This is a genomic window from Ruegeria sp. N4 (assembly GCF_056531425.1).
Genome location: NZ_JBQFLT010000004.1, coordinates 55,878 through 113,167 on the forward strand (window position 1 = coordinate 55,878; position 57,290 = coordinate 113,167).

Genomic DNA, 57,290 nt, shown 5'->3' on the forward strand with positions numbered 1-57,290 from the left:
TGTTGGCGCGGCTCTTGTCACAAAGGCGCGATTTTGTCCAGCAGGGGTTTCGGATCGGTCGCACCATACCCAGCTTCAAGATCGCGGGGCGACAACCATGGAACACGTAATGTTCATCCAATTGCGCGCCAAACCGGGCTATACACTGGCGCACGACCCGCAACGAACTAACTTATTATCTGGCGTTCTGACAGGGAGACGAAGACATGGCCATCAACTTAACACGCAGAGCGGCCCTGGGCGCCGCCGCAGCCCTTCCATTTGCATCCGCAACAACCCCGCTTTTGGCAGCCGGGGCCGAGACCAAGGCGAACTCGACCATCGCAAGATCGTTCCAGTTGGGCGATTTCACCGTCACAACGCTGCTGGACGGCAGTCTGCCGCGCGATGGCGCGCAAGAGATCTTTGGCGGCGGTGCATCCGACGAAGACTTTTCACGCGTCTCGGCGGAAAACTTCATTTCGCCCGATGTTGCGCAGTTCTTCTTTACGCCGACGCTGGTGAATACGGGGGCCGAGCTGGTTCTGTTCGACACCGGGCTTGGTCAGGGCGGCATTCAGGCGGCCCTCGCAGATGCCGGAGTGACACCGGATCAGATCGACGTCGTTGTCATCACCCATATGCATCCCGACCACATTGGCGGTATGACCACCAATGACGCTGAGACATTCCCCAATGCGCGCTATGTCACCGCCGCGCAGGAATATGACTTCTGGTCCGCTCAGGAGGCTGGCAACCGGGTCGGTGATCTGGTCGCGGCGAAAGTCACACCTTTGGCCGAGAAAATGACGTTCATCGAAGATGGCGGCGACGTTGTCTCTGGTGTGACGGCAATGGCGACGTTCGGCCATACGCCTGGCCATATGGTTTATCATCTGGAAAGTAATGGCCAGCGGCTGATCCTGACGGCAGACCTTGCCAATCACTATGTCTGGTCCTTCGCGCACCCCGAATGGGAGGTTCGTTTTGACATGGACAAGGCTGCAGCCACTGACTCCCGCCGCAAAATCCTGGGTCTGCTGGCCGCCGACAAGGTGCCGATGATCGGCTATCACATGCCGTTCCCGGCTGCCGGGTATGTCGAGACCCGCGGCGAAGGGTTCCGCTTTGTCCCGGTCAGCTATCAGATGATGGGCTGACGCCTCAATACCCGGGGTCCGGCCGCACCCTTGAGCCATCCGTGAAACGCGACAGGCGGAAGGCGGCCGGATCCACACAGGGCGTGGACTGCATCACCAGATCGGCCATCAGACGGCCTGCGCCGGGCCCGATGCCGAACCCATGACCGGAAAACCCGGTGGCGATGAACATGCCCGGGATATCCTCGACCCCCGAGATCACCGGAATCGCATCGGGCGTCACATCGATCAATCCGGCCCAGCTTTGCACCACTTCGGCCTGCTGCAGCGCCGGAAACGCCTTTGTCGCGTTGGCCCACGATGTGCGCAGGGCCTTCGGCGATGGCTCGGGGTCCAGAACGCGGCAATGTTCGAACGGGGTCACATCGGTAGGCACCCACGACCGGTCCTGCGCCGCCTCGGCTTTCCAACGACCAGAGAGCCGAAAGCGCAAGGATTTCCATTCCTGAAAAAACGCAGGCAGGAATTGCCACGCAAGGCGAAAGCTGTCGGGCACGATGTCATAGGTGTTTTGATGGGCCGAGGCGATGGAATACCCGCCATCCGCGCGTTTTCGGATTGCAAAGTCATCGGACCATAGCGCCGTTTCAGGCCCATCCTCGACAGGTGAGCTGCGCAGAACGGTGTTCAGCACTTTCAGCTGTGGCAGATCAATGCCTGCATTGCCCGCAAACAAGCGCGACCACGCACCGCCTGCCAGCACCACCCGGTCGCAGGCCACGCGCCCGCGTTCGGTGAACACGCCGGCAACGCGTCCGCCCTGCACGTCAAGGCTACGCACGGCGCAATTGGTCATGATCGCCGCACCCCGGTCGCGGGCCCCTTCGGCAATCGCAGGTGCCGCAAGCTGAGGTTCGGCGCGCCCGTCCTGCGGCATGTGCAGCGCGCAATCAAGTGTGCCGGTATAGCCGGGCAACATTTCCGCCAGTTCAGACGCTGGCACAATCCGCGCCCCGGTTTGCAATCCGTCCAAATGGCGCAGCCAGCGTTCCAGATTGCCGGCCTGCCGCGCCCCGGATGCGCCGAACAGAATGCCCGATTGCACATATCCGGTTTGCCGTCCAAGACGATTGTCCAGGTTTTGCCAGATGCGAGTGGCTTCCTGCATCAACGGAATTTCGCGCGGGTCACGCATCCCCAAACGCACCCAACCCCAATTGCGCGAGCTTTGTTCCCCTGCGATCTGCCCCTTTTCGCACAACAGGACGGACACGCCCCGCTCGGCCAGTTCCAGCGCGGTTGAAACGCCAATGATACCGCCACCAATCACGACGGTGTCTACGGATTTTGGCAGGGAAAGATCGGATTCAAATGGGGTCGGTTTGGGACCGGGCATCTACCGCTCATACTCAATTTATCAGAGTACAAGGATGCTGAACTTGCTGGTCCTGACAACAGGTTTTCAGCACAGCCCTATCAAATGTCCGGACGTGTGGCAGCCGCGCCAAAGCATGCGCCCGGCAGGTCACTTCAGGTTCTGACTCAGAATTAGGCGGCGCCGGACAGTTCAGCCCATTTCTGACGCAGTGACGCAGACAATCCGGCCTCTTTTGCGTCGGCCTGCGCCGAAACCTCTTTTTGCGATTTCAGATCGGGAAATTCCAGCCGCTGCGATGGTTCGGCCTTGTCTTCCGCTGCTTGTTCGCCAAGCAGGTCAGCAATGGCCGCGTCCAGCTTTTCTTCATCCAGTTCCTGCGCCGGAGATTCCATCGTTCTGTACTGCCACGGCGCGTGCAGAGACTTATCGTATTCCTCGTACATGTTAACACCACACTATTAACTCAGACATCCAACCCCGGATGCGCCGCACGAGACAAAAATCACTTGTCGAAAAACTGCGAACTCAACAGCAATGCGTCACATCCGCCCCACATTGGGCAACTTCCAAGCATAAATGTGGCAGAAAAATGTCAGCCGAACAAGGTTAAGAACCCCTTTGGGGCCAGGATTTCAACCTCAATGACCCCAAAATGGAAACAATATAAGGTCATGATGCGGAACTGTTTTTAGAAACAAGGCCGCGTATCGGCCTCAGCCCCGATCCCGCCAGCGATTCACGATGGGATAGCGCCTGTCCAGCCAGAACGCACGGCTGGTCAGACGGGTGCCGGGGGCAGACTGGAACCGCTTGTATTCGCTGACATAGACCAGATGCTCGACCTTGCGGGCGTCCTGCTCTTCATACCCGGCGGCGACACAATCGGCGATGGAACCGTCCTGATCCACCAGAATGTTCAGAATACCGTCCAGCACCGGATAATCCGGCAGGCTGTCGCTGTCTTTCTGATCCTCGCGCAGCTCTGCACTTGGGGGTTTGTCGATGACCGAGGGGCGAATGACCTCACCCTCCGGGCCCATCATCCACGCACGGTGATTGGCATTGCGCCAGCGGCAGGTCTCGAACACGCGGGTCTTGTAAAGGTCCTTGATCGGGTTGTAGCCGCCATTCATGTCCCCGTAGATCGTGGCATAGCCCACCGCGACCTCGGATTTGTTGCCCGTGGTCAGCAACATCTCGCCAAATTTGTTCGAGATCGCCATCAGCAGTACACCGCGCAAGCGGGACTGGATGTTCTCTTCGGTCAGGTCCGCGTCGCGCCCTTCAAACAGCGGGGCCAGCGTATCCGTTACCGCAGCCCGGCTGTCCGAAATCGGAACAAAGTCGTAATGCACGCCCAGCGCCTTGGCGACCGCCTCGGCATCGCCCAGCGAGGCCTGGCTGGTGTATTCCGACGGCAGCATCACGCAGCGCACATTCTCTGCCCCGATAGCATCCACAGCAATGGCCGCGACCAGAGCGGAATCTACACCGCCCGACAGACCCAGTAGCGCCTTTTTGAAACCGGTTTTCCCCATGTAATCGCGTAAGGATTCCACCATGGCGCGGTAATCCTGTTCCCACGCATCGGGTTGAGGCACAATCTCGGCGGGGATGATCCGCCAGCCGTCATCGCCCCGCTCAAGATCCACATGGGTGACGGTTTCGTCAAAAACCGGCATGCGGAAGGCCAGCTCTCCGCCCGGGTTCAGGCCGAACGTGGCACCGTCGAACACCTGATCGTCCTGCCCGCCCACCATATTCAGGTAGATCAGCGGCAGGCCGGTTTCGACCACCCGCGCGACCATATGGTTCAAGCGCACATCGTATTTGTCCCGGAAATAAGGCGAGCCATTGGGGATCAGCAGAAACTCGGCCCCGGTTTCTTCCAGCGTTTCGGCGACATCCGGGTGCCAGCTATCCTCGCAGATCGGGCTGCCGATGCGCGAGTTCCCGACCGAATACGGCCCGCCCAGAGGGCCGGAATCATACAGGCGCACCTCGTCAAAAACCGTCTCGTTCGGCAGATGGTGTTTCAGCACTTTGCTGGTGATCCGCCCGCCTTTGAGGATCAGATAGGCGTTGAACAGGCTGTCATTCTCGGCCCAAGGTCCACCAATCGCCACAGCCGGGCCATCCGCGCATTGCGCGGCCAGATCCTGCACCGCTGCCATCGCGGCACGGTGAAACACAGGTTTCAGGATCAGGTCCTGCGTGTTGTACCCGGTGATGAACATCTCGGGAAACGCCACAAGATCGGCCCCGGCCTCGCGGGCTTGCTCGCACACGGCCAAGGCCTTGGCTGCGTTGCCCTCGATATCGCCCACGGTGGGGTTAAGCTGTGCCAGAGTGATGCGGAAACGGTCGGCCATGCTGCCCTCTTGCCCTCGTCAGTCCTACTGCATTTAGCAGATCGTTGCGCGAGTGAAAGACCAATGCCGCAAAAGCCGTTGCTCTGACCTGTGCGGTCCCTTATTTTTGCGCCAACCAAAGCGAAAACGATCACCGGGCAGGCAGGACGATACATGAAGCTGATCCGCAACTCTCTCACGGTCGGGATTCTGTCCCTGACGATGACGGCCGCATTTGCCCAGGACGGGACGGTGATCACCAAGGATGACGAGGTCGGCGGCGTCTATGAGGGCACGTTCGAAAACGGGCTGCGCCATGGCACCGGAACCTACCGCCTACCCAACGGGTTTGAATATACCGGCGAATGGGTCGAAGGCGTCATTCAGGGCCAGGGCACGGCGCGTTTTGCCGACGGGTCGGTCTATGTCGGGCAATTCGCCGAAGGCAAGCCCGAGGGTCAGGGCAAGATCAGCTATGCCGATGGCGGTTCCTACGAAGGCGAATGGCAAGGTGGCGGCATCAACGGCACCGGTGTTGCGGAATACGCCAGCGGCGTGCGTTACGAGGGTGAGTTTAAGGACTCGCGCCACCATGGCACGGGCAAGCGCACGGACCCCAGCGGCTATGTCTACGACGGCGATTGGGTTGATGGCCAAATGCAGGGCAAGGCCAGGATCACCTATCCGGACGGGTCGGTTTACGACGGCGACGTGCAGCAGGGCCAACGCCATGGGCGGGGTCTTTGGATCCAGTCGGACGGTCTGGAATATGACGGCCAGTGGGTCGAGAACTTGATGACCGGCACCGGGCGAATGACGCTGGCCAATGGCGATGTCTACGAAGGCGAAGTTGCGAAAGGCCGCCGTCAGGGCAAGGGCAAAGAAACCTACGCCAATGGCAGCGTCTACGAGGGCGACTATGAAGACGACCGCCGCGATGGCAAGGGCACCTTCGTTGGCACCGATGGCTACCGCTATTCCGGGGAATGGTCGCAAGGCCAGATCGAAGGCTTTGGCGAGATCACCTATCCGGACGGCTCGGCCTATATCGGTGAGCTGAGCGCAGATCTGCCGCACGGCAAGGGCCAAAGCACATATGCCGACGGAACCGTCTATGACGGCGACTGGATTGCCGGGGTATTTGAGGGGCGTGGCACGGCGACCTACCCCAATGGCACGGTCTATTCAGGCCAGTTCCGCAACGCCCTGAGCCATGGCACCGGCACGGTCACCTTTGCCAATGGGTATCGCTATGAAGGCGAATGGATCGACGGTGCGCGGCAAGGCAAAGGAAAATCAACCTTTGCCGACGGCACGGTGTACGAGGGCGATTTCATCGATGGCGCACGCCATGGAAAGGGAACGATCACGGCCCCCAGCGGCTTTACCTACACCGGCGACTGGTTTGACGGCAAAATAACCGGTGTAGGCGTGGCAACCTATGCTTCGGGCGATGTGTATGAGGGCGGCTTTTTCGAAAACAAACGTCAGGGACAGGGCACCATGCGCTATGCCAACGGGCAAGAGCAATCGGGCCTTTGGGACAACGACGCCCTGTCGTCAGAGGGTGCAGCACCCACCGAGGGCGCGCCAGACGCAGAACCGGATGCGCCAAGCGCCGGGGAACCGGAAACCGAGGCCCCCGCGGATAACTGACCTGCTACCAGGGCACCCGCTTCCCGGCCCAGTCGAAGAATCCGCCCGTGTCGTCTTGGGTCAGCGCCCCCGTTACGTGCAGCAGGTTTTCGGCAGCCTCCTCCGGCGCGACAGCGGGATGTCGGCCCAGATATTTCCGCGTGAACTCGGTTTTGACCGTTCCGGGATGCAAGGCGACGCAAATCGCCTGTTTGTGCGTCCGGGCCAACTCGATAGACGCCGTGTGAACCACCTGATTAACCGCAGCCTTGGCCGCGCGATAGCTGACCCATCCGCCCATTCGATTGTCGCCAATCGATCCGACCCGCGCTGACAAAACCGCAATCACGGATCGCCTGTCGCGCGGCAGCAACCGATGCGCCCGGCCAAGGATCAGCGCAGGGCCGACCGTATTCAGAGCATACTGATCCATCATGGCCCGCGCCGTCACAGCGCGCATGGTTTTCTCGGGCTGCGCGCCATTGATCTCCAATGCGCCTGACGCGACCAGGACCAGATCGAACGGCCCCTGCAGGTCATCCAGACGCGCCAACGCCACCTCGGGCCGGGTCAGATCGAACCCGTCGTGCGACCGGGACAGGCCGGTCACCGCCACGCGCTGTGCCACAAGCCGGTCGCAGATTGCGCCGCCGATCCCCCCGGATGCACCAATGATCAAAGCTGTCTTCATACCGCCCCACCTAGCGGCAGCACAGATGGGTTCAACACGCAAAGCAAAAGAAACCGGGGCAAATCCGCAAAGCCTGAAAATTGGTTCTTTTCATTCCCCTTCTGCTCTGTATAAGTTTCGCCCATGATCAACCGCGCAGATATCCCTTTTGCCGACACCGCCTTTGGCGGTACGTCGCTGCGTGGCCTACTGATCCTAATCCGCCTCTGAGCGTGCCATCCGGCGCGCCCGCTCAGAGGAGGACGCCCGCGCGCCATAGGCTTTAGGACAGAAGAAGAAAGAGAAATCCCATGACCAACGTGACCGACCAAGACCGCGTCTTGATCTTCGATACCACTTTGCGCGACGGCGAGCAGAGCCCCGGCGCCACCATGACCCATGAAGAAAAGCTGGAAATCGCCGAACTGCTGGACGAGATGGGCGTCGACATCATCGAGGCGGGTTTTCCCATCGCCTCGGAAGGCGATTTCAAAGCCGTCACCGAAATTTCCCAGCGCGCCAAGAACAGCCGCATTTGCGGTCTGGCCCGCGCCAATTTCAACGATATCGACCGGTGCTGGGAGGCGATCAAACACGCCGAGAAAAGCCGCATTCACACATTTATCGGCACCTCTCCGCTGCACCGCGCCATTCCGAACCTGACCCAGGACGAGATGGCCGAGAAAATCCACGACACGGTCACCCATGCCCGCAATCTGTGCGAAAACGTGCAATGGTCGCCGATGGATGCAACGCGGACCGAGTGGGATTACCTGTGCCGTGTGATCGAGATTGCGATCAAGGCGGGTGCGACCACGATCAACATCCCCGACACGGTGGGCTACACCGCACCGCTGGAATCGGCAGATTTGATCAAGCGTCTGATCGCAACCGTGCCCGGCGCGGATGAGGTCGTGTTTGCGACCCACTGCCACAACGATCTGGGTATGGCGACGGCAAACTCACTGGCGGCCGTCATCGGCGGCGCGCGTCAGATCGAATGCACCATCAACGGTCTGGGTGAGCGTGCGGGCAACACTGCGCTGGAAGAGGTCGTGATGGCCATGCGCACGCGCAACGATATCATGCCCTACCACACCGGTATCGATACCACCAAGATCATGCATATCTCACGCCGGGTCGCCACCGTGTCGGGCTTTAACGTGCAGTTCAACAAGGCCATCGTCGGCAAGAACGCATTTGCCCATGAAAGCGGCATCCATCAGGACGGGATGCTGAAGAACCGTGACAATTTCGAGATCATGCGACCCGAAGATGTTGGTCTGACGGGGACATCCCTGCCGCTGGGCAAACATTCGGGCCGCGCCGCCTTGCGCGACAAACTTGAGACACTGGGTTTTGAGGTCGGCGACAACCAGCTGCGCGATATCTTTGTCCGCTTCAAGGACCTGGCGGACCGCAAGAAAGAGGTCTTTGACGACGACCTGATCGCCCTGATGACACTGGACGAGGCGGATGACTACCTGCAACTGGTGTCGATGAAGGTCACCTGCGGCACTGGCGGACAGGCCGAGTCGACGGTCGAGCTGGAGATGGACGGCAAGGACATCATCGCGACCGAACATGGCGACGGACCCGTCGATGCCACCTTCAAGGCGATCCGTGCGATTTACCCCAACAAAGCGCATTTGCAACTGTATCAGGTGCACGCCGTGACCGAAGGCACGGACGCGCAAGCCACCGTCTCGGTGCGTCTGGAAGAAGACGGCATGATCGCCACCGGTCAATCTGCGAACACAGATACCGTCGTGGCCTCGGCCAAGGCGTATATCCACGCGCTGAACCGTCTGATCATGCGGCGTGAGAAAACAGGCCCCGGCGCCGATACGCGCGAGATCAGTTACAAGGACCTGACCTAAACAGACCAAAGGCTCCCGCACCCGCGGCGGCCCGGCTTCGCCGACCCTTCTTGGGTTTTGGGCCCGGCAGCGCGCCGCAGGCGCGCTGCCGGGCCCAACTCGGTTGACGGCATCTTTGATGCTGGCAAGCGAGGCGGGAGACCCCTTTGCCGCACCAGCTTTCAAAGGGTTTTGAACAAGTCCGTCAGTCTCTGGGCTTCGTCGCTCAGGCCAAACGGCGCGTTGACCACGAACATGCCGGATCCGATCATGCGATGATCCTTTCGCGCCGCCGGAAAGGTCACCTCGTGCCGCATCGCTTTGGGTAAGTTCTGCCGAACCAATGCATCGACCATCTGTTGTTGGCGGCTATCCCGCAAGATCGGATACCAAAGCGCGATGACCCCGACATTCCATTTGCGATGCAGCTTGGCGATGATACCCGGCAGGCGATCATACTCTGATTTCACCTCATAACTCGGATCGATCAGCAGCATCCCCCGGCGCGGCGTGGGCGGCAGCAGGGACTGCGCCAGATTATACCCGTCCTGCTTGTAGACCCTAACGCTGCCCCCCGGCACAGCCTGCGACAGCGCAGCATGTTCCTGCGGATGCAGTTCGGCAAAATGCAAACTGTCCTGTGGTCTGAGCAAACTTGTCGCAATCAGGGGTGATCCCGGATAACACGCCGACCCAAATCTGGACCGCGTCGCCTCGATAGCCTGCGTCAGCGGATGCGATGCCTCGAACCATTCGCCCCGCTGCACCCGCTCAATCCCCGCCGCCGCTTCACCCGTCTTGCGCGCCTCGTCTGAATCCAGCCGGTACACCCCGCGCCCGGAGTGGGTTTCCACATAGGTCAGCGGCTTGTCCTTGCCGGTCAGATAGGACAGCGTCCAGGCCAGCAATGCGTGCTTTTGCACATCCGCCAGATTCCCGGCGTGGTAAATATGTTGATATGAGAGCATGTTGCCTTCTAAAGTCCCTGCAAATGAGGCGAAAAGGTGCTGATTGTCGCGGAATCAGCCCTTTTACCGGGCGAGTTGGCACCCTATAAGTCATCCGTCCCGGAACCGTCGAGTCGCGGGCAGTAGAAAAACCGACATACAGGATCAGGGGAAACATGGGGATCTTTGGCAATCTGGGCGGCCTGTTCACAGCGGACATGGCTATCGACCTTGGGACAGCAAACACGCTGGTTTATGTCAAAGGTCGCGGTGTGATCCTGTCTGAACCTTCGGTTGTGGCCTATCACGTCAAGGACGGCGTAAAAAAGGTTCTGGCCGTCGGAGAAGACGCCAAGCTGATGCTGGGCCGGACCCCCGGTTCCATCGAGGCGATCCGCCCGATGCGCGAGGGCGTGATTGCAGATTTCGACACCGCCGAGGAGATGATCAAGCATTTCATCCGCAAGGTGCACAAACGCTCGACCTTCTCAAAACCCAAGATCATCGTCTGCGTCCCTCATGGCGCGACACCCGTTGAAAAGCGCGCGATCCGTCAGTCGGTTCTGTCCGCAGGCGCGCGCCGCGCCGGTCTGATTGCCGAACCGATTGCGGCGGCCATTGGCGCAGGGATGCCGATCACCGATCCGACCGGCAACATGGTCGTCGATATCGGCGGCGGCACCACCGAGGTTGCGGTTCTGTCGCTGGGCGACATCGTCTACGCCCGTTCGGTCCGCGTTGGTGGCGACCGGATGGACGAGGCCATCATCTCGTACCTGCGGCGCCAGCAGAACCTGCTGGTCGGTGAATCCACCGCTGAACGGATCAAGACCACCATCGGCACCGCCCGGATGCCCGATGATGGCCGTGGCCAGTCGATGCATATCCGCGGCCGCGACCTGCTGAACGGCGTGCCCAAGGAAATCGAGATCAGCCAGGCCCAGGTGGCCGAGGCCCTGTCGGAGCCCGTCCAACAGATCTGCGAGGCGGTGATGACCGCGCTGGAAACGACCCCGCCCGATCTGGCGGCGGATATTGTGGACCGCGGCGTGATGCTGACCGGCGGCGGCGCGCTGCTGGGCGATCTGGATCTGGCCCTGCGCGAACAAACCGGTCTGGCCGTGTCGATTGCCGATGAAAGCCTGAATTGTGTGGCTTTGGGCACCGGCAAGGCGCTAGAATACGAAAAACAGCTGCGCCACGCGATTGACTACGAAAGCTAAGGCGCGCACCCTTTGCACATAGGGTAAATTCGGCACGAGCAGCACGGGAAGGTAACCTGTGGCAAAAGACCGATCACAGCGCGATGACTACACGACCCCGCTGCGGCGTCTGCTTCTGGGGATCGTTGTGCTGTGCCTGTTGGGCATCTTTGTCGTCTGGCGGATCGATAGCCCTCGGGTTGAGCGTTTCCGCGCTCAGGTGGTGGACGCCGTTGTCCCCTCGATGGAATGGGCGATGGTGCCGGTGACGGCGACCGTCAATCTGGTGCGCGATTTCCAAAGCTATCAACGCCTGAGCGAACAGAACCGCGAGCTGCGGTCGGAACTTCGCCTGATGCGCGCCTGGAAAGAGGCCGCGCTGCAGTTGGAACAAGAAAACGCGCGCCTGCTGGATTTGAACAATGTGCGCCTTGACCCGCGCCTGACCTATATCACCGGGGTTGTGATGGCCGATAGCGGCTCACCCTTCCGGCAGTCCGTTCTGCTGAATGTGGGCGAGCGTGACGGGATCGTCGATGGCTGGGCCACAATGGACGGGATCGGGCTGGTCGGGCGGATTTCGGGCGTGGGGCCGGATACGGCGCGTGTCATTCTGCTGACCGATGCCTCCAGCGCCATTCCCGCGACCATCCAGCCATCGGGGCAAACGGCCCTGATCGCCGGCGACAACACCCCGGCCCCAGCCGTCGAATTCCTTGAAAACCGCGAGCTTGTGCGCCCCGGCGACCGGGTGATTACCTCGGGCGATGGGGGCGTATTCCCCGCCGGTCTGCTGATCGGCCAGATTGCCGCAGACCCGGGCGGTCGCCTGCGCGTGCGCCTGTCCGCCGACTTCGAGCGGCTGGAGTTTCTGCGGGTTCTGCGGTTCAACGCGGCGCCCTCGATCCGCGATCCCGGTGGCATTGTCGGTCCGGCACGCCCCGAAGCCGCTCTGACACCCAATGAGGCCGGCGATGGATAAACCTGCCTCACATAACTGGGCGATGCGGGGGCTTTACGTGGTGTTGGCGTTTCTGGTCCTGTTCCTGCACCTTCTGCCGCTGAACGCGCAACCGGATCGCTGGCCCTTTCCGGATGTCATGATCGCGCTGACCTTTGCATGGGTGCTGCGACGCCCGGATTACGTACCGACCTTTCTGATCGCCGCCGTGATGCTGATGGCCGACCTGCTGTTGCAACGCCCGCCCGGATTACTGGCCGCATTGGTGGTTCTGGGTGCGGCCTACCTGCGCTCGGCAGCACCTGGCATGCGGGATGCGGGTTTTGTGGGTGAATGGATGTCGGTCGGCATGGTCACAACTGCCGTATTTCTTGGAAACCGCGTTATTCTGGCCGTCCTGTCCGTTGATCAGGCTGCCTTTGCGCCCGTCCTATTTCAGCTGGTCGTGACGATTGTGGCCTATCCGGCAATTGTTCTGCTCAGCCAGTCCGTCTTTGGCGTGCGACGGATGTCGGCAGCAGATGTCAGTGTTGCGGGGGCGCGGGCATGAAGCCACGCAAGACCAAAACCCAGGGCCTTGCCTATAAACGCCTGCCGCGCCGGGCCTTGATACTGGGCGGGCTGCAAGCCGCCTTTGTCGGCGGGCTGGCGGCGCGGATGCGGTTCATGCAGGTCGATCAGGCCGATCAATACCGCCTTCTGGCCGAAGAAAACCGCATCAATATCCGCCTGATCCCACCCACTCGCGGGCGGATCTACGACCGCAACGGGCAGATCATCGGGCAGAACACGCCGTCCTACCGTATCGTCATCGTGCGCGAGGATGCAGGCGACGTCGACAAGGTGATCGCCGAGCTGTCCAGCATAATCCCTCTGAACGAGGACGAGATCGAACGCGCCAAGACCGAGATGCGCCGCTCGGCCCCGTTCCTGCCGGTGACATTGGCCGATCAGGTAACGTGGGAGGACATTTCGAAAGTTGCGGTGAACGCCCCCGCCCTGCCCGGTGTCACGCCCGAGGTCGGATCGACCCGGCAATACCCCCGATACGAGGATTTCGCCCATATCGTCGGTTATGTCGGCCCCGTCAGCGATTATGATCTCAGCCAGATTGAAGATCCCGAACCGGTGCTGCGCATCCCGCGCTTCCAGATCGGCAAGGTCGGATTGGAAGCCAAACAGGAGATCTCGCTGCGTGGTCGGGCCGGCTCCAAACGGATCGAGGTTAACGCTTCGGGCCGAGTGATGCGTGAATTGGACCGGCAGGAGGGTCAGCCCGGTGCCGACCTTCAGCTCTCGGTCGATGCGGACCTGCAGCAATATGCGCAAGCCCGACTGGCTGGTGAAAGCGCCGCCGCTGTGGTCATCGACTGCGAAACCGGCGATCTGCGCGCGATGGCCTCGGCCCCCAGCTTTGACCCCAACCTGTTCGTCCGCGGAATCTCGGTCGCGGATTACCAAATACTGACGCAGGACAAGTACCGCCCATTGGCCAACAAAACGGTGCAGGGCACCTATCCGCCAGGCTCCACCTTTAAGATGGTCACCGCTCTGGCAGCACTTGAGGCTGGTGTCATCGGTCCTGGCAATACCGTCTATTGCCCCGGCCACCTGAAGGTCGGCAGCCGCCGCTTCCACTGCTGGAAACGCGGCGGTCATGGCATGGTCGATCTGAATACATCGCTAAAACGCAGTTGTGACGTGTATTATTACGACGTGGCGATCAAGGTCGGCATCGACAAAATCTCTGAGATGTCCAACATCCTTGGCCTGGGTATCAAGCATGACATCCCCATGTCCGCCGTGCGCGCCGGACTGGCACCCAATCAGGCATGGAAACAGCGGGTCCATGGCGAGGAATGGCTGATCGGTGATACCGCCAACGCGTCCATCGGGCAGGGCTTCATGCTCGCCTCGCCCATGCAACTGGCCGTGATGACCGCACGGATCGCCACCGGACGCGCCGTGTCGCCCCGTCTGGTGCGATCGATCAACGGGGTCGAACAACCCTCGGGCGCGGGTGAACCTTTGGCGATCAAACCGGCGAATCTTCGTTATATTCGCGAGGCCATGTGGTCGGTTTCGAACGACCGGCGCGGGACGGCATATCGCAGCCGGATCATCGCGGATGACTTCCGCATGGCGGGCAAGACCGGAACCAGCCAGGTCCGCAACATCACCAAGGCCGAACGGGCCGCAGGCGTAATCCGCAACGAGGACCTGCCTTGGGAACGCCGAGATCACGCCCTGTTCGTCAGTTTTGCGCCCTACGACAATCCCAAATACGCGATTGCAGTGGTGGTGGAACATGGCGGTGGCGGATCGAAAGCAGCGGCCCCGGTTGCACGAGATATCATGCTACAGGCACTCTACAAGGGCACCCCGCCGCTTGAGGCGTACCCGGTCGCGGATCGGGACCGTATTAAAGAGCAGCAAAAGAGGCTTGAAGGCGATCGCCGCCCCAAAGCGCGTCCTGACGAAAAGGATCGCGCATGAGCTATCTTGAGTATAACGTCAAATCGACGCCATCGGGGTTCCGCAAGTTCCTGTATATGAACTGGCCCCTGACCTTGTTGCTGATCAGCACGGCCAGCGCCGGGTTCCTGATGCTCTATTCCGTGGCAGGCGGGTCCTGGACGCCCTGGGCCGAACCTCAGATGGAGCGGTTTGGTCTGGGCTTAACTGTGATGTTTATCATCGCGCTTGTACCGATCTGGTTCTGGCGAAATATGTCGGTGCTGGCTTATCTGGGTTCCATCGCTCTGCTGGTATTTGTCGAGCTTTTTGGAACCATAGGTATGGGCGCTCAGCGCTGGATAGATCTTGGTTTCATGCGGCTGCAACCGTCCGAGGTGATGAAAGTCGCATTGGTCATGGTGCTGGCGGCTTATTACGATTGGCTGCCTTCTCACAAAACTTCTCGCCCGCTCTGGGTGATCATTCCGGTGATCCTTATCCTTATCCCGACCTTCATGGTCTTACGGCAACCGGACCTTGGCACCTCGATCCTGTTGCTGGCCGCCGGTGGCGGGTTGATGTTTTTGGCAGGTGTGCATTGGGCCTATTTTGCGGCGGTAATAGCGGCCGTGGCGGGGCTGATTGCCGCTGTCTTCAATAGCCGGGGAACCGAATGGCAGTTGCTGAAAGACTATCAGTTTCGCCGCATCGACACATTTCTTGATCCTTCATCCGATCCACTTGGCGACGGATACCATATCACCCAATCAAAGATCGCGCTTGGGTCTGGTGGCTGGAACGGTCGGGGGTTCATGCAAGGCACTCAATCGCGCCTGAATTTCCTGCCTGAAAAGCACACCGATTTCATCTTCACCACGCTGGCCGAGGAATTCGGCTTTGTTGGCGGCATCACCCTGTTGATACTCTATGCCCTGATCCTGATCTTCTGCATGGTCACGGCGCTTTCGACCAAGGATCGGTTCTCGTCACTGGTGGTGCTGGGGATTGCGCTGAACTTCTTCCTGTTCTTTGCGGTCAACATGTCGATGGTGATGGGGCTGGCCCCGGTTGTGGGTGTGCCGCTGCCAATGGTCAGCTATGGCGGATCGGCCATGCTGGTCCTGATGGCAGCCTTCGGCATTGTCCAAAGCGCGCATATCCACCGCCCCCGCTGATCTGAAAGGCCCTTCATGCCCGTCAACGTTCTGTTCTCTGCGCGCCCTGCCCTGTGGCCGATCTACCAGCCGCTGTTGACCAAGGGTCTGGCCCAGGCCGGGTTGGACGTGCATCTGGCCACCGACATGCACCCGGATCAGGTGGATTATGTCGTCTACGCGCCAAATGGCGGCTTGCTGGACTTCACGCCCTATTCAAGGTTGAAGGCTGTGCTGAGCCTCTGGGCCGGGGTCGAAAGCATCGCCGACAACGCAACTCTGACTGTTCCGCTGGCCCGCATGGTTGATCACGGGTTGACGCAAGGTATGACAGAATGGGTTTTGGGCCATGTCCTGCGGTATCATCTGGGCATGGACACCCATATCACCCAGCAGGACGGTGTTTGGGCCCCGGTCGCGCCACCGCTTGCGACCGAGCGCACAGTCTGCGTGCTGGGGCTGGGAGAGTTGGGGCAAGCGGCAGCGCAGGCGCTGGCCACGCTGAACTTTCGCGTTTTGGGGTGGAGCCGCACCCAAAAGGACATCCAGGGCGTGACCTGTCTGCATGGGGCCGACGGTTTGCGTACCGCCTTGTCCCAATCCGAAATCGTCGTGCTGCTGTTGCCAGACACGCAAGCGACGGAAAACACCCTGAACGCCGAAACGCTGGCGCTGTTGCCGAAAGGGGCAAAGATCATCAATCCGGGGCGCGGCCCGCTGATCGATGACAACGCCCTGCTGGAGGCGCTGAACACCGGGCAGGTCGGACACGCGACGCTGGATGTGTTTCGCATCGAACCCCTGCCACCCGAACACCCCTATTGGACACATCCGAACGTGACCGTCACGCCGCATATCGCGTCAGAGACCCGGCCTGTCACAGCGGCGCAGGTGATCTGCGAGAACATCCGGCGCGGCGAAGCCGGTGAGCCCATTGTGCATCTGGTGGACCGCCAGTTGGGATACTGACGGCCCGATCCGATCAGGCGGCGATCAACCCGCGCCCTTTCAACAATGCCTCGACACCCGGAAGGCGACCCCGGAAGGCCAGATACAGATCCTCGGCCTCACGCGAGCCGCCGGTGGAGAGGATATTCTCTTCCAGCGCCTTGGCGCGTTCGGGGTCAAAGGCCCCTCCGGCCTCTTCGAATGCGGCGAAGGCGTCGGCATCCATGACCTCGGACCACATGTAGCTGTAGTAGCCTGCGCTATACCCGTCGCCCGCAAAGACATGAGCGAAATGCGGGGTGGCGTGGCGCATCCCGATGGCCTTTGGCATGCCGATTTCGGCCAGAACCTCGGCCTGCTTGGCCATCGGATCCGCCGGGGCCGCGCCTTCGTGAAACGCCAGATCAACCAAGGCCGAGGCCACATATTCAACCGTCTGGAACCCCTGATCGAAATTGGCTGCCTTCAGCACCTTCTCCAGCATCGCCTGAGGCATCGGCTCACCCGTCTCGGCATGGGTGGCGTATTCGGCCAGAACCTCCGGAACCTCAAGCCAGTGTTCATAAAGCTGGCTGGGCAGTTCGACGAAATCCCGCGCGACGGACGTGCCTGAAATGCTTTCATAGGTCACGTTCGACAGCATCTGATGCAGCGCATGGCCGAACTCGTGAAACAGGGTCCGGGCGTCATCGTAGGACAGCAGCGCCGGATCGCCCTTGGCGAAGTTGCACACGTTGATCACAACGGGCGCTTGTTCTTCGGGGAATTTCGCCTGCGCCCGCATGGCGCTGCACCAGGCCCCTGACCGTTTAGAGCCACGTGCGAAATAATCGCCAATGAAAACCGCCACATGCCGCCCGTTGCGCGTCACTTCCCACGCCCGGCAATCGGGGTGGTAGAGCGGCACGTCCAGCGGCGCGAACTCCAGCCCGAACAGACGGTTGGCGCAGGCAAAAGACGCCTCGATCATCCGGTCGAGTTGCAGGTACGGTTTCAGCGCCGCCTCATCCAGATCATGCTCGGCCTTGCGGAGCTTCTCGGCATAGTAGCGCCAGTCCCAGGCTTCCAAGGGGCCGTTCACGCCATCCTCTTGCATCATGCCGGTCAGAATCTCTGCATCCGCATCGGCGCGGGCTTTGGCGGGGTCCCAAACCTGCATCAACAGATCGCGCACGCGGTCGGGCGAGCGGGCCATCTCGGTTTCCAGCTTGAAATCCGCGAAACTGTCATAGCCCAGCAGCTTGGCCCGCTCTTCCCGCAGGGTCAGGATTTCGGCTGCAATCTCGCGGTTGTCGGTCTCATTCCCGTTTGCCCCCCGCGCAGCCCAGGCGCGATAGGCGGTTTCCCGCAGGTCGCGGCGGGATGAGAACTGCAGAAACGGCACGATCAGCGAGCGGGACAGGGTCACAACCGGCCCGTTCGCGCCCTTTTCCTCACCCGCTGCGCGGGCCGCAGCGATGACGAAATCGGGCAGGCCGTCCAGATCATCCTCGGCCAGAACCATGAACCAATCGCGCTCATCCGCCAGCAGGTTCTGGGTGAACGAGGTGCCCAGCGAGGCAAGGCGCGATTTGATCCCTTGCATCCTTTCATCGGCCTCGCCCTGCAGCGCGGCACCAGCGCGGACAAAGCCGCGATGGGTCAGCATCAGAACTCGGGCCTGTTCATCGCTCAGGTCCAGATCATCGCGCCGCTGCCAAAGATCGGCCACCCGGCGGAACAGATCCTTGTTTGAGGAAATGCCCGAGAAATGCGCCGACAGTTTCGGTGAAAAGTCACGCTGCAACTCTTCCCGTTTGGGGTTGCTGTCGGCCCCTGCCACCGTGAAAAACACCGACAGGACCTTATCCAATTGCTCCCCCGCGGCCTCAAGCGCTTCGATCGTGTTGGCAAAGGTGGGCGCGTCCGGGTTTCCGGCAATCGCGTCGATCTGAGCGTTATGCGCAGCCATCGCCTTATCCAGTGCCGGGGCAAAATCTTCATCTGAAATCGCAGCGAAGGGCGCGATTTCAAAGGGCGTGGTCCAGTCGGACAGGATCGGGTTGGTCATGCAGATCTCCTTTGACCCTCAAGCTATGTAGGGCGCGGGGAATGGTCCAGAGGGGGTGGTACCGGAACCGGCAGAATTCGTCGCAAATCTGCTTGCCTTGTCGCGATAGCCCGCTCAGGTTCGACACGAAAGGGAGGACGCCCATGACAAAACCCAATCGCCCCGCCGGGATCATGACGACAGCGATCCATGCCGGGGATCCGCCAGACGCCTCGACCAACGCATCGGCCCCGCCGATCCACATGAGCTCGACCTATATCACCGAGGATCTGGCCGGGTTTTCCGCCCATGATCTGACACCCGAGACGCCCTATGTGTATTCCCGCTGGGCCAACCCGACCGTGGCGGGGCTGGAGGCCAAGATCGCTGCGCTGCAAGGCACCGAGGCCTGTCTGGCGACCGCCTCGGGGATGGCGGCGGCCTCGGCGATCTTTTTCACCTTTCTGTCGGCAGGCGATCATCTGATTGTCTCCGACGTGTCTTATGCAGGCGTGGCCGAACTGGCGCGCGAGACCCTGCCGCGCATGGGCATTGAGGTCTCAGCCGTCAACATGTCTGATCCGTCGAACGTGGCTGCGGCCCTGCGCCCCAACACGCGGCTGATCCATACCGAAACGCCAGTAAATCCCATCGGGCGGCTGACCGATCTGGCCGCAATCTCGCGGCTTGCGCGTCAGGCCGGGGCGTTGCTGAGTTGTGATGCCACCTTTGCCTCGCCACTGGGCATGGACACGGTGGCGTTGGGTGTTGATCTGACGCTGCACTCGATCACGAAATATATCGGCGGGCATGGCGATGCGGTGGGCGGCGCGGTGGCCGGATCGGCGGAGCTGGTCGCGCGGATGCGGGCCGAGGCCGCGATCCATCACGGAAGCGTTCTATCACCGTTCAACGCCTGGCTGATCGCGCGCGGCGCCACCACCCTGCCCCTGCGCATGAAGGCCCATCAGGCCGGAGCCATGGCGGTAGCCGAATGGCTGGACAATGACCCGCGGGTCACCAAGGTGATCTATCCCGGTCTCGCATCGCATCCGCTGGCCGAACTGGCGCAGCAACAGATGTCGAATATGTCCGGCATGATCTCATTCCAGGTGGGCAACGCTGCTGAGGGCGAACGCATCGCGCAACAGATGATCGAGAGGCTTGAGGTGATCCACTATGCAGTCTCGCTGGGGCATCATCGTAGCCTGATCTTCTGGATGGGCACCGATGGGCTGATGGAGACGTCGTTCAAACTGGGCGGCGCGCAGTTGGAGGATTACCGCGCCTATGCGGGCGACGGGATTTTCCGATTGTCGGTCGGGCTGGAAGATGCCGAGGACCTGATCGCCGATCTGGACCGCGCTTTGGGGTGAACGGGGCTCTCCCGCCCGCGCAGCGCGCATCGCAGATGCGCCTTGGCGCGGTTGGGCCGGGCCGCGCGCTGGCGCGCGCGGCGGTTACGCCTGGGCGGCTGCCTGCGCGCAAATCGGGCAATCGGCGCGTTTGGACAGGGTGATCTTGCGGCTTTCGCCATAAAGCGCGTCATAGATCAGCATTTCGCCCCGCAAGGCGGCCCCGGCACCGGTGATCACCTTGATCGCCTCAACCGCCATCATGGATCCCACCACGCCGGGCAGCGGCCCGATCACCCCCGCTTCGGCGCAAGAAGGGGCCAGCCCGGCGGCGGGCGCTTCGGGGAAGATGCACTGATAGCACGGGCCTGTGGTGGCGGGGTCAAAGACACTCAGCTGCCCTTCCCATTGCGAGAGCGCGCCAGAGATCAAAGGTTTCCCCAAGGCAACCGCCGTTCGGTTGGCCAGATAGCGGGTGTCGAAATTGTCCGTCCCGTCCAGGATCAGATCGAAATCGGCGAACAGGTCCGCCGCGATCTCTTCGCTGAAACGGCGATTGTAGGGCAGCACCACAACGTTCGGGTTCTGCGCCTCCATCGCTTGTTGCGCCGAGAAAACCTTGGGCATTCCGATGTCGGCGTCGCGGTGGATCACCTGCCGTTGCAGATTGGCGTTTTCAACCACGTCGTCATCGATCACGCCGATGGTGCCAACCCCTGCCGCCGCCAGATACTGCAACGCGGGCGCGCCCAGACCGCCTGCGCCGATGACCAGAACCCGCGCTTTTTTGAGTTTCTTCTGCCCCGGCCCGCCCAATTCCCGCAGGACGATGTGACGGGCATAGCGATCCAGTTCGGTTTCAGAGAAACGGTCCGAGGGTTTGACAGTATCCTGATTTGTCTCGGGCGTGGCCCGGTTGCGCAGGACTTTCAGCACCCTGCCATAGAGCAGAACCAACGCGGCAAACCCGGCCAGGATCAGCCACATCGCCGCCGACCCACCCGTCGCCTCGCGCAAGGGATTGCCGTCGGGCAGGATCAGCTGCGCAATGATGACGCCCGACAAAAGAACCGCGACCGAGACCAGCCGGGCCGTGCGCGATACACCCGCGATGTAGCCGACGCCCCAAAGCCCGGCGGCCAACAGAAGAACCAGCAACATCAGCCGCGCCCGGTGGAGCCGAAGCCACCTGCCCCGCGTTCGGTATCGCTCAGGTCGTCTGCCACTAGGAACTCGGCCTGAACGACCGGGGCGACGACCAGTTGCGCAATACGTTCGCCATGCGCCACGTCAAAGGGGTCTTGCCCGGCATTCATCAGGATCACGCCCAGGGGTCCACGATAATCGCTGTCGATGGTCCCCGGCGTGTTGGGCAGGGTGATCCCGTGTTTCAGGGCCAGCCCCGAGCGCGGGCGGACCTGAACCTCGTACCCTTGGGGGATTTCGATCCGCAGGCCAGTCGGGATCAAGGCGCGCTGCCCGGGTTCAAGCGTGATCGCCTTGCCGCCGGGAAGGTTTGCGCGCACATCTGCACCGGCGGCACCGGATGTTTCATAAGACGGCAATGCCACCGAGGCATCGGACCCCGCGTCGCGGATCACACGAATTGCCACCATTCCAGTTCCTCTTTGTTCATAGTCCAAGGCGTCAATCGCCCAACGCCTCGGCAATCTTCTGGGCCAGACGGGCGGCCACCGCGTCCTTGCCCATGCGCGGCCATTCCTCTGCACCAGTGTCCGAGATCAGGACCACCGCGTTTTCCGCCCCTCCCATGATACCGGTCGACGGGCTGACATCGTTGGCGACAATCCAGTCACATTGCTTACGCAGTCGTTTCGCGGTGGCATTGTCCAGAACGTCATTTGTTTCCGCCGCAAAGCCCACGACCAGCGCTGGTCGTCCCTGCTCCAGATGCGCGACCCGTTTCAGGATGTCGGGGTTTTCAGCAAACTCCAGCGCGGGCAAGCCGTCGCGGGTTTTCTTCAGCTTCCGGTCCGAGGCGCTGGCGACGCGCCAATCGGCCACGGCGGCGGCAAAGACACCAGCATCCACCGGCAGGGCGGCGTCGACCGCGTCCGACATTTCCTGCGCCGTTTCAACGCGCACCACCTGCACGCCTTCGGGCGGGGGCACATCGGCGGGGCCGGTGACAAAAACCACATCCGCCCCAAGCGCCGCCAAGGCCCGCGCCACGGCGGTGCCCTGCGCCCCCGAGGAGCGGTTGGCGATATAGCGCACGGGGTCGATGGGTTCATGCGTGGGGCCCGACGTCACCAGAATGCGCTTGCCCTGCAATGGGCCGTCCGACAATTGGGCCTCGATCGCGGCAACAATCTCTAGCGGTTCGGACATGCGGCCGGGGCCGTATTCGCCGCAGGCCATATCCCCTTCGTTCGGGCCGACAAAGCGCACGCCATCCGCCTGCAACTGCGCAAGGTTGCGCTGGGTCGCGGGGTGATCCCACATCCGCACATTCATGGCAGGCGCGCACAGAACGGGCGTGTCGGTGGCCATCAGAAGGGTCGAGGCCAGATCATTCGCCAGACCCGAGGCCATCTTGCCCATCAGATCCGCCGTGACCGGAGCAACAACGATCAGGTCAGCCGAGCGCGAAAGCTGGATATGGCCCATCTCGGCCTCATCGGTCAGGTCGAAGAGGTCGCGATAGACCTTTTCACCTGCAAGCGCGGACACGGACAAGGGCGTCACGAACTCTTCCGCCGCGCGGGTCACAACGGGGGTTACGGCTGCGCCACGCTCTTTCAGCCGCCGGATCAGGTCCAGCGATTTATAGGCAGCTATCCCTCCGCCGATGATCAGCAAAATGCGTTTGGATGACAGCATGTTCAGCCCTTCCCGTCCCGGTCGGCCCCGACATTATGCAACGCCACCGCGTAGTTCCAGCGGTTAATTCTGGGTCTCGAACGCTTTGCAGGGGTCTTCGCGATCAACAGTCGGGCTGTCAATCACCGCGTCGAATGTGCCTTCGATTGCGCCATCCTCGGATTGGCCCAGCACAAAAACCTTCAAGCCGGGCTGCATCCGCGACAGGAAGGTCGGAATGCCTCGGTCCTTGCGGGCATGGCCGTTGCCGGTGATCACCGCAACCGGCCCGCCGGTGTCTTCGATCGCCTGCAGGGTCGAGCGTGTCAGCACGGCGTCGCGCAGGCGCTGTATTGCGACCATTTGCGGCAAGGCCTCTGCCGGAAGCGCGTCACAATGCGCAGCCAACTGGTCGGCTTCGCGCGCGGCCTGCTCGTCAGGCGGCAGTGGAACCGTCAGGCCATATCGCGCCGCATCCGCGCCCAGCGCTGTTGCCGCGCCTCGTTCCATCGCGGCCCGGGCAGCGACACGCGGCACCATGGCACCGTAGACAGGCGCGTCGGATGCCTGAAAAACAGGGTAATACATGCTGAGCGGCGGCCAGCCGGTTTCCGCCCAGCGCAGGATGCGGCCCAGTTCTTCGGGATCGGACACGGCTTTTTGCGCCAGCCTTTGCGCGCCTTCTTCGGTCACCATCTCCCACACGACCGCCGAGGGCGACAGGGCTTTGACCGCCTCGCTCTGAACCTGATGATGCCTGGGATTGTCGTGAACTTCGCCCAATATCACCACATCCGCCGACTGCATGTCGGCAATCATGTCGCGAGGGATCAACGCATCCGCCTGTCCCGGACGCGCCGAGACCATCGTAACCATCAGTGCACAAAGCAGAATCGCAAGCCGTGTCATGCGATGAAGTGTTGCACCTCTCGCGACTGGGCTTCAAGGTTCTTACGCATCTTCACAAATGCTGCGGCCTCAAGCTGGCGGACACGTTCCTTGGACAGACCAAGCTCATCCCCCAGGCTTTCCAGCGTCCGCGCGGGTTCGCGCAGCTTGCGTTCGCGTACGATGAAACGCTCGCGGTCATTCAGCGCGTTCATCGCGGTCAACAACCACTCGCGCAGTTGTTCGGTGTCATGGTTGTGCGCAACCGTTTCTGCGGCCTGTTCCCGATCATCTTCCAGCGCATCGATCCACTCGCGCCCGTCCTCATCAACCGATTGCACCGCGTTCAGCGAGAAATCCGAACCTGACAGGCGGCCCTCCATCATCTCGACATCGCGCAGGGGCACACCGATTTCGGTAGCGATCATCTGGTGCAGTTGGTGCCTGTCCAGTTCCAGACCTTCGGTTGCCGCTTCGCGTTCCAACCGTGCCTGAACCCGACGCATGTTGAAGAACAGCGATTTCTGGGATGAGGTCGAGCCGGTGCGCACCATCGACCAATTGCGCATCACATAGTCCTGAATGCTGGCCTTGATCCACCAGACGGCATAGGTGGAAAAGCGCACGCCCCGGTCAGGGTCAAACTTGTCAGCGGCTTTCATCAGGCCCAGACCGGCCTCTTGGATCAAATCGTTCATCGGCGCGCCATACCGCTTGAACTTGGCCGCCATCGAAATAGCTAAGCGCATATAGGCGGTGATCAGGCGGTGAAGGGCTTGTTCGTCACGCTCATCGCGCCAGGCATAAGCCAACTTTAACTCGGTCTCTGCGTCCAGCAATTCGGCCTTCATTGCCTGCCTGGACATCGAAAAGTCGGTCGCGTTGTCAAGTGCCATGAAACTCTCCCAATTATCGTATTCGATGGCCGGGCTTGCCTTGCCGACCTGTCGTCGATACGCAGAGCACAAGCAGGTGGATCACTAGAAAGGTAAGAATTGTGCTGCCCGATTTAACCTTTGTGCTGGGCGGGGCTGCTTCGGGCAAATCGGCTTTTGCCGAACAACTGGTTGTTTCATTGGGGAAAAGCCGCGTTTATCTGGCCACATCACAAGTGTTTGATGATGAGATGCGCCAAAAGGTCGATCAGCATATCGCCCAACGCGGCCCGGATTGGCTGACGGTCGAGGCACCTTTGGATTTGGCCCCGGTTTTGGCGGAATTGAAGGCGGATCAGGTCTGTCTGATCGACTGCGCCACCATGTGGCTGACCAATCACCTGCTGGCCGAAACCGATCTGGCCACGGCGCAGGCTGACCTGCTGGACGCGCTGGGGCATTGCGCGGCGCAGATCGTCATTGTCTCAAACGAAGTAGGTCATGGGATCGTACCCGAAAACGCTTTGGCCCGCCGCTTTCGCGAGGCGCAGGGTCGCTTGAACATCGCCCTTGCCGCTCGTGCCGATCTGGCGGTACAGGTGACGGCAGGCTTGCCGATGGTTCTGAAGGGGACATTGCCGTGACCCGGCTGCACCTTGTCCGCCATGGCCCGACCCATGCCAAAACCATGGTTGGCTGGTCCGATCTTCCGGCTGATCTGAGCGACACAGCCGCCCTGGAACGCCTGCATGACTACCTGCCGCCCGCGGCAATAGTCGTGTCCTCGGACCTGTCGCGCGCCTTAGAGACTGCAACAGCTATCCAAGGCACACGCCGCCGTTTGCCCCATCACCCGGACCTGCGCGAGATCAATTTCGGCGCGTGGGAATTGCGCGGCTTTGCCGAAATCGAGGCCGAAGACCCCGAACTGGCCTTCGCCTATTGGGACAACCCCGGCGACGTTCGCCCACCACAAGGTGAAAGCTGGAACGAGGTGCGCGCGCGGGTCGATGGCGCGATTGACACCCTGATCGCCAATCACCGGGGCCACGATCTGGTCATCGTCGCCCATTTTGGTGTGATCCTGACACAGGTTCAGCGCGCGCTGGATCTGGACGCGCAACAGACCTTTGCGCACCGCATCGACAACCTGTCCGTGACCCATCTGGCATTTGACGGTCAGGCATGGTCGGCCGGTGTAATCAATCACCTTCCGTGATCGGGCGGCGCACAAATCACTGATTTACCTGCGCGACGCGCTGCGTCATCGTCCCTTTATGACCTATGACCTTTTTATCGGCGACAGGCTGTTTTCCAGCTGGTCCATGCGCGGTTGGCTGATGCTGGAAAAGTTCGGCCTGCCCTATCGAACCCATATGATCGGCCTTTATTCCGGAACCATGGCTCAGGATATGGAGCCGCTGTCTCCGGCCCGGCTGGTTCCCGCGATGCGCTTGCCCGAGGGAACTGTCGTGGGCGAAAGCCTCGCCATGGCCGAAACGCTGGCCGAACGCCACCCGGAAGCCAGCTTATGGCCCAGAGACCCGGCGGCACGGGCCACGGCGCGTTGGTTATGCGCTGAGATGGTCGCCGGCTTCACCGCCCTGCGCGGCGAATGCGCAATGCAGTTGAAGCATGTCTGGCAGGGATTCTCTCCATCTGAGGACACGCTGACTGATCTGGCGCGTATCGAAACACTGTGGGCCCATGCGCGCCGTATCTCGGGGGCCAAGGATGGACCGCTTTTTGGCGCGTATTCTCTGGCCGATGTGTTTTACACGCCGGTGGCCGCACGGATCATAGGCTACGGCCTGCCTGTATCCGAGGCCAATCGCGACTACTGCATCGAACTGCTCAGCGATACATTAGTGCGCCAATGGCGCGCGATGGGGCTGACGGTTGAATATAAGCCATTTCCCTACGCTTTGGATTTGCCCATTGCGCCATGGCCAGTGGGCGGTGTTTCAACGGCCATGGCCGCCGAACCCGGCCCGTCAGTTAACACGATGTGCCCCTATTCCGGAAAACCGGTGACCGATTTTCTGGAACTGGACGGACAACGCTGGGGCTTTTGCAATTCGTTCTGCCGCGACAAAACCGTGGCTGACCCCGAGGCATGGCCCAAATTCACCGCCATGCGTGCTGCCGTTAACGATTCTTAAACCGCAACCATGGCAGCAACGTCCTGTTAACCAAGAACAGGATCGCCATGGTTGCCCGCGCTCATACCGTTGCTTTTCAGGGGGTCGAGGCCCGCCCGGTCGAGGTTCAATGCGCCGTATCGCCGGGCTTGCCTGCGTTCTCCATCGTCGGCCTGCCGGACAAGGCCGTGTCCGAGGCGCGCGACCGGGTCCGTAGCGCGCTTAGCGCCATGGCCATTGCCCTGCCGTCGAAGCGGATCACCATCAACCTCTCGCCCGCCGATCTGCCGAAAGAAGGCAGCCATTTCGACCTGCCCATCGCCGTCGCCCTGCTGTCGGCGCTGGAGATCATTCCGGCAGATGCCGCCGACGGCACAGTTGCCTTGGGTGAGTTGTCCTTGGATGGGTCTTTGGTGCCCGTGGTCGGCGCCTTGCCCGCCGCCATGACCGCCGCCTCCGAGGATCGCGCGCTGCTTTGCCCGCGCGCATCCAGCACCGAGGCGGCATGGGTCGATGCCACTCAGGTGATCGGAGCCGGGTCTCTGGGCGACGTCGTCCGCCATTTCTCGGGCCAGTCGCCACTAGCCGCCGCCAAACCAGGCGAGGTGAATCTGTCGCCCAGCGCCCGCGATCTGCGCGACGTGAAAGGGCAGGAACGTGCAAAACGCGCGCTTGAGATTGCCGCAGCCGGGCGGCACCACCTGATCATGATCGGAACGCCTGGCTCGGGCAAATCAATGCTGGCCGCACGCCTGCCCGGCATTCTGCCACCCCTCACGCCGATCGAGGCGCTGGAGACGTCTATGATCCAATCCCTCTGCGGGTTGCTGGACGAAGGCGGCATCAGCCGCGCGCGACCCTTCCGCGAGCCGCACCATACGGCCTCGATGGCGGCGATTGTTGGTGGCGGCAAGGGCGCAAAACCCGGCGAGATTTCATTGGCCCATAACGGTGTACTGTTCATGGACGAGTTTCCCGAGTTCCCCCGGACGGTGCTGGAAACCCTGCGCCAACCGATTGAGACAGGCGAAGTGATGGTGGCGCGCGCCAATGCGCATGTGAAGTATCCCTGCCGTTTCATGCTGGTCGCCGCGGCCAACCCCTGCAAATGCGGCTATCTGACCGATCCGTCCCGCGCCTGTTCCCGTGCGCCCGGATGCGGCGAGGATTATCTGAACCGTATTTCCGGCCCGTTGATGGACAGGTTCGATCTGCGGATCGAGGTACCGCCTGTTGCCTTCACCGACCTTGATCTGCCGCCATCCGGCGACAGCTCGGCCACCGTCGCGACACGAGTGGAACAGGCGCGTCAGGTTCAGGCCACGCGCTACGCAGATACGCCATCCGTCCGCCAGAACGCGGATGTTGAAGGTAAGTTGTTGGAAGAGGTCGCAGCCCTGGATCCCGAAGGCAAAGACCTGTTGCTGAAAGCCGCCGACCGGTTCGGCCTGTCGGCCCGCGCCTTTCACCGCATCCTGCGGGTTGCGCGAACCATCGCCGATCTGGACGGTGCGCCCGATATTCGCAGACCCCATGTGGCCGAGGCGCTGAGCTTTCGGATCAGCGCCAGGGTGATGGCCTAGATTTTGGCCTCAATCGCCTGCCAGATCTTTTCGGCGATGTTCTCGCCGTTAAACCGCTCCAGCTCCTGAATGCCAGTGGGCGAGGTCACGTTGATTTCGGTCAGGTAGTCGCCAATGACGTCAATCCCGACAAAAATCTGGCCCTTTTCTTTCAGAATTGGACCGATGGCGGCGCAAATCTCGAGATCGCGTTCGCTCAGCCCGATCTTCTCGGGCCGTCCACCCACATGCATGTTCGAACGCGTCTCGCCTTCGGCCGGGACACGATTGATCGCGCCCACCGCTTCCCCATCGACCAGGATCACGCGCTTGTCGCCGTTTTTGACATCGGCCAGGAATTTCTGAACGATCAGCGGCTCGCGCGAGAAGCCGGAGAACAGCTCATGCAGGGACGTGAGATTGCGGTCGTTGGCATCAAGCCGGAACACGCCTGCACCGCCATTGCCATAAAGGGGTTTCAGGATGACGTCCTTATGCTTGTCCTTGAACGCTTTGATAGTCCGCAGATCCCGCGCAATCGTGGTCGGTGGCATCAGATCGGGGAAATCCAGGATCAGCAGTTTTTCGGGGAAGTTGCGAACCCAAAACGAGTCATTGACCACCAGAACCTGACCTTTGAGGCGATCCAGCAGATGGGTCGACGTGATGTAATGCATGTCGAACGGCGGGTCCTGTCGCAGCCAGATGACGTCGAACTCGGCCAGATCAACCTCACGTTCCGGTCCAAGCACCGCCGGATCTCCGGGGACACGCTGCACCGTCATGTCCTGACCGCGCGCGGTGATCCGACCTTCCTGATAGGCCAATTGGTCCGGGCCGTAGAAGAACAGCTGGTGCCCGCGGGCCTGCGCCTCTTCCGCAAGGCGGAAAGAGCTGTCGGCATTGATGTCCACGGCCCCGATCGGGTCCATTTGAAAGGCGATTTTCATGGCATGTCCCTCAACTTCACGCCAGATACATGGCGCAGCAGGCCGAGGGGTTCAATGGGGCTTAGGCCTGCCCAAACGCGTTTTCGATGATTTGGACCGCGCCTGAGCGATCAACCAAGGCCGCGTCAAACCGCACATTCGTCAGCTGCCCGCCGGGTTCGTTTTCCAGAAACTGCGCAGCCGAGGCGCAAATCCGTTCCGTTTGCCGCCGTGTGATGCGGGCCGCGGCCATGTCAAAACTGGCGCTTTTCTTTACCTCGATGAAGACCAGGCCATCGCTATCGCGTGCAATCAGATCAATTTCACCCCCGGCACCGCGCCAGCGGCGATGTGCGATGGAAAAGCCACGGCGTTCGTAATCTGTAGCGACGCGCAGTTCCGCCGCCTGACCCGCGTGATAGGACACTGATCCCCGAACCGAACGCTGCGCCATGTCATCCCTTTCCCAATTTCAGGGCCTTCTGGTAGATCGGACGCCGGGGCAGATCATACATCTGCGACACCAGATCCGCGGCATCCCGAACCGAATGCGTCTGCAAGGCCTGTTTCAAAGCCTCTTCTACGTCAGACTCGTTAACACTTTGCGAATGGCTGCGATCCACCAGCAAGACAACCTCGCCCTTCACGGTCTGACCCTGATAGGCCTGCGCCAGTTCGCCCAGCGTACCGCGCTTGATTTCTTCGAATTTCTTCGTCAGTTCCCGGCACAAAGCGGCCTGACGATCTGCGCCCAGAACGTCGGACAGATCGGACAGGCTGCTGGCGACGCGTTTGGGCGATTCGTAAAACACCAGCGTTCCGGGAATATCACGCAGGGCTTCGATGCGGCTGCGCCGAGCACCGGACGCATTCGGCAGAAAGCCTGCAAAAAAGAACGCATCCGTTGGCAAACCCGCCAGCGTAAGGGCCGCCAAAGCCGCAGACGGCCCTGGCGCACAGGTCACTGTATATCCGGCCTCGGCCGCTTGCCGCCCAAGATCATAGCCCGGATCGGCGATCAGTGGCATTCCGGCTTCGGACGCGTAGGCAACCGACTGCCCCTGTGCCAGCGCGTCCATAATCTTGCCGCGCGCGCCCGCGCCGCTGTGATCGTGATAGGCGTGGATTCGGCGACCATCCAGCGGGATGCCATGGATCTCCATCAATCGGCGCAGGCTGCGGGTGTCTTCCGCCGCGATCACGTCCGCCGATGCCAGAATATCCAGTGCTCTGAGCGTAATGTCGCGCGCGGTTCCGATCGGAGTGGCAACAAAATACAGGCCCGCAGCCAATCTGATCTTTTGGAAATTCAAAGCTGGACCCTCACAGCATGACGTTTATTATCGCGGCTCGATAGAATAGCAGCGCCCGTCGCCGCCGGATCAGGGAGTTTTCTTTTAGATGTTTACCGTTTGCAAGCCCGTTAGCAAGCTGGCGAAGGCCGCTGCTGCCCTGGCCACCGTGGCGTTTCTGGCTGCCTGTGACGTCGGCGGTTTGGGCGGTGGGCCATCGATCAACACGTCGAAACCTGTCCCGGTCGCCCTGCTGGTTCCAAGCGGGTCAGGTCAGGCGGGAGACGCCGCACTGGCGCGCAGCCTTGAGAACGCCGCGCGGCTGGCGATGAACGATCTTCCGAATGTTCAGATCGACCTGCGGGTCTATGACACTGCCGGAAACGCGGGCACCGCATCCGTTGTTGCGCAGCAGGCCGTGTCGGACGGGGCCAAGATCATCATCGGACCGGTCTACGCACAAGCGGCCAACGCGGCCGGGCTGGCTGTGCTGAACAACAACGTCAATGTTCTGTCCTTTTCGAACAACACCAGCATCGCGGGCGGTAATGTCTACGTGCTTGGCCCCACATTCCAGAACACTGCAAACCGGTTGGTGAACTATGCAGGCTCGCAAGGTAAAACCGGCACCGTAATTGTGCACAGCAATGACGCGGCGGGCCAGTTGGGCCAGTCGGCCATTGCCAATGCGCTGAACTCCAGCCCGGTCAACAACGCGGGCACTGTGGGCTATGACCGCTCGCAACAAGGGGTGATAAACGCGGTTCCCACCGTCAAGGCAACTGTGGATTCGTCGGGCGCGGACTCGGTGTTCCTGACAGCAACAACGGCCGGAGCATTGCCCCTGTTCACCCAGCTTCTGCCAGAGGCAGGCGTCTCGCCGGCCACGACGCAATTCATCGGCCTGACCCGCTGGGACATCCCGCCGCAAACGCTGGAACTGCCGGGTGTTCAGGGCGGTTGGTTCGCCCTGCCGGACCCGTCCAAGGCACAAGCCTACCGCCAGCGCTATAACGCGACCTATGGCGAGGCCCCGCATCCAATCAGTGGGTTGGCCTATGACGGCATCGCGGCCATCGGCGCACTGGTCTCGCAAGGCAAATCCGACGCGCTGACCGGGGCGGCCCTGACACAGAACGCCGGTTTCCAGGGCGTCGGCGGCATCTTCCGTCTGCGTCCGAACGGCACCAACGAACGCGGTCTGGCCGTCGCCACGATCCAGAACAAACAGGTGGTTGTGATTGACCCTGCCCCACAAAGCTTCTCTGGCGCCGGTTTCTGATCGACCCGGTCTGGTTGCCGCGCCCGACACCGTGCTAATCTGCCCCGCCGAGGATATTTTCGACAGCGCCAGTGTGACTGAACAACTGGCGTCTGCATTTGAAACCTGCGCGGACAACGCCGCGATCCGTTCGGAAACCGTGCGAATCCTGCGGGATGCGCAGAAGACCGGTCGCAAGGCCATTGCGGATGCGTTTGCGGCGCGCCCCTTTGATGCGCGGCCCCTGACCCGATCCTATACCCACCTGACCGATCAACTGGTCGGCACGGCGATGCGCGTGTCCAGCGAGCGTCTGCACCCTCTGGCCAACCCGACGCAAGGCGAACGGATCGCCGTTCTGGCCGTTGGCGGATATGGGCGGGGCGAGATGGCCCCGGCCTCGGATGTCGATCTGCTGTTTCTGACGCCTTACAAGATCACCGCCTGGGCCGAGAGCGTGATTGAATCCATGCTCTACATCCTGTGGGATTTGCGGCTGAAGGTGGGACATTCCTCTCGCACCATCAAAGACTGCCTGCGGTTGGGAGCCGAAGATTTCACCATCCGCACCGCGATGCTGGAACAGCGCTATCTGGCCGGTGACACGGCCCTGGCGGAGGAGTTGGACGACAAGCTGAAATCCGACCTGTTCAAAGGGACCGAGCGCGAGTTCATCGAGGCCAAACTAAAGGAACGCGACGAACGCCACCTGAAACAGGGCCAGCGTTATATGGTCGAACCGAATGTGAAAGAAGGCAAGGGCGGGCTGCGCGACCTGCAATCGCTGTATTGGATTGCAAAATACATCTACGGCGTTCAGGATGTGGCCGAGCTTGTGCCGCTGGGTCTGTTCACACCCGAAGAGTTCAAGACCTTTGTCGAGGCCGAGGATTTCCTGTGGGCCGTGCGCTCTCATCTGCATCTGGTCACGGGGCGTGCGACGGAACAGCTGACCTTTGACATGCAGGTCGAGGTCGCGGCGCGAATGGGCTACGAAGACAGGGCCGGTCGGCGCGGTGTCGAGGTGTTCATGCAGCGCTATTTCCGCGAGGCGACGCGCGTGGGCGAGCTGACGCGGATCTTCCTGACCAAGCTGGAAGCCGCGCATGTGAAAGGTGCCCCATTGCTTGAACGGATCTTCCGGCGTCGCCCGAGGGTCAAGCAGGGCTACAGCGTCGTGCACGGGCGTCTGAACATCGCTGATCCGGACGCGTTTCTGGCCGACAAGGTGAACCTTCTGCGCCTGTTCGAGGAAGGGTTGCGGACCGGTATGTTAATCCATCCCGACGCAATGCTGCTGGTAACAGCCAACCTGCATCTGATCGACGAGGACATGCGCAACAACAAAGAAGCGCGGCGCATTTTCCTGGACCTGATGCTGAAACACGGCAACCCGGAACGGGCCTTGCGGCGGATGAACGAACTGGGCGTGTTATCGGCCTTCCTGCCCGAGTTCGAGCCCATCGTCGCGATGATGCAGTTCAACATGTATCACAGCTATACGGTGGACGAGCATACCATTCAGTGCATCGTGAACCTGGCCCAGATCGAGCGCGAAGAGTTGATGGAGTCCTTGCCTCTGGCCTCTTCGATCCTGAAAGGTGGCGTCAACCGCAAGGTTCTGTATGTGGCCTTGCTGCTGCACGATATCGCCAAGGGGCGGCCCGAGGATCACTCGATCCTGGGGGCGCAGATCGCGCGCAAGGTGGCCCCCCGGCTTGGGTTGAACAAGGGGGATTCCGAGACGGTCGAATGGCTGGTGCGCTATCACCTGCTGATGTCCGACATGGCGCAGAAACGCGATATTTCTGACCCGCGCACCGTGCGGGACTTTGCCAAAGCCGTGCAGACGGTCAAGCGGCTGGACCTGTTGACCGTGCTGACGGTCTGCGACATTCGCGGCGTCGGGCCAACCACCTGGAACAACTGGAAGGCCACCCTGTTGCGGGCCCTGCACGCCGAAACCAAGCGGGCGCTTGAGACCGGGATGGAGGACCTGAACCGCGCCAATCGCGGGACCGAGGCCAAAAAGGCGCTGCGGGCCCAGCTTGCGGATTGGTCCAAGGCCGACCTCAAGGTCGAAACCGGGCGGCATTACGCACCCTATTGGCAGGGTCTGAACGTGGCGACCCATGTGGAGTTTGCGGACATGCTGCGCGCGCTGGATCGCAGCGGTGATCCGGGCGAAGTCGAAATCCGTCTGCACCCGGACGAGGATCGCGACGCGACCCGGGCCTGCTTTGCCATGGGCGACCACCCCGGTATCTTTGCGCGGATTGCGGGCGCTCTGGCGCTGGTCGGGGCGAACGTGGTGGACGCACGCAGCTACACGACCAAGGACGGCTACGTCACCGACGCATTCTGGATACAAGATGCCGAGGGCCACCCATTCGAGGCCGCGCGCCTGCCGCGTCTGACGCAGATGATCCACAAGACCCTGAAGGGCGAGGTTGTCGCCCGCGAGGCGCTGAAATCCCGCGACAAGATCAAGAAACGCGAGCGCGCGTTCAACGTGCCGACCCATATCACCTTCGACAATGACGGGTCCGAGATTTACACGATCATCGAGGTTGATACCCGCGACCGGCCCGGCTTGCTCTATGATCTGACGCGGACGCTAGCGGCGGCCAATGTCTATATCGCCAACGCCGTGATCGCGACCTATGGCGAACAGGTGGTGGATACCTTCTATGTCAAGGATATGTTCGGGCTGAAATACCACTCGGAAAGCAAGCAGCGCGGGCTTGAGGCCAAGCTGCGCACCGCCATCACCGAAGGCGCCGAGCGCGCGGCCTCATGAAGCAGATCCGGCTGTTTTCGGGCTTTTTCACGGTTGGGTTCTGGACTCTGGCCAGCCGCATTCTGGGCTTTCTGCGAGAGATTCTGCTGACCGCCTATATCGGCCCGGGGCCGGTGATGGACGCCTTTGTGGCGGCCTTCCGCCTGCCCAATATGTTCCGACGGTTTTTCGCCGAAGGGGCGTTCAACGCGGCCTTTGTCCCGATGTTTTCCAAACGTCTTGAAGGCGGTGAAAACGCCGAAGGGTTCGCACAGGATGCATTCAACCTGCTTGGCGCAGCCGTGCTGGTTCTGGTCGGTCTGGCAATGGTATTCATGCCGGGCCTTGTGTGGCTGACGGCCGAAGGGTTCTATGGCGATGAGAGGTTCGATCTGGCCGTCGATTACGGCTACGTCGTCTTCCCCTACATCCTGTTCATGTCATTGGCGGCCTTGTTTTCGGGCGTGCTGAATGCGACGGGCCGCTTTGCAGCCGCCGCTGCCGCGCCCGTTTTGCTGAACATCTTTGCGTGCTCGGCCCTTATCTTTGGCGCGATATCCGGCGGTGAGGTCATTCGCTGGCTCATTACCGTGATCCCTGTCGCCGGCGTCGCTCAACTGGCTCTGGTCTGGGTCGCGACCGAGCGCGCGGGTATCCGTATCCGCGCGGGCCTGCCGCGCCTGACACCGGAAATGCGCAACATGGTTCGCATTGCGATCCCTGCCGCGTTGGCTATGGGAGTTACGCAGGTCAATCTTGTGGTGGGGCAGTTGGTGGCGTCCAAGACCGAGAAAGCCGTCAGTTGGCTCTTCGCGGCGGATCGTCTGTATCAGTTGCCTCTGGGCGTTGTCGGGATTGCCATCGGCATTGTCCTGCTGCCCGACCTGTCCCGCCGTCTGCGCGCAGACGACAAGGACGGTGCACGCAACGCATTCTCGCGCGCGGGCGAGTTCATGTTGCTGCTCACGCTGCCCTCGACCGTGGCGTTTCTGATCATCCCGATACCCTTGGTTTCGGTCCTGTTCGAGCGCGGCCAGTTCAGCGCCGAGGATACCGCCGCCACAGCGCTCGCCGTGGCAATCTACGGCGTCGGGCTTCCGGCCTTCATGCTGCAGAAACTGCTGCAACCGCTGTATTTCGCGCGCGAGGATACGAAATCCCCCTTCCGCTATGCTGTCGTTGCCATGATCATCAATGCGGCTTTGGCCTTTGGTCTTTATCCTGTGGTCGGATGGATCGCACCCGCCATTGCAGCGTCGGTTGCCGGATGGGCGATGGTTGCCTTGCTGGCCATCGGTGCGCGGCGCATGGGGGACGAGGCGCGGTTTGATGACCGGTTCAAACTGCGCGCATGGCGGATCGTTGCGGCTTCGGTCGGAATGGGCGTGGTGCTGGGTGCAGCCACTTACCTGTTCGGTTGGGCCTTCGCGCTGGCGGGCTGGCGCTATCTTGCGTTACTGGCGCTGATCGTCGTGGCGGCGGTTGCGTATTTCGCGCTTGGCCATTTGTTGGGGGCCTTCAAAATGTCCGAGTTCAAGCGCGCCCTGCGCCGGTCCTGATCAATCGCGCCGGATGCGGCCCTTGATCCGGGCCCAACCGCCCGGGGCCAGAAAGAACGACAGCCCGAACCCGGTGGCAAACCCACCCACATCGGCCACCCAATCGGACGTCCCGCCAAACAGCAACCCAAAGAGCAGTTGAATACCCATCAGTACGGCGATCAACTGGAAAGCCCGTGCCTGATTTTCGCCGACCAGAGACAGCTTGCGCCACAACAGCCATGTGAAGGCACCGATCAATCCGTAGACCGGTGGGAAGCCTCCGACCAAGGGATATGAAGGATCAAGGATCAACGCATAGGCCAGCGCGCCACCCACGCCGGACAGCACAAAGATCAACAGCATCGGAAAGCCGCCAAAGACCTCTCCGACCATCTTGCCCATGGCCAGCACGAAGACGCAGACGAACACCGCTTGGGTGAAATTGGTCGAGACAAAGGGATAGGTCACGAAACGGATGACATGCTCGAACGGCCAGCGACCGTTCAGCACCATCCAGTCGAAAATATCCGCCGAAAAGGCGTAGCTCTGCAGCGCATCCAACCGCCAGCCTACTGCACCTGGCCCTCCGACCAGCCCGCGCGCGCCTAGCGTGAAGGCCAGTTCGATCCCGATGATGAACAGAACCAGCGCCACCACGACGGGCGGCAGGGGGTTCACGGCGGGTGTGTAGTGCTCACTGCTCATTGGGCGGGCCTTTCGCGGCTGTTGACGTCCCTGACCCTCATGGGTAAGCGACGAGGGCTGATTTTTCCAGACGGGAGTTCCCTTCGATGACCCAGACCCAATTCACGCCGCGCGTGTTTTCCGGCATCCAGCCTTCGGGCGGGCTGACCCTGGGCAATTATCTGGGCGCGATGAAGCGCTTTGTGGACATGCAGGGGCCAGAGTTCGAAACCATCTATTGCATGGTCGACCTGCACGCGATTACCACATGGCAGGACCCCGCTGCGCTGTCCCACAATACCCGCGAGCTATGCGCCGGGTTCATCGCCGCTGGCATCGACCCCGAACAGTCGATTCTGTTCAACCAAAGTCAGGTGCCTGAGCACGCGCAGCTTGGCTGGATCTTCAACTGTGTCGCCCGGATGGGTTGGATGCAGCGGATGACTCAGTGGAAGGACAAGGCGGGCAAAAACCAGCAGAATGCCTCGCTGGGTCTGTTCGCCTACCCGTCGCTGATGGCGGCCGACATTCTGATCTATCACGCGACCCATGTCCCTGTGGGCGAGGATCAGAAGCAGCATCTGGAACTGACACGCGACATTGCGATCAAGTTCAACAACGATTTCGGCGTGGATTTCTTCCCCATTACCGAACCGGTGATCGAAGGCGCGGCCACGCGGGTCATGAGCCTGCGCGACGGGTCCAAGAAGATGTCCAAATCCGATCCATCGGATATGAGCCGGATCAACATGACCGACGATGCCGACACGATCGCCAAGAAAATCCGCAAGGCCAAGACGGACCCGGATGCCCTGCCGTCAGAACCCGATGGTCTGGAAGACCGCCCCGAAGCGCGCAATCTGGTGAACATCTACGCCGCTCTTGCGGATCAAAGCGCGGAACAGGTGCTGTCAGATGTGGGCGGCAAACAGTTCGGTGAGTTCAAACCGATGCTGGCGGAACTGGCGGTCGAGAAACTGTCGCCGATCTCGTCCGAGATGGCGCGGCTGATGAACGATCAGGCCGAGATCGACCGCATTCTGGCACGTGGCACTGAACGCGCGCGCGAAATCACCGCGCCGATCCTGCGCCAGACCTACGACATTGTGGGTATGGTCGGCGCAGCATCGCGCTGATTACACTGGACCTTCGCCTGACGCCCTCCTAGGTTTGCCCAAAGCTTGGGAGGGCGTCATGGCAACCGGCAAGAATATCCGCACCTATTTCGAAGGCCAATGGCACGATGGGGACGCTCCGATCATGCGTGCCGCCGACCATGGCGCGTGGCTGGGCTCGTCAGTGTTTGACGGGGCGCGGTATTTCGAGGGCATGGCCCCGGATCTTCTGGCCCATTGCGCCCGCGTGAACCGCTCGGCTGAGGCGCTGATGCTGACGCCGACGGTGACGCCAGAACAAATGGTCGATCTGGTACGCGACGGGCTGCAGGCCTACGGCCAGGACACAGGCGTCTATATTCGCCCGATGTATTGGGGCATCGATGGTGACGCCACTGCCATTGTTCCAAAGGAAAACAGCACCGGTTTCGCAATTTGCCTGGAAGAGATTCCGATGGCGCCCGAGACGGCCTCGGCCACCTTGACAACCACGCGCTTTCGCAGGCCGGTTCTGGAATCTGCCGTTGTGCATGCCAAAGCCGGATGCCTTTACCCCAACAACGCCCGCATGCTGCAGGAGGCGCGCTCCAAAGGGTTCTCGAACGCACTGGTTGCGGACGCGATGGGCAATGTGGCCGAGACCGCAACCGCCAATATCTTCATGGTCCGGGACGGAGAGGTCTTTACCCCGATCCCCAACGGCACCTTTTTGGCAGGGATCACCCGCGCGCGTCACATCAAGAACCTGCGCGCCGATGGCGTTATCGTGCACGAAACGATTCTGGGCTTTGACGATTTCCATCAGGCGGATGAGGTGTTCATGTCCGGGAACATGAACAAGGTGACGCCGGTAACCGCGCTGGACGACACGCAATTTCAGATTGGCCCTATTGCCCGCCGCGCCCGTGGTCTTTATTGGGATTGGGCTGCCAGCGATCGCTAGCTGAATATGTGGGCATTGCCCGAGTTGCCAGCGCGCAATCGGTCGGGCATCATCCCCAAAAAAGAATGAGGACACCCATGCGCAAGTTCCTGGTCGTACTGGATGACAGCCGTGAATGCCTGAATGCGATGCGCTTTGCCGCAATGCGCGCGGCCCATACCGGCGGCGGCGTCACGATCCTGTCGGTCATCCCGCCGGACGAGTTTAACCACTGGATCGGTGTGGCCGAGGTCATGCGCGAAGAAGCGCGCGAACGTATCCACGCGCATTACGAAGTGTTCGCCAAGTGGATGCGCGACAAACAAAACGTCGAGCCGGAACTGGCGATCCGCGAAGGCGATCCGGTGCCTCAGATCATCGAACATGTGCAGTCCGACCCCGAAATCGGCGTGTTGGTTCTGGGGGCGGGCACCGACAAAAAGGGGCCCGGCCCGCTGGTTACGCAATTGACGAAGAACTCGGGCAGCCTGCCGATCCCGATCACAATCGTGCCCGGCGATCTGAGCAAGGAAAAGCTGGAAGAAATCACCTGATATGGGGGCGGCGGTCGACTTCTGGTTCGAATTCGCCTCGACTTATTCCTATCTCAGCGCCATGCGCATCGAACAGGCCGCCACCGCAAAGGGCGTGACCGTGAACTGGCAACCGTTCCTGTTGGGGCCGATCTTTGCCGATCAGGGCTGGACCACGTCGCCCTTCAACCTCTACCCCGCCAAAGGCCGCTATATGTGGCGGGATATGGAGCGGTTATGCGATGCGCGCGCCTTGCCGTTTCAACGCCCGGACCCGTTCCCGCAGAACGGCCTGCACGCGGCGCGTTTGGTTCTGGCCATCGACTCGCCAGACCAAAAGGCGCGTTTTGTCCGCGCCGTCTACAGCGCCCAGTTTGGTCAGGGTCGCGACATTTCGGATCAAGGGACTCTGCTGGACTGTCTGCGCGATGCGGGTCTGCCGTCTGATCTGTTGCAGCGAACGGCGGATTCGGACGTCAAGGCCGCGCTGTTTCAGCAAACGGATCGGGCCAAGGCGGCAGGTATCTTTGGCGCGCCCAGCTTTCTGGTCGGGGATGAGCTGTTTTGGGGCGATGACCGGCTGGATCAGGCGCTGGACTACGCCGCCTCAATTTAGAATAGTTCCAAATCTTGACTTCCCCGACTGCGACGCGCATATCAATGGCACCTTAGACGGAGCTGTCCCATGTTCATTCAGACCGAATCCACTCCAAACCCGGCCACATTGAAGTTTTTGCCCGGCCAGACGGTGCTTGAGGCGGGAACAGCCGATTTTCCAACCGCCGAAGCGGGTGAGAAATCCCCTCTGGCCAAGCGCATCTTCGGCGTTGACGGCGTGACCGGCGTGTTCTTCGGGAACGACTTTGTCACCGTCACCAAATCGGATGACGTGCAGTGGGACCACATCAAACCCGCCATCCTTGGCGCGGTGATGGAGCATTACCAGTCCGGTCAACCCGTTATGGGTGCGGACGCAACAACGGCATCCGGTCATGCGGAACATACCGGTGAGGATGCGGAAGTCGTCAACCAGATCAAAGAGTTGCTGGACAGCCGCGTGCGCCCCGCAGTGGCGCAGGATGGTGGTGACATCACCTTCCACGGCTTTGACCGGGGCGTGGTTTACCTGCATATGCAGGGCGCTTGCGCCGGGTGCCCCTCGTCCACACTGACCCTGAAAATGGGTATCGAGAACCTGCTGCGCCACTACATCCCCGAAGTGACCGAGGTTCGTCCGGTTGCCGTCTGACCCGACAATACTGGCATTTGACACATCGGCCGCGCATTGCGCGGCCGCTTTGCTGCGGGGTGGACAGATCGTCGTATCCGTGGCCGAGGCCATGTCACGCGGACAGGCCGAACGGCTGATGCCCCTATTGGAAGAGGTGTTGGCGCAAGCGGGCTGTAGCTGGGCAGATCTGGACGCCATTGGCGTCGGCGTCGGGCCCGGAAACTTCACCGGCATTCGCATTTCGGTATCGGCGGCCCGGGGGCTGGCCTTGGGCCTGAACGTCCCCGCCGTGGGTGTATCTGGCTTTGACGCCTTGGCCGACATTGCCCCGGACACCCATATCCCCACCATCCCGGCACCGCGCGATCAGGTCTATGTGCAAACGGCTGACTCGCCCGCACGCCTGATATCACTGGAAGAGGCCAAGGTATTGGGGCCGCTCTACTTCTGCCCCGACCCGGCAGCGCAGGCGCAAGCCATTGCGCGGGTTGCAGCACGTCGATGGAACTCCGAAACCCTGCCGCCTGCGCCTTTATACGTCCGCCCCGCCGATGCGGCACCGTCCAGCGACACACCTCCGGTCTTGCTGGACGAATGACACCTCGGGATCTGGCCGCAACACATGCCGCCGCTTTCACCCAATCCCGTCCTTGGACGGCGTCCGAGTTCGCTGATCTGCTGACCAACCCGTTCACCCACTGCATCGGCACGCCCAAAGCCTTCGCTCTGTTTCAGGTGATTGCGGATGAGGCGGAGTTGCTGACCATCGCGACTCACCCCAGCTATCAACGGCAGGGGCTGGGCCTGCTGTGCATGAACGACTGGCACGCAAAGGCTGCGCAACTGGGCGCGACACGGGCGTTTCTGGACGTAGCTGCCGACAATCGGCCCGCAATCGCGCTGTACCATCGCTGCGGATACCGGGTGTGCGGTCAGCGCAAGGGCTACTACCGCCGAGAAAACGGCCCAAACTGCGACGCAATTGTCATGGAATGCGCCCTGCCCTGACGGTAAGTGGCAATTTTCGGACCAAACGGTCAAAAATCTATTGACCCCACCTGTTGCAAACATCCTTAATTCCCGCCATCACAACAGTTATGCTCGCTCTGAGTGGGTAATCGGGGCTATCCTTGGCCTTGGACCAACGACAAAAACAACGGGAGTAAGAAATGACCCTCATGAAATCTCTGATGGGTGCCGCTGCGGCGGTCGCACTGACAGCTGGCGCAGCCCTGGCCGAACCGGCGCTGATCTTTGACCTGGGTGGCAAGTTCGACAAGTCGTTCAACGAGGCCGCACATAACGGCGCACAGCGTTGGGCAGATCAAACCGGCAAAACCTACCGCGAGATCGAGCTTCAGTCGGAAGCCCAGCGCGAACAGGCCCTGCGCCGCTTTGCCGAGGCCGGTGCCAACCCGATCATCACCATGGGCTTTGCCATGGCCGATCCGCTGGCCGCTGTTGCCGGTGATTACCCGGACACCAAGTTTGTTGCGGTTGACGTGACCTGGCTGGAGGCTCCGAACATCCGTCAGATCGGTTTTGCGGAACATGAAGGATCGTATCTGGTCGGCATGATGGCAGCGATGGCGTCCCAGTCGGGCACCGTTGGCTTTATCGGCGGCATGGACATCCCGCTGATTCGCCACTTTGGCTGCGGTTACGCCCAAGGTGCCAAGGCCGTGAACCCGGATATTGAAGTTGTCGCCAACATGACCGGCACCACCCCCGCGGCATGGAACGACCCGGTGAAGGGTTCGGAACTGACCAAGGCGCAGATCAGTCAGGGCGCTGACGTGATTTACGCGGCCGCAGGCGGCACCGGCGTTGGTGTTCTGCAAACCGCAGCCGACGAAGGCATCCTGTCGATCGGCGTGGACAGCAACCAGAACCACCTGCATCCGGGCAAAGTGCTGACCTCGATGCTCAAGCGCGTGGATGTTGCCGTTTATGACGCCATGAAGGCGGGTGAAGACCTGCAAACCGGCGTCTTCTCGATGGGTCTGGCGGAAGAAGGCGTTGGCGTCGCCATGGACGAAAACAACGCAGAGCTGGTCACCGAAGAAATGAGCTCGGCCATCGAAAGCGCACGGCGCGACATCATCGACGGCAATGTCTCGGTTGTCAGCTACTACGAGAACGACAGCTGCCCGGCACTGCAATTCTAAAACCCATGCGGGGCGGAGGGTCTCTTTCGCCTCGCTTTTTCCTTCTGCCGCGCCGGTTGCGCGGTCCCTTCGGCAATTGAGGACACGACATGACCGTCCCCGCCATTGAGCTCAAAGGGATTTCCAAAGCCTTTGGGCCGGTTCAGGCCAACAAAGACATTTCCATCAGCGTTGCCCCCGGAACGATCCATGGGATCATCGGTGAAAACGGTGCGGGCAAATCCACGCTGATGAGCATCCTCTACGGGTTTTACAAAGCCGACAAAGGCGAGATCTGGATCAACGGCACCAGGACCGAGATTCCGGACAGTCAGGCGGCGATTGCCTCGGGCATCGGGATGGTGTTCCAGCATTTCAAGCTGGTCGAAAACTTCACCGTTCTGGAAAACATCGTTCTGGGGGCCGAGGATGGCGGCATGCTGGCGCCATCGCTGGCCAAGGCGCGTAAGGAACTGAAGGCGCTGGAAGAAGAATACGAGCTGTTCGTCGATCCCGACAAACGCATCGACGAGATCGGCGTTGGTATGCAGCAGCGGGTCGAGATCCTAAAGGCGCTGTACCGCCGGGCCGAGATTCTGATTCTCGACGAACCCACCGGCGTTCTGACCCCGTCCGAGGCGGACCAGCTGTTCCGCATCCTCGACCGGCTGCGGGCCGAGGGGAAAACGATAATCGTGATTACCCATAAACTACGCGAGATCATGGAGAACACCGACACTGTTTCGGTCATGCGGCGCGGGCAGATGACGGCCACTGTCAAGACGTCCGAGACCAGCCCTGAAGAACTGGCCGAGCTGATGGTGGGCCGCAAGGTTCTGCTGCAGGTCGATAAAGTGCCTGCAAAGCCGGGCAAACCGATTCTGGAAATCGAAAACCTGCAAGTCTTTGACAGCGCCGGTGTTGAGCGGGTCAAAGGCATCGACCTGACCGTCCGGGCCGGTGAGATCGTCGGCATTGCCGGCGTTGCGGGCAATGGTCAGTCGGAATTGCTGGAGGTTCTGGGCGGGATGCGTCCGGGTCAGGGCTCCATCAAGCTGAATGGCGTGCCGCTGCCGCTCAGCGGGGCGGGGTCGGATGGACAGGCGCGGCGCGCGCAGCACATTGCCCATGTGCCCGAAGATCGGCAGCGCGAAGGGTTGATCATGGACTTCCACGCCTGGGAAAACGTGGCCTTCGGCTATCACCGCGACCCGGCTTACAAACGTGGCATCTTCATGGATAACGCCGCCCTACGCGCCGATACCGAAGCAAAGATCGAGAAATTCGATGTCCGCCCACCGAATGGCTGGCTGACGGCCAAGAGCTTTTCGGGCGGGAACCAGCAAAAGATCGTCGTCGCGCGCGAGATTGAGCGCAATCCCGACCTGCTGCTGGTCGGCCAGCCGACCCGAGGTGTCGATATTGGCGCGATCGAGTTCATTCACAAACAGATCGTCGCCCTGCGCGATCAGGGCAAGGCCATCCTGCTGGTCTCGGTCGAGTTGGAGGAAATCTTCTCACTGTCCGACCGGATTGCGGTGATGTTTGACGGACATATCATGGGCGAACGTCTGCCCGCCGAGACGGATGAGAAAGAACTGGGCCTGCTGATGGCCGGTGTTGCGGGAGAGGCCGCGTAACATGGATAAAATGCCCAAATGGGCCGATGTCGTGCTGATCCCGGTGATCAGCCTTCTACTGGCCGCAATCCTTTCGGCGCTGGTCATTCTGGCCATCGGAGAAAACCCGGTCGAAGCCGTGAACCTGATGGTCACCGGCGCGCTGGGATCGACCTATGGCTGGGGCTATACGCTGTATTACGCCACCAACTTCATGTTCACCGGATTGGCCGTGGCCGTCGCGTTCCACGCGCGGATGTTCAATATCGGGGGCGAAGGTCAGGCAATGCTGGGCGGGCTTGGCGTTGCCATGGTCTGCCTTTATGTCCCCTGGCCGCATTGGAGCATTGCCCTGCTGGCCGCCTGTGCCGCCTCGATGCTGTTTGGCGCGGCATGGGCCGCGATCCCGGCCTATCTGCAAGCCAAGCGCGGCAGCCATATCGTGATCACCACGATCATGTTCAACTTCATCGCCGCCGCCTTCCTGAACTACATGCTGGTTAATGTGATGCGTCCACAGGGCTCGCAAGACCCGGCGACCGCGCGCTTCCCCGAGGCTGTCCACCTGCCGACATTCCAGTCGATGTTCTCAACCGCCGAGAATGTGATGTTCCGGGGGGCGCCTGCCAATATCTCGTTCTTCGTGGCGATTCTGGCCTGTGTGATTGTCTGGGCCCTGATCTGGCGCACAAGGCTGGGCTATGAAATTCGCGCCTATGGCCATTCGGAAACCGGGGCCGTTTATGCCGGTATCTCGCCCGTGCGCATCACTATCATCGCGATGCTGATCTCGGGCGCACTGGCGGGTCTGATGGCAATCAACAACGTGATGGGTGAGGCGGAACGGCTGGTTCTGAACTCGACCGAAGGCGCGGGCTTTATCGGCATCGCGGTGGCCCTGATGGGCCGGTCGCACCCGTTCGGCGTATTCCTTGCGGCGCTGCTGTTCGGCTTCCTGTATCAGGGCGGCGCAGAACTGGCGCTTTGGACCTCGATCCCGCGGGAACTGATCGTAGTCATTCAGGCGCTGGTCATCCTGTTTACCGGGGCGCTCGACAACATGGTGCGCATGCCGCTTGAGAAACTGTTCCTGGGTCTGCGGAAGGGGGCTGAGTGATGGAGTTCTTCGTTACCCTCATCCAGGTCCTCGATTCGACCATCCGTCTGGCCACGCCGCTGCTGCTGGCCTGTCTGGCGGGGCTTTATTCGGAACGCGCGGGTATCTTCGACATCGGGCTTGAAGGCAAGATGCTGATGTCGGCCTTTTTCTCGGCCGCCGTCGCTGCCGTAACCGGTTCGGTCTGGCTGGGCCTTTTGGCAGGGATCGGCGCGTCGCTGGTCCTGTCAGCGCTGCACGGGGTGGCCTCGATCACCTTCCGGGGCAATCAGCTGATCTCGGGCGTTGCCATCAACTTTCTGGCCTCGGGCCTGACCGTGCTGATCGCCCAAAGCTGGTTCCAGCAGGGCGGACGCACCCCGTCCCTGTTTGGGCAAGGCCGGTTCGAGCCAATCGAGTTTCCCTTTGCCGAAGCGCTGAGCGGTGTGCCAATTCTCGGCCCGATTTACTCCGAGCTGCTGTCGGGCCATTCGATCCTGGTTTACATCGCCTTTCTGATGGTGCCGCTGACCTGGTGGATCCTGTATCGCACCCGGTTCGGCCTGCGTCTGCGGGCGGTGGGTGAAAACCCGGCGGCGGTGGACACGGCGGGCGTCTCGGTTGTTGGTCTTCGCTTTGCCGCAGTGGCCATCTGTGGCGTGCTCTGCGGTATTGCAGGGGCGTATCTGGCAACCGCGCTACAGGCCGGGTTCGTCAAGGAGATGACCGCAGGCCGGGGCTTTATTGCGCTGGCGGCGCTGATCTTCGCGAAATGGCGCCCGTGGCATGCCATGTGGGCCTGTCTGCTGTTCGGCCTGCTGCAAGCCGTTGCGCTGCGGTTCCAGAATATCGATCTGGGCGGAGTGGTGATTCCCGTTCAGGTAATGGACGCCCTGCCCTATATCCTAACCGTTGTCATTCTGGCCGGGTTCGTAGGCAAGGCGGTACCGCCCCGCGCGGGTGGTGAGCCCTATGTAAAGGAACGCTGATAAGTCCAGTTTCGAGACAATTCTGGGTCCTGTTTGCTGCAGAGCGGCATGCACAGTTGATTTTGCATGCCGCAACCGCTCTAAAAGGGTATGTGCGTGTTTCCTTTGCCAGACAGCAGCGTGACCAGGGGTCTACAGATCACCTCGATACGCTGCCAGGCTGTCACGGAAACGTACAAATTCCGGTGTTTAACCATCCCAATTGATCGCGGCTTTGTCGCATTGAACTGGCCCCATTCGCCCGACTAGAAGACAACATGCAGATCTACCTTCCCATCGCCGAAGTCTCCGTGAATGCCTTTCTTCTGTTAGGGCTGGGCGGGATGGTCGGCATCCTGTCCGGAATGTTCGGTGTTGGGGGCGGCTTTCTGATGACGCCCCTGCTGTTCTTCATCGGCATCCCGCCTGCCGTCGCGGTTGCGACCGAAGCCAACCAGATCGTTGCCTCGTCCTTCTCGGGCGTGCTGGCGCATTTCCGACGAAAGACGGTCGATCTGAAGATGGGCACGGTGCTTTTAACGGGCGGCCTGATAGGCGCGGCCCTGGGTGTGGTGATTTTCAACTACCTCAAGGGGCTGGGTCAGGTCGATCTGCTGGTCACCTTGTGCTACGTCGTGTTTCTGGGCGTTATCGGCAGCCTGATGTTCGTCGAAAGCCTGCGCGCGCTTCGGCGCGTAAAAAAGGGCAACGCCACCCCTGCCAAGCGCAGACAGCGCGGCTGGGTGCATGCGTTGCCGTTCAAAATGCGCTTTCGGACCTCGGGCCTTTATATCTCGGTCATTCCGCCGGTTCTGGTCGGACTGTGCGTGGGCGTTCTGTCAGCGATCATGGGCGTCGGCGGCGGTTTCATCATGGTACCCGCGATGATCTACCTGCTGGGCATGCCGACCAAGGTCGTGGTTGGCACCTCGCTGTTCCAGATCATCTTTGTCACCGCCTTCACCACCATGCTGCACGCCACCACCAACTACACCGTTGACGTGGTATTGGCGGTTCTCTTGCTGGTCGGAGGTGTCATCGGCGCGCAGATCGGCACCGTAATCGGCGCGCGTATGCCGGCCGAGCAACTGCGTGTTCTGCTGGCCGCGCTGGTTCTGGTCGTCTGCGGCAAGCTGGCGCTGGACCTGCTACTGGAACCGACCGAGCTGTTCTCGCTTGGCGACAGCGGAGGGCACTGAGAATGTTGCGCCCTCTGATCGCCGCTTTGTGCCTGTTGTGCCTGCCCGCCGCCGCAGCCGAGGAACAGGTTGTTCTGGGTCTCAGCCAGGACCGTGTTGCCATCACCGCCAATTTTGACGGCTCCGAGATCCTGATCTTCGGCGCCATCAAGCGCGAGGCCCCGATCCCCGAAGGGCCCCCGCTTGAGGTCATCGTGTCCGTCGCAGGCCCGTCCGAACCGATCACGGTGCGGCGCAAGGAACGGAGGTTCGGTATCTGGGTCAACACCGACAGCGTTCTGGTCGATCTTGCCCCCAGCTTCTATGCCGTCGCCACAAGCGCGCCGTTTGACGAGATCATCACCGACACCGAAGATCTGCGCTATCGCATTTCCATCGAACGGGCGATCCGCTCGGTCGGGGCGGCGATGCATATTCGGGGCGCTCAGGAATTTGCCGATGCGGTGGTGCGGATTCGCGAAAACGAAGACCTGTATTCGATTCGGGAAAACACGGTCGCGGTGGACGAACAAACCCTGTTTCGCACCTCGATCGCGATGCCCGCTGACCTGACCGAAGGCGATTATGTGGCGCGGATTTACCTGACACGGGGGGGTGAGGTTGTCTCGCAATACGAAACCACCATCGACGTGCGCAAGGTGGGGCTGGAGCGGTTCCTGTACAACATGTCCCGCCAGCAGCCTGTTCTTTACGGCCTGATGTCGCTGGTCATCGCCATTGCTGCAGGTTGGGGCGCATCAACCGCCTTCCGTCTGCTGCGCGAGAAGTAACGCTCAGCCCCGTCCGATATAGGGCATCGTGGTGGCCATCACGGTCATGAACTGCACGTTCGCCTCGGGCGGCAGATTGGCCATGTGCAAAACAGATCGCGCCGCGTCCTGCACGTCCATTGTCGGGTCCGGCGTTTCACCGTTTGCGACGGCCGCATCGACAAGCCCCTGAACCATCTGCGTGCGGGCGTTTCCGATGTCGATCTGACCGCAAGCGATGCCAAAGTCGCGCCCATCCAGTGACAGGCTGCGGGTCAGCCCGGTGATGGCATGTTTCGTGGCCGAGTAATGCACCGAGTTGGGTCGTGGAACATAGGCCGCAATCGAGCCGTTGTTGATAATCCGCCCCCCTTGTGGCGCCTGGCTGCGCATGATCCGAAACGCCTCACGCGCGCACAGGAACATCCCGTTGAGGTTCACGTTGACGCTTTGGTACCAATCCTCCAGCGCGATTTCGTCGATTGTGCCGCCGGGGGCAAAGATGCCCGCGTTGTTGAACAGCACGTCCAGCCGATCAGCCCGGTTGGCAAAGGATCGAAAGGCACGGGCCACGGCGATGGGGTCCGTCACATCCGCAACCAATGGTACAGCCCGCGGTTGACCCTCGGCCATGGCGGCCAGCTTGTCTTCGCTGCGGGCCAACAGGCCGACCATCCAGCCCTCGGCCAGAAACAGCTCGGCCGTGGCCCGCCCGATGCCCGAGCTTGCGCCAGTGACGATGATGGTTTTCATGTCTCTTCCGCCTCCAATGTCAGGGATGCCGCCGGGACCGCGCGCAGGTCGTCCACGCGCAGCGGATGGGTGGGTTTCGACAGTCGGTTGCGCACCACCCAGATCAGCCGCTCCTGCGCCCGAGTGATGGCCACATAGGCCAGCCGTTTCCACAATGGCTGCCCAGCCTCGGTCCGGCCCATCCGGGCTGCTGCATAGATGTCTGGTGCAAAGACCTGCACCGTGTCCCATTGGGACCCTTGCGCCTTGTGGATCGTCACCGCCGCGCCGTGCAGAAACGTTGCCCCCATGCGGGCGGCATAGGGGATGAATGGCTCTTCTTCGTCCGGCTTTTCGATCTGCACAATCGACGCCGCACTGACCTGAGGGTCCTCGGCCCCCATCACATGCAAGCGCGAAAACCCCGGCTTGCGCCCCGGCCCAAGATAGACAACCTGAGCGCCCTTGATCAGCCCGCGCGCCTCAAGATCCAGCCGCTTCTTGCGGTGCTTCAGCGGCAATTCGATCCCGTCACAGATCAGAGGTTCGCCTTCCAGCAACTCAGTATCCGGCGCGCCATGGACCTGCCGAAACGCTTGGATCAGCCGGATACGCGTCGCGTTGCGCCAGACCAGAACCGGGCTGCGGGCCATCAGATCAACCTCGACCCGCTGGCCCCAGACCACACGGTCGTCGCGGCGGGCGGTGTCTTCGACCAGACGCTCGAAATCTTCGAACCCCATCGCAGGGTCTGCCAGCGCATGGGCCAGATCGAGGATCGGGTTATCCGCGTCCTGCCGGTGCACCCGGTGCAGCACCAGCTTGCGCGGCTCTGGCAGCGCCTCGAACACCATGCTGCCGGATTGGTTGACCGGGGCCAGCTGAGCGGGGTCGCCGAACATCAGCAGGGTCGGAAAGATCTCTTTCAGGTCTTCGAACTGCCGGTCATCCAGCATCGAGGCTTCGTCGACAAAACCGATATCCAGCGGCTCATCCCGGCGCTTCCAGCCAGTGATGAAATCCGATCCACGCAACCCCGCAGCCGCCAACGCGCCGGGAATTGATTTGTTGTTCTCATAAAACGCCGCTGCGCGGTCCAGCGCCTCATCTGTCAGGCCCTCGATCTCGGGCCGGTCGTCATTACCGGCCAGCCATTCGGCGATGCGCTCGTATTCTGGGTCGTAAACCGGCGTATAGAGGATGCGGTGGATGGTTGTGGCCGGAACACCGCGCAGGCGCAGGACGCTGGCGGCCTTGTTCGTGGGGGCCAGAATCGCAAGCGTGCGCTTGTCCCTGGATTTCCGGCTTTCATAGTCGCCCGACACGATCTGAACGCCGGTTTCGGCAAGGGCCTTATACAGCTCTGCCAGCAACAGGGTCTTGCCCGACCCCGCCTTGCCGATCACCGCCATCACACCGGATTTTCCGGCCCCCGGCAGTTTGAGCAGCGCATCATCTTCCAGGTCCACACCGGCTGAGCGCAGCATCTCGGCGATGCTGTCATATGCGGCGGCCTGATCGTCCGAGAAGGTCACATTGGGCAAAGACATGGCGCGACCCTACAAGGCCGCGCCAGCCACCACCAGATGCGGAATGCCGTTTTCGCCGCCGTCAGGCAGACAAGGCAAACCGGTGCCGTCTGCCGGGGCCAAAAGCAGTCTTGAACCACAGGCGCGACAGGTCGCGCGGGATGCCCGCCCGCGCCGCCACGCGATTGCAGTCATCTGCCGAATAGGGCCACAGCCCGACCGAGATCTGATCGCGCCCCTTGCCTTCTGTCCCCAGAACGATCGGGGACGAGCCGATCATGCGATAGATGCGTATCATCCGCGCATCAAACACCCCGGCGATATGGGTCAGGCCGAACGCTTCCATCATCTCGCCCCCGCTGAGCATGATGGCCCCGGCGGTATGCGGGCTGGCGGTTCGGGACAGGCAAAAGCGCGTCACCTCCCAGATCAAGGGGCTGCAGATCGGCTCGCCCTCGTTCAGATGGCCAAAGACCTCGTTCACCATCACAGGGCCTGTTGTGGGCAGCACCCGCATCGAGCCACCATGGCTGCCATCGGGTTCTTCCCAGATGACATAGAGCGGATTGAGATCGTCATATTGATCCCGCTCTTCCCCTTTTTCGTTAACGTGCACGTCCCAACCCAAACGGGTTTTGAACTGATCTGCGCGATCGCGAAACATCCCCTTGGCCAGAATTGGAAATTTGTGCAGCTCGTCAGCATACAGATAACGCAACATGACGTGTTCCCCTCGTCGTTCTTTTAAGAACGAAAGGGGTACAGAGACGTGGTTAATTAACTGTTCGAGGACCGTACGTTGCTTAAACCACTATTAACCCGCGGCTGAGTGCCGTGGCTATTGCGTGCGTTGTGTTCTGCGCGCCCAGCTTCGACCGCGCGCTTTCGATATAGACGCGCAAAGTATGCTCGGAAATCGATAGCGAATGGGCCACCTGCGCGCGGCTATATCCAAGCGCCAGCAGGGTAATCGCGTCGATCTCTCTGGGTGACAGGCCACGCGTCGACTCAGGCTGCCTGTCCTTTTCAAACTCCAGCGCTTTGCGATTGATGTAATGCGCTACCAGGATCAGCTGCTGCCCGTAGGTCGAGATGAAATCCTGCCAGGTCTGGTCGTCGCAACTGTGGTTCACGGTGAACAGCGCGAATTGCCCGTTGGGCCCCCGGATTGGAATCGAATAGCCCTGGTTGCCGATCCCATGCGCCAGTGCGTCCTGAAGAAAGGCCTTGGCCACTTTGCTCGACCAGTCCAGCGCCTTCCAGTCAACCGGGTGGAACCGCTGGAAACAGCCCAGAATGACAGGGTCGATGCGGTGGTAGTTCTTTTCCCGATACCGTTCGTCCCAGTCATCGGAATAGGTGGTACAGCCGTATTGATCACCGGCCCCGTCCACCCAGTGATAGGTCAGATGTGCGACCTTCAGACGGTCACGTAATCGAAATGCAACCGCGCTGAGCTCGTCAAGCGTGCTGGTGTTTTCCAAATCCTGCAGGATCTGACCCAAATCGAGTTCTGTTCCCATCCGCGGGCGCCCGTGCCTCATCCTTCATGGACGCAATCTCGGCCGCAGCGATCAGCCGTGTATCATCCAGCTGCTCGGCCAAGGCGGTTAACCCATTCGCAACGGCGAACGCGTTGAGGTCCGACAATACGTCCAAAATCCACTCATTTTGCGCCATCAGGGTCTCTCTGAAACAGTTAACGAAGGGTTAACACAACCATAACATGTATGATCTTTTTCAGCCTATTCACCGGTTTCTACTCCCCAAAAACAGCGAGGGGTGATTTTGCAACCTGTTGAAAGGCCGAAGGACGGGCGTAAAACGCAAAACACCCGCGAACCGAAAGGCCGATTCGCGGGTGTTTCTTATCTTTTTCGCGGGCGGATTAGGGACGCGCGTCCAACACCTCTTCCAGGGTGCGCATGCCGGTCCGCGGGGCCTGAACCAGTACCGACATGTTGCCCGGCTTATGCTCGTTGCGCAGCATTTTCATATGCGCCTCGGGCAGATCATTCCACGAGAACACTTCGGACATGCAGGGGTCCAGACGACGCTCGACCATCAGCTTGTTCGCGGCTGCGGCCTGTTTCAGATGCGCAAAGTGCGAGCCCTGCAGGCGCTTCTGGTGCATCCACATGTAGCGCACGTCGAAGGTGCAGTTGAACCCGGTGGTGCCGGCGCAGATCACAACCATGCCGCCTTTCTTGACCACAAAGGTCGAGACCGGGAAGGTGCTTTCGCCCGGATGTTCGAACACCATGTCGACATTGTTGCCTTTGCCGGTGATGTCCCAGATCGCCTTGCCGAATTTGCGGGCCTCTTTGAACCACTCAGCATATTCGGGTGTGTTCACGGTGGGCAATTGACCCCAGCAATTGAAGTCCTTGCGGTTCAGAACGCCCTTGGCGCCCAGACCCATGACAAAGTCACGCTTGCTTTCGTCCGAGATCACACCGATCGCATTTGCGCCTGCGGTGTTGATCAGCTGGATCGCATAAGACCCCAGACCACCCGAGGCACCCCAGACCAGAACGTTCTGACCGGGTTTCAGGTCGTGCGGCTCGTGACCGAACAGCATCCGGTAGGCGGTGGCCAGCGTCAGCGTGTAGCAGGCGGCCTCTTCCCAAGTCAGGTGCTTGGGGCGCGGCATCAGCTGCTGTGCCTGCACGCGGGTGAACTGGCTGAACGAGCCGTCGGGCGTCTCGTAACCCCAGATGCGCTGGCTGGGCGAGTACATCGGATCGCCGCCGTTGCATTCTTCGTCATCGCCATCGTCCTGGTTGCAGTGGATGACAACCTCGTCGCCGACTTTCCAGCGCTTGACCTTGTCACCAACGGCCCAGACGATGCCCGACGCATCGGAACCGGCAATATGATAGGGCGCCTTGTGGCCGTCAAACGGGCTGATTGGCTGACCCAGTGCAGCCCAGACGCCGTTATAGTTCACGCCCGCGGCCATCACCAGAACCAGCACTTCGTTGCTGTCCAGGGTCGGCACATCGACCACTTCCTGCTGCATGGCGGTGTTGGGCTCACCATGACGTTCTTTCCGGATTGCCCAGGCATACATCTGCTTGGGCACAAACCCCATCGGAGGGATTTCCCCCATCTCATAGAGGTCCTTTTCGGGTGCCTCGTACGACGCGATACCGCTTTCGGTGTCCAAAGCCATGCTGGCCTCCTTCTCTCAATACCTTTGCCGCGACGCAGAATCGCGCGCTTCATCGACTGGAATATTGATCGACGCGAAATATTGCAACCGTTTTTGGATCGAATTTGTAATTTTATGACCCCGCAGGTGCAGAAATTTCTTTCGCATCCGCAGAATCATCGGAATTCCTGTGGTTGGGCAGTGAGTTGGCGTAGAAATCGAGAAGATCGCCGCGCTGGCCAGACAGGCATAGCATGTCCCCATCTCGGCTCAGAATGCGGCGCTCGACAAACTGATCCAGCGCGTCTGTCACGGCTGTCGCCGTCTCGGCGGATTCGCCGCCATCCTGCTCCATCATCGCAACGATCCGAGCCTTCACGTCCTGCTCGGGCATCGGACCGTTTTCGCGCAACAACGAACACGCCGCCGGGCCGGGCACCATCGGTATCGCCGCCCCGATCCGCACCATCAACGTGCGGGCCAGATCGGTCATGATATCATCGCCCTCCCTGGCCGAGAATTCCTTGAGCGAGATCGGCTGGCCATACCGCACCGAGGCCACCCCGAACCGTTTGTACCGCCCGATCAGGCGGCGCCAGAGCTGCTTAACAATCCAGCTGGTGATGACACCGATCCGCGCACGAAAGCGCCGCTCGGTCCCCAGAGCGGCATGGGTCAAAATGGTGTCTTCCAGCACCCGGTCATAATTCAAGGCCACAGGCACGAACACAACATCCCGCCCGTCCGGCGAGGTGCCATCGATGATGTATTTCAACAATCCCAGCTTGGGCCGACCCAGCGCGCCGGTCAGGCTCAACCCGCCTTCGGGGAACATCGCCTGTGTCACGCCCGCCTCGGTCGCGTGGCGGACATAGCTGGCCAGAACCTGCCGATACAGCTCACTACCGGACTTCCGCCGTATGAAATACGCCCCCATTGCCCGGATCAACCGGCTGAGCGGCCAGACCCGCGCCCATTCCCCCACAGCATAAGACAAGGCCGACTGCTGCGCCGCCAGATAGGTGACCAGCACGTAATCCATGTTACTGCGGTGATTCATGACAAAGACAACCGTTGCCTCGGGGTCGATGTCCTTGACGGCGCTTTCGTCTTCATAGCTGAGGCGCACGTTGTAGAACGTGTTGCTCAGCAACCGGGCCAAACGAATGGCAAAGCTGAAATAAGCAAAGGCCGAGAACGAGGGCACGATTTCGCGCGCATAGCGGCGGGCCTTTTCAAAGGCCACCGCCTCGGGGATGCCTTCCTCGCGCGCGTGATTTTGTACGGCGTGCCCGACCTGCGGGTCATAGATCAGCCGCTGGATCATGTCATGCCGCCGCGCCAGCTTGAACGGCTGAATCGGGCGTTGCAGACGTTTGTTCAATCGCGACACCGCCCGTTCCAGCCTGCGGCGAAAAAACCAGCGCACCGATGGGAACAGGAAATGCGACGCGAACGTGACCATGGCAAAGACCACGATCAGCAGGAAAAGCCAGAGCGGAAGTTCCACGGTTTGCATCATGTCGGCACAGTGCCACTAATCGAAACCGCTCACAATCTGCACAATTTTGAAATGCCGCAACGCAGCGAATTGACATGTCCTGAAAATTGCGCTTTAGAACCCTCATACGTAATTTTGTTACCCAACGACATGCGAGGCCCGCCCATGACGCAGACGCAGAAAGACCGCCCCTGGCTGATCCGGACCTATGCCGGTCATTCCACCGCCAAAGCCTCGAACGCGCTGTATCGTGGGAACCTGGCCAAAGGTCAGACGGGCCTGTCGGTGGCCTTCGATCTGCCGACGCAAACCGGCTATGACAGTGACCATACTCTGGCCCGTGGCGAGGTTGGCAAAGTGGGCGTTCCGGTCTGCCATCTGGGTGACATGCGGGTTCTGTTCGACCAGATTCCGCTGGAGCAGATGAACACCTCGATGACGATCAATGCCACGGCCCCGTGGCTGTTGGCGTTGTATATCGCGGTGGCCGAAGAACAGGGCGCGGATGTCTCCAAGCTGCAGGGCACAGTGCAGAACGACCTGATCAAGGAATACCTGAGCCGTGGCACCTATGTCTGCCCGCCCAAACCGTCGCTGAAGATGATCGCGGACGTGGCCGAGTACTGCTATACCCACGTGCCGAAATGGAACCCGATGAACGTGTGTTCCTATCACCTGCAAGAGGCGGGCGCGACGCCGGAACAGGAACTGGCCTATGCGCTGGCCACCGCCATCGCGGTTCTGGACGAATTGCGCCCTCGTGTACCGGCCGAGGATTTCCCGGCGTTGTGCGGACGGATTTCGTTCTTTGTGAATGCGGGCATCCGCTTTGTCACCGAGATGTGCAAAATGCGCGCCTTTGTCGACCTTTGGGACGAAATCCTGCAAGACCGTTACGGCGTCGAGAACCCCAAGTTCCGCCGATTCCGCTATGGCGTTCAGGTGAACTCGCTGGGCTTGACCGAGCAGCAGCCGGAAAACAACGTCTATCGCATTCTGATCGAAATGCTGGCCGTGACCCTGTCGAAGAAGGCGCGCGCCCGTGCGGTGCAGTTGCCCGCGTGGAACGAAGCGCTTGGCCTGCCCCGCCCGTGGGATCAGCAATGGTCGATGCGGATGCAGCAGATCCTGGCTTATGAGACCGACCTACTGGAATATGGCGACCTGTTCGACGGCAACCCGGCGGTGGACGCCAAAGTCGAAGAACTGAAAGAAGGCGCGCGCGCAGAACTGGCCAACCTCGATTCGATGGGGGGTGCCGTTGCCTCGATCGAATACATGAAATCCCGCCTTGTCGATTCCAACGCCGAGCGCCTGAACCGGATTGAACGCAATGAAACCATTGTGGTCGGCGTGAACAAATGGATCGAGGGCGAGCCCTCGCCCCTTCAAACCGAAGATGGCGGGATCATGGTTGTTGATCCGGCTGTCGAGCAGAAACAGATTAACCGCCTGAACGACTGGCGCGCCGAGCGGGATGATGCCGCCGTTATGGCCGCACTGGCCGCGCTGCGTGAGGCTGCGCAGAACGGCACAAATGTGATGGAGCCGTCGATTGCCGCCGCAAAGGCCGGTGTCACCACCGGTGAATGGGCCGAGGAAATGCGCAAGGTTTACGGCACCTATCGCGGCCCGACAGGTGTGTCGGGCTCGGTTTCGAACAAGACCGAAGGTCTGGACGACCTGCGCGCCGCGGTGGACGCCGTCAGCGACAAGCTGGGCCGCCGCCTGAAATTCCTGGTCGGCAAGCCCGGTCTGGACGGCCATTCGAACGGTGCGGAACAGATCGCATTCCGTGCGCGGGATTGCGGTATGGACATCAGCTATGAAGGTATTCGCCTGACCCCCGAAGAGATCGTGACCGCCGCCGCAGATGACGACGCGCATGTCATCGGTCTGTCGATCCTGTCCGGCAGCCATCTGCCGCTGGTCGAGGATGTCCTTGCACGGCTGCGCAAAGCGGGTCTGGATCACATCCCTGTCGTTGTCGGCGGA

Annotated in this window: 52 protein-coding genes (1 of these 52 only partly in view); 31 read left to right on the plus strand and 21 right to left on the minus strand. The window is 61.1% G+C overall.

Annotation, left to right across the window (positions count from 1 at the left end; translation table 11 throughout):
- Window positions 1–206 precede the first annotated feature (206 nt).
- Entirely contained in the window at window positions 207–1,139 is a 933-nt protein-coding gene (locus ACR0LW_RS08140; protein ID WP_480882205.1) for an MBL fold metallo-hydrolase, read from the plus strand.
- Window positions 1,140–1,143: 4 nt separating this feature from the next.
- Here the strand turns inward: ACR0LW_RS08140 and ACR0LW_RS08145 are convergent, their stop codons facing one another.
- The 3 genes from ACR0LW_RS08145 to ACR0LW_RS08155 all read right to left on the minus strand — a co-directional run bounded on the left by ACR0LW_RS08145 (window position 1,144) and on the right by ACR0LW_RS08155 (window position 4,829).
- Window positions 1,144–2,475: an NAD(P)/FAD-dependent oxidoreductase gene (locus ACR0LW_RS08145; protein WP_480882206.1), complete on the minus strand. Its 1,332-nt coding sequence runs from the start codon at window positions 2,473–2,475 to the stop codon at window positions 1,144–1,146.
- Window positions 2,476–2,627: 152 nt separating this feature from the next.
- Window positions 2,628–2,900 (minus strand): hypothetical protein, encoded by a 273-nt coding sequence (locus tag ACR0LW_RS08150; RefSeq protein WP_170455532.1) that lies wholly within the window; start codon window positions 2,898–2,900, stop codon window positions 2,628–2,630.
- A 270-nt stretch (window positions 2,901–3,170) separates the two neighbouring features.
- A complete protein-coding gene (locus tag ACR0LW_RS08155) occupies window positions 3,171–4,829 on the minus strand; it encodes an NAD+ synthase (protein ID WP_480882207.1) in 1,659 nt (552 codons plus the stop codon).
- A 153-nt stretch (window positions 4,830–4,982) separates the two neighbouring features.
- Between ACR0LW_RS08155 and ACR0LW_RS08160 the strand changes: the two genes are divergently transcribed.
- Entirely contained in the window at window positions 4,983–6,464 is a 1,482-nt protein-coding gene (locus ACR0LW_RS08160; RefSeq protein ID WP_480882208.1) for an MORN repeat-containing protein, read from the plus strand.
- Between the two features lie 4 nt (window positions 6,465–6,468).
- Here the strand turns inward: ACR0LW_RS08160 and ACR0LW_RS08165 are convergent, their stop codons facing one another.
- On the minus strand, window positions 6,469–7,134 hold the full coding sequence (locus ACR0LW_RS08165) for an SDR family NAD(P)-dependent oxidoreductase (protein ID WP_480882209.1): 666 nt from the start codon (window positions 7,132–7,134) through the stop codon (window positions 6,469–6,471).
- A 290-nt stretch (window positions 7,135–7,424) separates the two neighbouring features.
- On the opposite strand from ACR0LW_RS08165, the gene ACR0LW_RS08170 reads away from it, so the two are divergent.
- Window positions 7,425–8,993: a 2-isopropylmalate synthase gene (locus ACR0LW_RS08170; RefSeq protein WP_170633205.1), complete on the plus strand. Its 1,569-nt coding sequence runs from the start codon at window positions 7,425–7,427 to the stop codon at window positions 8,991–8,993.
- A gap of 161 nt (window positions 8,994–9,154) precedes the next feature.
- Here ACR0LW_RS08170 and ACR0LW_RS08175 read toward each other — a convergent pair whose 3' ends face one another.
- The gene (locus tag ACR0LW_RS08175) at window positions 9,155–9,940 is read right to left on the minus strand and encodes a 23S rRNA (adenine(2030)-N(6))-methyltransferase RlmJ (RefSeq protein ID WP_480882210.1); all 786 of its coding nucleotides are present in this window, start codon (window positions 9,938–9,940) and stop codon (window positions 9,155–9,157) included.
- Between the two features lie 155 nt (window positions 9,941–10,095).
- Here ACR0LW_RS08175 and ACR0LW_RS08180 point away from each other — a divergent pair, with 155 nt between their 5' ends.
- Genes ACR0LW_RS08180 through ACR0LW_RS08205 form a run of 6 tightly spaced genes read left to right on the plus strand, consistent with a single transcriptional unit; the run spans window position 10,096 to window position 16,662 of the window.
- Entirely contained in the window at window positions 10,096–11,142 is a 1,047-nt protein-coding gene (locus ACR0LW_RS08180; RefSeq protein WP_039523195.1) for a rod shape-determining protein, read from the plus strand.
- A gap of 58 nt (window positions 11,143–11,200) precedes the next feature.
- The gene (gene mreC / locus ACR0LW_RS08185) at window positions 11,201–12,103 is read left to right on the plus strand and encodes a rod shape-determining protein MreC (RefSeq protein ID WP_170455545.1); all 903 of its coding nucleotides are present in this window, start codon (window positions 11,201–11,203) and stop codon (window positions 12,101–12,103) included.
- On the plus strand, window positions 12,096–12,632 hold the full coding sequence (locus ACR0LW_RS08190) for a rod shape-determining protein MreD (RefSeq protein ID WP_480882212.1): 537 nt from the start codon (window positions 12,096–12,098) through the stop codon (window positions 12,630–12,632). Before mreC ends, ACR0LW_RS08190 begins: the two co-directional genes overlap by 8 nt.
- On the plus strand, window positions 12,629–14,578 hold the full coding sequence (mrdA, locus tag ACR0LW_RS08195; RefSeq protein WP_480882213.1) for a penicillin-binding protein 2: 1,950 nt from the start codon (window positions 12,629–12,631) through the stop codon (window positions 14,576–14,578). Before ACR0LW_RS08190 ends, mrdA begins: the two co-directional genes overlap by 4 nt.
- A complete protein-coding gene (gene rodA, locus ACR0LW_RS08200; RefSeq protein ID WP_480882214.1) occupies window positions 14,575–15,714 on the plus strand; it encodes a rod shape-determining protein RodA in 1,140 nt (379 codons plus the stop codon). Before mrdA ends, rodA begins: the two co-directional genes overlap by 4 nt.
- Window positions 15,715–15,729: 15 nt before the next feature.
- Complete coding sequence (locus tag ACR0LW_RS08205) at window positions 15,730–16,662, plus strand: 2-hydroxyacid dehydrogenase (RefSeq protein WP_480882215.1); 933 nt, start codon at window positions 15,730–15,732, stop codon at window positions 16,660–16,662.
- A 13-nt stretch (window positions 16,663–16,675) separates the two neighbouring features.
- Here ACR0LW_RS08205 and ACR0LW_RS08210 read toward each other — a convergent pair whose 3' ends face one another.
- Window positions 16,676–18,691, minus strand: a complete 2,016-nt coding sequence (locus ACR0LW_RS08210; RefSeq protein ID WP_480882217.1) for a M3 family metallopeptidase — start codon at window positions 18,689–18,691, stop codon at window positions 16,676–16,678.
- Window positions 18,692–18,834: 143 nt separating this feature from the next.
- Between ACR0LW_RS08210 and ACR0LW_RS08215 the strand changes: the two genes are divergently transcribed.
- Window positions 18,835–20,046 (plus strand): trans-sulfuration enzyme family protein, encoded by a 1,212-nt coding sequence (locus ACR0LW_RS08215; RefSeq protein WP_480882218.1) that lies wholly within the window; start codon window positions 18,835–18,837, stop codon window positions 20,044–20,046.
- 84 nt (window positions 20,047–20,130) lie between these two features.
- Here ACR0LW_RS08215 and ACR0LW_RS08220 read toward each other — a convergent pair whose 3' ends face one another.
- The 5 genes from ACR0LW_RS08220 to ACR0LW_RS08240 all read right to left on the minus strand — a co-directional run bounded on the left by ACR0LW_RS08220 (window position 20,131) and on the right by ACR0LW_RS08240 (window position 24,632).
- Window positions 20,131–21,186, minus strand: a complete 1,056-nt coding sequence (locus tag ACR0LW_RS08220; protein WP_480585778.1) for a HesA/MoeB/ThiF family protein — start codon at window positions 21,184–21,186, stop codon at window positions 20,131–20,133.
- Window positions 21,186–21,641: a dUTP diphosphatase gene (gene dut / locus ACR0LW_RS08225; protein WP_170455559.1), complete on the minus strand. Its 456-nt coding sequence runs from the start codon at window positions 21,639–21,641 to the stop codon at window positions 21,186–21,188. Before dut ends, ACR0LW_RS08220 begins: the two co-directional genes overlap by 1 nt.
- A gap of 31 nt (window positions 21,642–21,672) precedes the next feature.
- A complete protein-coding gene (gene coaBC, locus ACR0LW_RS08230) occupies window positions 21,673–22,869 on the minus strand; it encodes a bifunctional phosphopantothenoylcysteine decarboxylase/phosphopantothenate--cysteine ligase CoaBC (RefSeq protein WP_480882220.1) in 1,197 nt (398 codons plus the stop codon).
- 63 nt (window positions 22,870–22,932) lie between these two features.
- Entirely contained in the window at window positions 22,933–23,757 is an 825-nt protein-coding gene (locus ACR0LW_RS08235) for a ChaN family lipoprotein (RefSeq protein ID WP_480882222.1), read from the minus strand.
- Entirely contained in the window at window positions 23,754–24,632 is an 879-nt protein-coding gene (locus ACR0LW_RS08240) for an RNA polymerase factor sigma-32 (RefSeq protein ID WP_170623972.1), read from the minus strand. Before ACR0LW_RS08240 ends, ACR0LW_RS08235 begins: the two co-directional genes overlap by 4 nt.
- A gap of 101 nt (window positions 24,633–24,733) precedes the next feature.
- Here ACR0LW_RS08240 and cobU point away from each other — a divergent pair, with 101 nt between their 5' ends.
- Genes cobU through ACR0LW_RS08260 form a run of 4 tightly spaced genes read left to right on the plus strand, consistent with a single transcriptional unit; the run spans window position 24,734 to window position 28,335 of the window.
- On the plus strand, window positions 24,734–25,255 hold the full coding sequence (cobU, locus tag ACR0LW_RS08245) for a bifunctional adenosylcobinamide kinase/adenosylcobinamide-phosphate guanylyltransferase (protein ID WP_480585770.1): 522 nt from the start codon (window positions 24,734–24,736) through the stop codon (window positions 25,253–25,255).
- Entirely contained in the window at window positions 25,252–25,830 is a 579-nt protein-coding gene (locus ACR0LW_RS08250; RefSeq protein ID WP_480585767.1) for a histidine phosphatase family protein, read from the plus strand. Before cobU ends, ACR0LW_RS08250 begins: the two co-directional genes overlap by 4 nt.
- A gap of 58 nt (window positions 25,831–25,888) precedes the next feature.
- On the plus strand, window positions 25,889–26,773 hold the full coding sequence (locus ACR0LW_RS08255; RefSeq protein WP_480882223.1) for a glutathione S-transferase N-terminal domain-containing protein: 885 nt from the start codon (window positions 25,889–25,891) through the stop codon (window positions 26,771–26,773).
- A gap of 47 nt (window positions 26,774–26,820) precedes the next feature.
- The gene (locus ACR0LW_RS08260) at window positions 26,821–28,335 is read left to right on the plus strand and encodes a YifB family Mg chelatase-like AAA ATPase (protein ID WP_480882224.1); all 1,515 of its coding nucleotides are present in this window, start codon (window positions 26,821–26,823) and stop codon (window positions 28,333–28,335) included.
- On the opposite strand, the gene gshB is transcribed toward ACR0LW_RS08260, so the two are convergent.
- The 3 genes from gshB to rsmI form a co-directional block, all read right to left on the minus strand.
- Complete coding sequence (gene gshB, locus ACR0LW_RS08265; protein ID WP_480882225.1) at window positions 28,332–29,264, minus strand: glutathione synthase; 933 nt, start codon at window positions 29,262–29,264, stop codon at window positions 28,332–28,334. The two genes, ACR0LW_RS08260 and gshB, sit on opposite strands and share 4 nt — an antisense overlap.
- A 61-nt stretch (window positions 29,265–29,325) precedes the next feature.
- Complete coding sequence (locus ACR0LW_RS08270; RefSeq protein WP_170455578.1) at window positions 29,326–29,697, minus strand: YraN family protein; 372 nt, start codon at window positions 29,695–29,697, stop codon at window positions 29,326–29,328.
- Between the two features lies 1 nt (window position 29,698).
- Window positions 29,699–30,556 (minus strand): 16S rRNA (cytidine(1402)-2'-O)-methyltransferase, encoded by an 858-nt coding sequence (gene rsmI, locus ACR0LW_RS08275; RefSeq protein ID WP_170455580.1) that lies wholly within the window; start codon window positions 30,554–30,556, stop codon window positions 29,699–29,701.
- 88 nt (window positions 30,557–30,644) lie between these two features.
- Here rsmI and ACR0LW_RS08280 point away from each other — a divergent pair, with 88 nt between their 5' ends.
- The 3 genes from ACR0LW_RS08280 to murJ are packed head-to-tail and all read left to right on the plus strand — an operon-like array spanning window position 30,645 to window position 36,134.
- Window positions 30,645–31,817 (plus strand): penicillin-binding protein activator, encoded by a 1,173-nt coding sequence (locus tag ACR0LW_RS08280; protein ID WP_170522305.1) that lies wholly within the window; start codon window positions 30,645–30,647, stop codon window positions 31,815–31,817.
- Entirely contained in the window at window positions 31,777–34,596 is a 2,820-nt protein-coding gene (locus ACR0LW_RS08285) for a [protein-PII] uridylyltransferase (RefSeq protein ID WP_480882227.1), read from the plus strand. Before ACR0LW_RS08280 ends, ACR0LW_RS08285 begins: the two co-directional genes overlap by 41 nt.
- Window positions 34,593–36,134: a murein biosynthesis integral membrane protein MurJ gene (gene murJ, locus ACR0LW_RS08290; RefSeq protein ID WP_480882228.1), complete on the plus strand. Its 1,542-nt coding sequence runs from the start codon at window positions 34,593–34,595 to the stop codon at window positions 36,132–36,134. The genes ACR0LW_RS08285 and murJ overlap by 4 nt, the downstream gene beginning before the upstream one ends.
- Here the strand turns inward: murJ and ACR0LW_RS08295 are convergent, their stop codons facing one another.
- The gene (locus ACR0LW_RS08295; protein WP_480882229.1) at window positions 36,135–36,821 is read right to left on the minus strand and encodes a rhomboid family intramembrane serine protease; all 687 of its coding nucleotides are present in this window, start codon (window positions 36,819–36,821) and stop codon (window positions 36,135–36,137) included.
- Between the two features lie 86 nt (window positions 36,822–36,907).
- On the opposite strand from ACR0LW_RS08295, the gene trpS reads away from it, so the two are divergent.
- The 13 genes from trpS (at window position 36,908) to ACR0LW_RS08360 (ending at window position 48,400) form a co-directional block, all read left to right on the plus strand.
- A complete protein-coding gene (gene trpS, locus ACR0LW_RS08300) occupies window positions 36,908–37,936 on the plus strand; it encodes a tryptophan--tRNA ligase (protein ID WP_480882231.1) in 1,029 nt (342 codons plus the stop codon).
- Window positions 37,937–37,994: 58 nt separating this feature from the next.
- A complete protein-coding gene (locus ACR0LW_RS08305; protein WP_480882232.1) occupies window positions 37,995–38,858 on the plus strand; it encodes a branched-chain amino acid aminotransferase in 864 nt (287 codons plus the stop codon).
- A 77-nt stretch (window positions 38,859–38,935) separates the two neighbouring features.
- Complete coding sequence (locus ACR0LW_RS08310; RefSeq protein ID WP_170455593.1) at window positions 38,936–39,391, plus strand: universal stress protein; 456 nt, start codon at window positions 38,936–38,938, stop codon at window positions 39,389–39,391.
- Window position 39,392: 1 nt separating this feature from the next.
- Entirely contained in the window at window positions 39,393–39,986 is a 594-nt protein-coding gene (locus tag ACR0LW_RS08315) for a DsbA family protein (RefSeq protein WP_480882233.1), read from the plus strand.
- A gap of 69 nt (window positions 39,987–40,055) precedes the next feature.
- Window positions 40,056–40,619 (plus strand): NifU family protein, encoded by a 564-nt coding sequence (locus ACR0LW_RS08320; protein ID WP_170455597.1) that lies wholly within the window; start codon window positions 40,056–40,058, stop codon window positions 40,617–40,619.
- The gene (gene tsaB / locus ACR0LW_RS08325; protein WP_480882234.1) at window positions 40,609–41,199 is read left to right on the plus strand and encodes a tRNA (adenosine(37)-N6)-threonylcarbamoyltransferase complex dimerization subunit type 1 TsaB; all 591 of its coding nucleotides are present in this window, start codon (window positions 40,609–40,611) and stop codon (window positions 41,197–41,199) included. Before ACR0LW_RS08320 ends, tsaB begins: the two co-directional genes overlap by 11 nt.
- Window positions 41,196–41,609, plus strand: a complete 414-nt coding sequence (locus ACR0LW_RS08330) for a GNAT family N-acetyltransferase (protein ID WP_480882236.1) — start codon at window positions 41,196–41,198, stop codon at window positions 41,607–41,609. The genes tsaB and ACR0LW_RS08330 overlap by 4 nt, the downstream gene beginning before the upstream one ends.
- Before the next feature lie 161 nt (window positions 41,610–41,770).
- A complete protein-coding gene (locus ACR0LW_RS08335) occupies window positions 41,771–42,769 on the plus strand; it encodes a BMP family ABC transporter substrate-binding protein (protein WP_170455603.1) in 999 nt (332 codons plus the stop codon).
- An 89-nt stretch (window positions 42,770–42,858) separates the two neighbouring features.
- Window positions 42,859–44,388, plus strand: coding sequence for an ABC transporter ATP-binding protein (locus ACR0LW_RS08340; protein WP_170455605.1), 1,530 nt, complete (start codon window positions 42,859–42,861; stop codon window positions 44,386–44,388).
- 1 nt (window position 44,389) lies between these two features.
- Window positions 44,390–45,484, plus strand: a complete 1,095-nt coding sequence (locus tag ACR0LW_RS08345; RefSeq protein WP_170455607.1) for an ABC transporter permease — start codon at window positions 44,390–44,392, stop codon at window positions 45,482–45,484.
- Entirely contained in the window at window positions 45,484–46,452 is a 969-nt protein-coding gene (locus ACR0LW_RS08350; RefSeq protein WP_170522285.1) for an ABC transporter permease, read from the plus strand. Before ACR0LW_RS08345 ends, ACR0LW_RS08350 begins: the two co-directional genes overlap by 1 nt.
- A gap of 257 nt (window positions 46,453–46,709) precedes the next feature.
- The gene (locus tag ACR0LW_RS08355) at window positions 46,710–47,630 is read left to right on the plus strand and encodes a sulfite exporter TauE/SafE family protein (protein WP_170455612.1); all 921 of its coding nucleotides are present in this window, start codon (window positions 46,710–46,712) and stop codon (window positions 47,628–47,630) included.
- A gap of 2 nt (window positions 47,631–47,632) precedes the next feature.
- Window positions 47,633–48,400: a TIGR02186 family protein gene (locus ACR0LW_RS08360; protein WP_170455614.1), complete on the plus strand. Its 768-nt coding sequence runs from the start codon at window positions 47,633–47,635 to the stop codon at window positions 48,398–48,400.
- Window positions 48,401–48,403: 3 nt separating this feature from the next.
- On the opposite strand, the gene ACR0LW_RS08365 is transcribed toward ACR0LW_RS08360, so the two are convergent.
- From ACR0LW_RS08365 to ACR0LW_RS08390, 6 genes are all read right to left on the minus strand, one after another.
- Window positions 48,404–49,132, minus strand: coding sequence for an SDR family oxidoreductase (locus ACR0LW_RS08365; RefSeq protein ID WP_480882238.1), 729 nt, complete (start codon window positions 49,130–49,132; stop codon window positions 48,404–48,406).
- On the minus strand, window positions 49,129–50,661 hold the full coding sequence (locus ACR0LW_RS08370) for an AAA family ATPase (RefSeq protein ID WP_170522281.1): 1,533 nt from the start codon (window positions 50,659–50,661) through the stop codon (window positions 49,129–49,131). The genes ACR0LW_RS08365 and ACR0LW_RS08370 overlap by 4 nt, the downstream gene beginning before the upstream one ends.
- Window positions 50,662–50,722: 61 nt before the next feature.
- Window positions 50,723–51,361, minus strand: coding sequence for an acyl-homoserine-lactone synthase (locus tag ACR0LW_RS08375; RefSeq protein WP_480882240.1), 639 nt, complete (start codon window positions 51,359–51,361; stop codon window positions 50,723–50,725).
- Between the two features lie 82 nt (window positions 51,362–51,443).
- Window positions 51,444–52,163, minus strand: a complete 720-nt coding sequence (locus tag ACR0LW_RS08380) for a helix-turn-helix transcriptional regulator (protein WP_480585720.1) — start codon at window positions 52,161–52,163, stop codon at window positions 51,444–51,446.
- 365 nt (window positions 52,164–52,528) lie between these two features.
- Window positions 52,529–53,815: a crotonyl-CoA carboxylase/reductase gene (gene ccrA / locus ACR0LW_RS08385; protein WP_170455623.1), complete on the minus strand. Its 1,287-nt coding sequence runs from the start codon at window positions 53,813–53,815 to the stop codon at window positions 52,529–52,531.
- Window positions 53,816–53,927: 112 nt separating this feature from the next.
- Window positions 53,928–55,316 carry a 1-acyl-sn-glycerol-3-phosphate acyltransferase gene (locus tag ACR0LW_RS08390; RefSeq protein WP_480882242.1) on the minus strand — a complete coding sequence of 463 codons (1,389 nt, stop codon included), beginning with the start codon at window positions 55,314–55,316 and terminating at the stop codon, window positions 53,928–53,930.
- A 144-nt stretch (window positions 55,317–55,460) separates the two neighbouring features.
- Here ACR0LW_RS08390 and ACR0LW_RS08395 point away from each other — a divergent pair, with 144 nt between their 5' ends.
- Window positions 55,461–57,290 carry the 5' portion of a methylmalonyl-CoA mutase family protein gene (locus tag ACR0LW_RS08395; RefSeq protein WP_480882243.1) on the plus strand. It continues 138 nt past the right edge of the window, so the window shows 1,830 of its 1,968 coding nt (coding positions 1–1,830); the start codon lies at window positions 55,461–55,463; the stop codon falls past the right edge of the window.

Excerpts from the sequence above, each read along its gene's own strand:
- ACR0LW_RS08380 (WP_480585720.1), bottom strand. The coding sequence starts at position 52,163 with ATGGGAACAGAACTCGATTTGGGTCAGATCCTGCAGGATTTGGAAAAC.
- ACR0LW_RS08360 (WP_170455614.1), top strand. The coding sequence starts at position 47,633 with ATGTTGCGCCCTCTGATCGCCGCTTTGTGCCTGTTGTGCCTGCCCGCC.
- ACR0LW_RS08375 (WP_480882240.1), bottom strand. The coding sequence starts at position 51,361 with ATGTTGCGTTATCTGTATGCTGACGAGCTGCACAAATTTCCAATTCTG.
- ACR0LW_RS08355 (WP_170455612.1), top strand. The coding sequence starts at position 46,710 with ATGCAGATCTACCTTCCCATCGCCGAAGTCTCCGTGAATGCCTTTCTT.
- ACR0LW_RS08235 (WP_480882222.1), bottom strand. The coding sequence starts at position 23,757 with ATGACACGGCTTGCGATTCTGCTTTGTGCACTGATGGTTACGATGGTC.
- ACR0LW_RS08220 (WP_480585778.1), bottom strand. The coding sequence starts at position 21,186 with ATGTTGCTGGTTCTTCTGTTGGCCGCCGGGCTTTGGGGCGTCGGCTAC.
- ACR0LW_RS08255 (WP_480882223.1), top strand. The coding sequence starts at position 25,889 with ATGACCTATGACCTTTTTATCGGCGACAGGCTGTTTTCCAGCTGGTCC.
- ACR0LW_RS08260 (WP_480882224.1), top strand. The coding sequence starts at position 26,821 with ATGGTTGCCCGCGCTCATACCGTTGCTTTTCAGGGGGTCGAGGCCCGC.
- mrdA (WP_480882213.1), top strand. The coding sequence starts at position 12,629 with ATGAAGCCACGCAAGACCAAAACCCAGGGCCTTGCCTATAAACGCCTG.
- ACR0LW_RS08155 (WP_480882207.1), bottom strand. The coding sequence starts at position 4,829 with ATGGCCGACCGTTTCCGCATCACTCTGGCACAGCTTAACCCCACCGTG.
- ACR0LW_RS08140 (WP_480882205.1), top strand. The coding sequence starts at position 207 with ATGGCCATCAACTTAACACGCAGAGCGGCCCTGGGCGCCGCCGCAGCC.
- ACR0LW_RS08310 (WP_170455593.1), top strand. The coding sequence starts at position 38,936 with ATGCGCAAGTTCCTGGTCGTACTGGATGACAGCCGTGAATGCCTGAAT.
- murJ (WP_480882228.1), top strand. The coding sequence starts at position 34,593 with ATGAAGCAGATCCGGCTGTTTTCGGGCTTTTTCACGGTTGGGTTCTGG.
- ACR0LW_RS08150 (WP_170455532.1), bottom strand. The coding sequence starts at position 2,900 with ATGTACGAGGAATACGATAAGTCTCTGCACGCGCCGTGGCAGTACAGA.
- ACR0LW_RS08175 (WP_480882210.1), bottom strand. The coding sequence starts at position 9,940 with ATGCTCTCATATCAACATATTTACCACGCCGGGAATCTGGCGGATGTG.
- ccrA (WP_170455623.1), bottom strand. The coding sequence starts at position 53,815 with ATGGCTTTGGACACCGAAAGCGGTATCGCGTCGTACGAGGCACCCGAA.
- ACR0LW_RS08390 (WP_480882242.1), bottom strand. The coding sequence starts at position 55,316 with ATGATGCAAACCGTGGAACTTCCGCTCTGGCTTTTCCTGCTGATCGTG.
- coaBC (WP_480882220.1), bottom strand. The coding sequence starts at position 22,869 with ATGCTGTCATCCAAACGCATTTTGCTGATCATCGGCGGAGGGATAGCT.
- ACR0LW_RS08205 (WP_480882215.1), top strand. The coding sequence starts at position 15,730 with ATGCCCGTCAACGTTCTGTTCTCTGCGCGCCCTGCCCTGTGGCCGATC.
- ACR0LW_RS08160 (WP_480882208.1), top strand. The coding sequence starts at position 4,983 with ATGAAGCTGATCCGCAACTCTCTCACGGTCGGGATTCTGTCCCTGACG.
- ACR0LW_RS08345 (WP_170455607.1), top strand. The coding sequence starts at position 44,390 with ATGGATAAAATGCCCAAATGGGCCGATGTCGTGCTGATCCCGGTGATC.
- ACR0LW_RS08335 (WP_170455603.1), top strand. The coding sequence starts at position 41,771 with ATGACCCTCATGAAATCTCTGATGGGTGCCGCTGCGGCGGTCGCACTG.
- ACR0LW_RS08215 (WP_480882218.1), top strand. The coding sequence starts at position 18,835 with ATGACAAAACCCAATCGCCCCGCCGGGATCATGACGACAGCGATCCAT.
- ACR0LW_RS08170 (WP_170633205.1), top strand. The coding sequence starts at position 7,425 with ATGACCAACGTGACCGACCAAGACCGCGTCTTGATCTTCGATACCACT.
- ACR0LW_RS08330 (WP_480882236.1), top strand. The coding sequence starts at position 41,196 with ATGACACCTCGGGATCTGGCCGCAACACATGCCGCCGCTTTCACCCAA.
- ACR0LW_RS08280 (WP_170522305.1), top strand. The coding sequence starts at position 30,645 with ATGTTTACCGTTTGCAAGCCCGTTAGCAAGCTGGCGAAGGCCGCTGCT.
- ACR0LW_RS08315 (WP_480882233.1), top strand. The coding sequence starts at position 39,393 with ATGGGGGCGGCGGTCGACTTCTGGTTCGAATTCGCCTCGACTTATTCC.
- ACR0LW_RS08370 (WP_170522281.1), bottom strand. The coding sequence starts at position 50,661 with ATGTCTTTGCCCAATGTGACCTTCTCGGACGATCAGGCCGCCGCATAT.
- gshB (WP_480882225.1), bottom strand. The coding sequence starts at position 29,264 with ATGAAAATCGCCTTTCAAATGGACCCGATCGGGGCCGTGGACATCAAT.
- ACR0LW_RS08165 (WP_480882209.1), bottom strand. The coding sequence starts at position 7,134 with ATGAAGACAGCTTTGATCATTGGTGCATCCGGGGGGATCGGCGGCGCA.
- dut (WP_170455559.1), bottom strand. The coding sequence starts at position 21,641 with ATGGTGGCAATTCGTGTGATCCGCGACGCGGGGTCCGATGCCTCGGTG.
- ACR0LW_RS08240 (WP_170623972.1), bottom strand. The coding sequence starts at position 24,632 with ATGGCACTTGACAACGCGACCGACTTTTCGATGTCCAGGCAGGCAATG.
- ACR0LW_RS08365 (WP_480882238.1), bottom strand. The coding sequence starts at position 49,132 with ATGAAAACCATCATCGTCACTGGCGCAAGCTCGGGCATCGGGCGGGCC.
- ACR0LW_RS08320 (WP_170455597.1), top strand. The coding sequence starts at position 40,056 with ATGTTCATTCAGACCGAATCCACTCCAAACCCGGCCACATTGAAGTTT.
- ACR0LW_RS08305 (WP_480882232.1), top strand. The coding sequence starts at position 37,995 with ATGGCAACCGGCAAGAATATCCGCACCTATTTCGAAGGCCAATGGCAC.
- ACR0LW_RS08295 (WP_480882229.1), bottom strand. The coding sequence starts at position 36,821 with ATGAGCAGTGAGCACTACACACCCGCCGTGAACCCCCTGCCGCCCGTC.
- trpS (WP_480882231.1), top strand. The coding sequence starts at position 36,908 with ATGACCCAGACCCAATTCACGCCGCGCGTGTTTTCCGGCATCCAGCCT.
- ACR0LW_RS08270 (WP_170455578.1), bottom strand. The coding sequence starts at position 29,697 with ATGGCGCAGCGTTCGGTTCGGGGATCAGTGTCCTATCACGCGGGTCAG.
- ACR0LW_RS08145 (WP_480882206.1), bottom strand. The coding sequence starts at position 2,475 with ATGCCCGGTCCCAAACCGACCCCATTTGAATCCGATCTTTCCCTGCCA.
- ACR0LW_RS08190 (WP_480882212.1), top strand. The coding sequence starts at position 12,096 with ATGGATAAACCTGCCTCACATAACTGGGCGATGCGGGGGCTTTACGTG.
- ACR0LW_RS08350 (WP_170522285.1), top strand. The coding sequence starts at position 45,484 with ATGGAGTTCTTCGTTACCCTCATCCAGGTCCTCGATTCGACCATCCGT.
- ACR0LW_RS08210 (WP_480882217.1), bottom strand. The coding sequence starts at position 18,691 with ATGACCAACCCGATCCTGTCCGACTGGACCACGCCCTTTGAAATCGCG.
- rodA (WP_480882214.1), top strand. The coding sequence starts at position 14,575 with ATGAGCTATCTTGAGTATAACGTCAAATCGACGCCATCGGGGTTCCGC.
- ACR0LW_RS08180 (WP_039523195.1), top strand. The coding sequence starts at position 10,096 with ATGGGGATCTTTGGCAATCTGGGCGGCCTGTTCACAGCGGACATGGCT.
- ACR0LW_RS08340 (WP_170455605.1), top strand. The coding sequence starts at position 42,859 with ATGACCGTCCCCGCCATTGAGCTCAAAGGGATTTCCAAAGCCTTTGGG.